This window comes from Gammaproteobacteria bacterium (assembly GCA_015709615.1).
Taxonomy (GTDB): domain Bacteria; phylum Pseudomonadota; class Gammaproteobacteria; order Burkholderiales; family Nitrosomonadaceae; genus Nitrosomonas.
Genome location: CP054179.1, coordinates 2,296,085 through 2,353,755, shown reverse-complemented (window position 1 = coordinate 2,353,755; position 57,671 = coordinate 2,296,085). Strand labels below are relative to the sequence as shown.

Here is a 57,671-nt window from a genome sequence, read left to right as displayed (position 1 = left end):
GCTGCCGCACAAGATTTTTCCCGGCAACCGTCCGACCACGTCGATTCTGTTCAAAAAGCTTGATCCACAAACGCTCGGCGCATTGATTGCGCTGTATGAACACAAAGTGTTCGTGCAAAGCGTGATTTGGAACATCAATCCGTTCGATCAATGGGGCGTGGAACTCGGCAAGCAACTGGCGGGAAAAATCCTAGCCGAACTGCAACCGGACGGTGCGGTGACTTCGCATGACGCGTCCACCAACGGTCTGATCAATTACTTCAAAGCACACCGCTGAACCATCCGCATGCCGTCCTCGCAAGAACTGCGCGTTCTGTTCATCACATCCGAAGTCTATCCGCTGTGCAAAACCGGCGGTCTGGGCGACGTCAGCGCAGCGTTGCCGCTGGCCCTGCGCGCGCTGCATAACGATGTGCGGCTGCTGCTGCCGGGTTATCCGCAAGTGCTCGCCGGGGTTAAATACAAATCCAAAGTCGCCGAGTTCTCCGCATTGCCGCAATTTCCGCCCACAAACCTGCTGTCGGCGCGGCTATCGTTGAGCAAAACCGAACATCTGCCGGTCTTCGTCGTCGACTGTCCCGGATTGTACGATCGCGCAGGCGGGCCTTATATGGATGAGTTCGGGCGCGACTGGCCGGACAATGCGTTGCGCTTCGGCTTGCTGTCGAAAATCGGCGCCATTCTGGCGAGCGACGCCAGCCCGATCGCCTGGCGTCCACACATTGCGCATTGCAACGACTGGCAAAGCGGCCTCACTCCCGCTTACCTGCATTTTCATCCCGGCAAAAAAGCCGCCACGCTGATGACCATCCATAATCTCGCCTTTCAAGGCGTTTTCCCGCCCGGCAGCGTGGTGCAACTGGGATTGCCGCCGCACAGTTTCGCTATCAACGGCGTGGAATATTACGGCAACCTGTCGTTTCTTAAAGCCGGACTCTATTACGCGAACCAAATCACAACGGTCAGCCCCAACTACGCGCAGGAAATCCAATCCGAACCGTTGGGATTCGGCTTGCAAGGACTATTGGCGGCGCGCCGCCGCCACCTCACCGGCATCATCAACGGCATCGCCGTCAACGAATGGGATCCCGCCAACGATCCGCATCTGGTAAAAAACTACAGCAGCAAAAAACTCGCAGATAAAGCCGTCAACAAAAGCGCACTGCAACAGCACATGGAACTGACGGTGGATGCGGATATTCCGCTGTTCGGCGTGGTCAGCCGCCTGAGTCATCAAAAAGGCATCGACGTGCTGATCCAGATCGCGCCGCAACTGGTGAAAATCCCCGCGCAACTGGTCGTGCTCGGCAGCGACCAAGCGCAATTGGAACATCAGCTCACAATGCTGGCGCAGACGCATCCCGGCGCCATCGCGGTGCGCATCGGCTTTAACGAAGCGTTGTCGCATCTGGTCGAAGCCGGCGCGGATGCCTTCCTGATGCCGTCGCGCTTCGAGCCGTGCGGCTTGAATCAAATGTACAGCCAGCGCTACGGTACACCGCCCATCGTGCACACCACCGGCGGCCTGACCGATACTGTGGTCGATTGCACACCGCAAACTCTGGCCAACGGCAGCGCGAGCGGTTTCGTGTTCGACACGATGAGCGCGGAACACCTGCTCGCCGCAATCAAACGCGCGGTAGCGGCTTATCACGACAAAAAGACCTGGCAGCGCTTGCAGAAAAACGGCATGGCGAAGGATTTCAGCTGGCACTCCAGCGCAGCCGCTTATCAGCGGATTTACCATTCCCTGATAGGGAAGCTCTGAGAAACTACGACGCTCGGCCATACTGCGTTGAAATCAGCCTCAAAATGCTCATTTACCATTTGTAAACTGCGCTTCTTCGCCTGATTTCACCTGAATCTCGGTACTCTTTACGCGCTACGGAGCTATGCTACAATCGGCGCGAGCTGTGAAGTCTTACAACCCAAAGCCCCCTCTCTCTCACCAGAAAAAGGAATAGCCATGAAAACCCGGATCGCTGTTCTGTTTGCCCTGTCCGCCATCACCCTCGCCGCTTGTAGTTCGCATCCGCTGGAAGCGCCCTCGCCTCCGGCCTATGTCAGCCCGGTGCCGGATGACTGGCCGCAGGCGCAAGCCAAAAAATCACAGAAAAAAACGGACTATCTCCAGTCGCATCAAGTCGCTTACGACTGGTTCGGTAATTTTGCCTTCAGCGAAACCGACGGTATTCCTTATCTGGTCTTGAAACTGTTGCCGAAACTCGCGCCGGAACTGTGGGGCAGCGAAGAGAATTTTCTCGATGCAGTCGGCCTGTTCATCGACGAACGGCAAAAAACTTTCCCGGCCGCGCGCGGTATCGGTTTTAGCGGCTTATCCCGTGCCGAAGCGCAGGGCAACATCGACTACGCGTCGTTTACTTGCGGCGCCTGTCACATTGGCCGCGTGCGGCTGGAAAACGGTCAAATCGATTACCTCGACGGCGGCGTAAACGGCTCGTTCAATATCGTGCAGTACCGCGTCAAAGCGTATCAAACGCTGCAAAAAGCGTATGCGGGCAAAACCGGCGATGACCGCTACGCCGTGTTAACGCAGAAGCTGCTGGACGCATTGGATGCCACGCACCAGCAAAACCCGAATTACTTTTACAACAATTACCAGTCCGCGGGCAGAAACTTTGACGCGGATTACGAAGCGGCGCAGATCGCACTGTTCAAGAAAACCGCCGGGCAAACGGTGAAAAAATATGCGCAACGCGTCGAAGCCGAATACGAAGGCTTTGGTGCTCTGATCGCTAAAAACTACCCCGGTCTTGAATCCGCGATGATCGCTGGTTTTCCCGGCATGGCCGACGCCACCGGCTTGAGCGCGATCAATGGCTATATCGGTTTGCGCAGTAAACCCATATTGAAATGGTTTGCCGGTATCGTCCTGCCGCCGGAACCGGGCATTACCGATTTCATGTCGGTGTGGGAGCAGGACAAACGCCGCGCCAGCTGGGACGAAAGCCATAAACGGCTGATCAACGGCGGCGGGCAATGGAACGGCAATGTGCCGATGCCGATCTACCGCAATCTGGTCGCCATGCTGACACTGGGCTTGGAACAAACCGACGTGCGCGTCGCCGCATTCGCCGAGGAATTGCTTGATGGCCTACCCGCCAGCCCTTATCCTTTTGCAGTCGATGTTGCATTAGCTAAAAAAGGACAGGACTTATTCACCGAACATTGCGCCGATTGTCATCAGCCGAAAAACGGCAAGGTGTACGACAACCTTGGCACCAGCATGAAACGCGCTTACGTAGTCGGTGCGATATTGAATTACGCCGCACGCAAGGAGTTGTACGGCAACTGCTCGCCGGACACGGCCATTCAGTTGTACGGCAAAGACATCAAGCCTTGCGCCGAGTTTGACGGCGTCTCGCTGGCCGGTAAAAAAGACTTGCTGATGTCGCCCAACAGCGAACACCACGGCTACAATGCGCGGCCGTTGAGCGGTGTGTGGGCGCAAGCGCCGTATTTGCACAACGGCACGGTGCCGACGGTTTACCATCTGCTGGTACCGGACGAACGCCCGGCCAGTTTTGTCAAAAGCCGCCTCGATTACGACCAAAAACTGCTCGGTTTCTCCTGGAACTCGCAACAGACAAGCGGTAAAGAAGAAGGCTATGTGTTCCAGACCAACGCGATTCCCGCGTTGAGCAACAAAGGTCACGACAAGGATATCGTAGAAGGCAAGAAAACCTACCGCCTCAACTGGTCGAACGACAAGGACGGCGCATTTGCGATAATCGAGTATCTAAAAACTTTGTAACGCTCAGCAAAAGGAGGAATCATCATGGCCAGCCCTTTAATTCAACCGTACTTGATGTTCGGCGGGCGCTGCGAAGAAGCGCTCGAATTCTACCGCACCGCGCTCGGCGCGCAGATCGACATGCTGATGCGTTTCAGCGAAAGCCCCGACCCCACGCCGCCCGGCATGTTGCCACCCGGTTTTGAAAACAAAGTCATGCACGCCGGTTTCCGCATCGCCGGTAATGTGCTAATGGCTTCGGACGGCTGCGAAGTAGGAACGCAATTCAAAGGTTTCTCGCTGTCGATCTCGGTCGCCACCGAAGCCGAAGCGGACCGCTATTTCGCCGCATTATCCGATGGCGGCCAGGTGCAAATGCCGCTGACCAAAACCTTCTGGTCGCCGCGTTTCGGCATGCTCACCGACCGCTTCGGCATCGCCTGGATGATCAACGTCGTCGGCAACGAACACGCCGCATGAATTTCCGCATCCTGGCCGCTACTGCCGCTCTGACAGTTGCAACCGGCTGCGCTACTCAGCAACTCTACTCCACCGGTCAAGCGTGGCAACGCAACCAATGCACCCGGCTGGTGGATCAACAGGAACGCGAGCGCTGCATGGCCAATGCCGGTACTTCTTATGAAACTTATAAGAAACAGTCCGATCTGGAAAACACGCAAGGAAAGTAACGATCCGGTAGCCGGACACTTCCCGTTCATAGACGAAACCTTCAAGGAGATTCCCATGGATCAAAAGATATACAAGGGTCATTGTTTTTGCGGCGCGGTTGAGTTCACCGTAACCGGTGAGCCGGATGCGATGGGCTATTGTCACTGCGAATCCTGCCGGCATTGGTCTGCCGGACCGGTCAATGCTTTCACACTGTGGAAGCCGGCAGCAATGCAAATCACGCGCGGCGCGGAAAACATCGGCACCTACAACAAAACACCGCAAAGCTCCCGCAAATGGTGCAAAACATGCGGCGGCCACATTTATTCCGAGCATCCCGGCTGGAATCTCATCGATGTATTTGCCCCCATCCTACAGAATTTTTCCTTCCAACCAGCCATTCACGTGCATTACCAGGAATCCGTGCTGCGCATCGCGGACGGATTACCCAAGATGAAAGACGTTCCGAAGGAAATGGGTGGCTCGGGTATCAGCATCGCGGAATAAAGAACCGGTATTCGCGTTGAAGGAAATGAACTTAAACTTTGAAACAATGAGCGAACAGCAGATTCTGGCGATCGCCGATCCGATCATGGACAATTTGATGGAAGCCTCAACGCAGCGCGATCACGCCCGGCATGTCCGCGATTTCACCGGTCGATTGAAAGCCATCGTCACGCCGGACTACCTAGAATGCGTCTGCCAGCAATACCAGGCTGAGAAAGGCTACTTCACCACCCGCACCCCCATCGCCATCCTCCGCCGCCCGGACTCGGCGGCGATCCTATGGAAGCAACACTTCACGAAAGCATCCGGCGAGTTTGTCGCGGAAATGGTGCTGGTGCATCGGGATGGCCGGTATTTAGTGGATCATGTGATGGTGTTTTGAGAGATCACTTGATTTGATATGTTGAAAGTTCAATTAACCTATTCCGACCAAACGTAAGAACGTGGCATAAAGCTTATAATAATAAACTACATTTTTGACATACTAGACTGCGTCACTTCGAATGTTTAATTTGAGCAGAATTGTAGACGACAAAGCCAGTTAGATAGCATAGAAAAAATACAAAGGATTTAAGCAATGAGCGATACAGGAATATCATCTACGCAAATGCAAGGGTTTCGAACTGCAGTTGAATCCCTGAAATTGTATCGCCGCGCAGATTTGCACGACCCTGAACAGGGTTCTCCGCTAATCGAAGAACTGTATGTAGATCCGTTGCCTCACGAGGATGTATTCAAGACAGCGCTTCGTCCACATACTACATTTGTAATCGGTCGGAAGGGAACTGGTAAGTCCACTATTTTTCAGCGCCTTCAGCATGAACTCCGGAAGAGCAATTCGCACACATCTGCGTATTTGGACATTAAGACTATTTATGAATCATCCCAACCTGACCAAGCGCTAATCACTAGGCTAGAGGCACGACCAGATGCTTTACCTAGTGCAACTATTGAAAAGCTGACGCTTTATCGTGAGTTTCTTCGCGCAACCGTTCGTCAAGTCCAGGAAGAATTGAAGAGAAGAATTCAGTCATCCATATGGGAGCGAGTAAAGGAATCCTTTACTCAAACTTATGCAGAATTATTTGAAGAGCTTGATTCTCTCCTTGAGGAGGCCTCTGAGGATAATTTCGTTAGTGTTCTGGGAATCCTAGAAACGCAATTCAAGGAATCTGCATCGAATGGAAATACAACTGAGCAAGCTGCTGGAATATTTGGCAGTTTTGGTGCTCAACCCTCGATAAAAATTTCTACCTCTGATAAGGCAATCAAGAGTGTCGGCGCGGAATCCGTTGCAGCCTATGGTGATTTGCTAATACGGGCGTTTAACATACGCGAGTTTCTGGAGCGACTGAAAAGACTCCTCTCTAAAATAGGAATCAGGCACCTATACATTTTGGTAGATGACTTCTCAGAGCTTCCAGAAGAGGCTATGAAGGTTGTTGTCGATGCATTAATCGCACCACTAAACAACTGGAGTGACGAATTCGTAAAATTTAAGGTTGCAGCATATCCTGGAAGGATTTACTACGGTGCGATAGACAAGACGAAGATAGACGAAGTCTACCTGGATCTTTACAGTCTATTTGGAACCAGTGATGTTGCTACCATGGAGGCAAGCGCCATGGCGTTTACCCAGAGATTGGTAGAGAGTAGATTAGCTCATTATACAAAATGCAACTCGTCAACGTTCTTTGATACTAAAAGTGATGAAATATGGAAGTCACTGTTTTTTTCAAGCATGGCTAATCCTCGAACCCTGGGTTATGTTCTTCACTTTGCATATCAGAATCAGCTAATTCATGGAAAGAAAATCAGCCTGCAAGGACTGCAAGACGCTTCTTTAAAATACTACGAGGAGAAAATTGCTTCGTATTTCTCCGCTGGACGCTTCTTGCATGAGACATTCTCCGAGCGTTGTTCAATCTACTCTCTAAAAGAGTTACTTGAAAAGATCGTCTCCAGAGCCAGGGAGTTGCGCAGCCATAAGTCGGCTGTATTTGAAAAGATATCCGGCCGACCGCCAACTAGCCATTTTCATGTCACACCCAGTTATGACACTTTGCTATCTACGTTGGAGTTAAATTTCTTCCTTACGAAATACTTCGAGATGAGCGATCGAGATGGCAGGAAGGTCTCCGTATATGCTCTCAACTACGGTCTTTGTCAGCGCTACTCGATTGCTTTTGGTCGGCCTACGGGTGAGCGAGAGTTCCGCCTATATTTTGTTGAGCGCGTATTTGATTATGGACCAATAATATCAGCCTTTATTGAAAGGAACCAGGAAGTTGTTTGCGGATCCTGCGGTGCTCGGCAAGAAATTGATAAGTTAGAAGCTCTAAAACTATACGGAATGAAATGCCCTGCATGCCAGGTTGGTATATGCGAAGTGGTAAATCTTTCTAAGAAGTATGAACCGATGCTAAAGAGCATTCAGGCGGAATTGCTTCTCCCAAAGACAGAACTTGGAATCCTACAGACCCTTCATTCGGAAGGTGAGCCACAGCGCCCATCAGACATTGCTGCGGAACTAGATTGTTCATACCAGCTCGTGGGTAGGCGATCTGTTCGATTAGAAGAACGTGGCCTTGTTAAGCGAATAAAGGACGAGAATAATAATCGAATTATCAAAATTACGGATATCGCTGAGGCAAGCTATTTTTCTGATTCGGAATCAAATGTACTTGATGTTGGGGGCACTGAATAGTAGTTAATGAAGAGAGTGAGTTCACTAATGGTGCACAACTTCAGGTTCCGAGTAGCGCAGATCAACACAGCAAATGAAATTCAAATCACAAGCAAAAAGAATTGATAGATGACATGTGACAAATGATCGCTATCTAACGATGTCTAGGAAACCCATGGCTATGCCCGCCACCACGGCCTTTACCGAATAATATCGCAACAGCGACAAGCGCACCGATGGCAACGCCCGCCACTACTTTTCTCCAGTCAACAACGGTTTTATAGAGCTGAAAATCCTCACGCCAGCGCATACGTTGCCAGGTTTCATCCGGCCCCAGGGCATGGGGTTGGCCGATGGCATTTGGTGTGACGGTAATTTTTTGATCCGCCCGGACAACCACGAATTGCCCGGTATCCTCCCGCGTCATCACTTCAATTGTGCCGCTGAGCACCATAATGCTGGTTTGCTGTTGCGACACGTTGATTTGCAGGACTGCGTTTTGGGCTTGTATCCTGGCATGCAGTGTCTCGATGTCGTGCAGGCAACTCGATGTATCCGCGTACGCTTTGCCGGCATTGAACTTGTCGATGCGTATCGAGCAGGTTGAGTCCGATGCTTTGAATTCAATGCGCGCGCCGCTTTGCATCCCCGAGCTTATGAACGCGTTATTCTTTACCGGCGCGGAAACTTTTACTTGATCGCCATTCAGCAGCACATTCTTGCCCGACGCATAGAGCGTTCCGATGACGGCATCGCTTGCACCGGCGTTGCGATGAAAGCGAACTCCCATATTCTCGTCTTGCTCCCAGAAACCGCTACTTTCCGCAAAATTCCTATCTTGAATCGGCACGGTTTTACAACCGGAAAGCAGCAGAACGGCTAACACAAGGAACAACCAAGTTTGAATGCGCACACCCAGCTTGCAAAAGGATGATTGGGGCTCAGTGATGTTCATTTTGCTTCTCCTTTCAGTCGTACATTCCACACGAATTGCTGTTGGGGTCACTGTAGTGCGATCTGTCTGAATCGGGACTGAATGGCGAAGAAAGTAAAAAGTTGTCATTCACCCTACTTGCCGCAGCATGCTATAAAACCCTTATCTTGTACTATAATGCCCCACTACCCGGAAATTCATATCCTTATCAAACGAAAGCCATGAATACCACAGACATCAAAAGTTACATGCAATCCGTCGGACAGGAAGCGCGTGCGGCATCGCGGCTGGTTGCAAAAGCGGATACAGCGGCGAAAAATCGCGCGCTGACGGCGATGGCGGATGCCATCCGGCGCGACGAAGCGCTTTTGCTGGCAGCCAACGCCAAGGATCTGGACAACGCGCGCGCGAAAGGTTTGGAGGCGTCGATGATCGACCGTCTGACGTTGTCGGCCAAGGGCGTGGCGACGATGGCGGAAGGATTGTTGCAGATTGCCGCGCTGGCCGATCCGGTGGGCGAGATCAGCGGATTGAATTACCGCCCGTCCGGCATTCAGGTGGGGAAAATGCGCGTGCCGCTCGGTGTCATCGGCATCATTTACGAAGCGCGCCCGAATGTGACCGCCGATGCCGCCGGTTTATGCCTGAAAGCGGGCAATGCGGCGATTTTGCGCGGCGGTTCGGAGGCGATTCACAGCAATCAGGCGATTGCCGCGTGCGTCAAGGAAGGTTTGCGTTCAGCCGGTTTGCCGGAAAGTGCGGTGCAGGTGATCGAAACCACCGATCGCGCCGCGGTGGGTGAGTTGATCACCATGAAGGATTATGTCGATGTCATCGTGCCGCGCGGCGGTAAGGGGCTGATCGAACGCATCGCCAACGAAGCGCGCATCCCGGTGATCAAGCATCTGGACGGTGTTTGTCATGTCTACATCGACGATCAGGCGGATTTCGACAAAGCGATCCGCATCGCCGACAACGCCAAAACGCAGCGCTATGGCACTTGCAACACGATGGAGACGTTGCTGATTCATGCTGGTATCGCAGAGAAAATCCTGCCTGCGCTGAGCAAGATTTATTTCGATAAAGGCGTTGAACTGCGCGGCGACACGGCGGCGCGCAGCATCGTTGCGCAAATCAAGGAAGCCACTGAACAGGATTGGTACGAGGAATACCTCGCGCCGATTCTCAGCATCCGCGTTGTCGACGGGCTGGATCAAGCGATCGATCACATCACGAAATACGGTTCGCAGCACACCGATGCGATCGTCACGGAAAATTACACGCGCGCACGCCGTTTTCTGCGCGAAGTCGATTCCAGCTCGGTAATGGTGAATACCACCACGCGCTTTGCCGATGGATTTGAATACGGCCTGGGTGCTGAAATCGGCATTTCGACCGACAAAATCCACGCGCGCGGCCCAGTCGGTCTGGAAGGATTGACCAGCCAGAAATTTATCGTGCTGGGCGACGGCCAGCTGCGGCAGTAACCCGCTGCCCGCCGGTTTGATAACGCGTAAACCAACACTCATTTCAGCAAAGGGATGTTATGACACAAGTTGTTGAAATAAAAATTCCCGATATCGGCGATTTCAAGGATGTTCCGGTCATCGAAGTGCTCGTTGCGCCCGGTGACAAGGTTGAGAAGGAAACTTCGCTCATCACGCTGGAAACCGAAAAAGCTTCGCTGGAAGTGCCCGCGCCGCAAGCCGGAGTGGTGCAAGACATTAAGGTCAAAGTCGGCGATAAGGTATCGGAAGGAACTGTCATCCTGATGTTGGCAACCACAGAGCAATCCACGCAAACGGCGCATACCCAGACAACAGCCGCAGCGCCTGAGAAAGCGCCATCCGCACCCATTACCCCAGCACCTGCTACACCCACGCATCCCGTCGGACCAAGCGATATGCACGCCGATGTCGTAGTGCTCGGCGCAGGACCGGGCGGTTATACCGCCGCTTTCCGCGCGGCCGATCTGGGCAAGAAAGTCATTTTGATCGAACGTTACCCAACACTCGGCGGCGTGTGCCTGAATGTCGGCTGCATTCCGTCGAAAGCATTACTGCACGCGGCAAAAGTCATCACCGATGCAGACGAAGCGGCAGCGCACGGCATTGTATTCGGCAAACCGCAAGTCGATCTCGACAAGTTGCGCGGCTGGAAAGAATCGGTCATCGCCAAGCTGACCAAGGGACTGAAAGCGCTCGCCAAGCAGCGCAAAGTCGAGGTTGTGCATGGCAACGGAAAGTTTGTCACAGACCACAGCATTCAGATCGAAACAGCAGAAGGCTCGAAAACAATTTCGTTCGAGCACTGCATCATCGCCGCCGGTTCCAGCGTCACACGTATTCCCGGTTTTCCTTATGACGATCCGCGTCTGATCGACTCCACCGGCGCGCTGGCGCTGAACGATGTGCCGCAACGCATGCTGATTATCGGTGGCGGCATCATCGGCCTGGAAATGGCCACAGTTTATTCCGCGCTGGGCAGCAAAATCAGCGTGGTGGAATGGATGGATCAGTTGATTCCGGGAGCCGATCCGGACTTGGTCAAACCGTTGCACCGCCGTATCGGCAAACGCTACGAAGCGATTTATCTGAAAACCAAAGTGACCAAAATCGAAGCCGCCGAAGCCGGACTGACCGTTACTTTCGAGGGTGACAAAGCACCGCAGCCGCAAACGTATGATCGCATTCTGCTGGCGGTTGGGCGCCGTCCCAATGGGCGCGAAATTGGCGCCGAAGCAATCGGTATTCAGGTCAACGAACGCGGATTTATTACGGTGGATCAGCAGATGCGCACCAATCTGCCGCATATCTTCGCCATCGGCGATATCGCCGGTGAACCGATGCTGGCGCACAAAGCCACGTACGAAGGCAAGCTGGCCGCCGAAGTAATCGCCGGTCATAAAGTAGCCTTCGATGCACGCACCATTCCGTCAGTCGCGTACACCGACCCGGAAATCGCTTGGATGGGATTGACCGAGAAAGAGGCTATCAAACAGGGTATCGATTACGAAAAAGCCGTCTTCCCTTGGGCTGCCAGCGGGCGCGCCATTTCGATGGCGCGGGAAGAAGGATTGACGCAACTGCTGCTGGATAATACCACGCGCCGGATACTCGGCGCCGGCATGACCGGTATCAACGCCGGTGAACTGATTGCCGAAACGGTGCTGGCATTGGAAATGGGCGCGGATATGCAGGATCTCAGTCTGACCATTCATCCGCATCCGACGCTGTCGGAAACCGTGCTGTTTGCCGCCGAAATGGCGGAAGGAACTATCACCGACCTTTTTGTACCCAAGAAATAGTATTCAGTTCCGGAACCGGGTTCCGGCCCCAATAATAAGATAATTCATTTAACTCGTTACTGCATTGACACCCTTCATCATGATGACTAAAACAATACGCCTGCTGTTGACGGCAGCGCTGATAATCGCAACCGGATTTACCGGAAACGCTTTCGCCACGCATATTTCGCAGCCGTTGCTGATCGATCCGCAAACGCAGTACGCCATCGGCGAAACCGTTGTGCTGCGCGGCCGGGTAGATTACAACGAACAACCCGCGCCGGATGTCTTGCTCAACTTCAAACTGACCCGCCCGGACGGATCGGCCGCAACCGATCAATCGTATCCGAGTGATCAGAACGGGCTGTTTGAATTCAAGTTCGATACCCGCAATGAAAAACCGGGCAGCTATCAATTCACGGTAACGTCGCATTGCCTGGAAATTCACCGTTATGCGTGCACGTACAAAAATCAAACGCTGCCGATTCATCTAAAATAACCCGAATTCAATTACCGGATGCCCCCTATTCGGTGGTCAATCCGGTCAGTCCGCGGTAAAACCAACACATAGAAAAACGCCGCGCTGAAATAGCACCCAAATACGACATTGTTATGAAAAACATCGCTTTATTTTTTACTGAAACAACCGGCCAATACGCCATCCTGCCGCTCGCCTGCCTCATGCTTTCCGCCTGCAATCCGCAAGCGGATACGTTATCGGAGCGCGAAGCCCGCATCAATGCGCGCGAATCCGAACTGGTCACGCTGTTTGCCGAACTGGTCGAACTGAAGAAATCGCTGGAGAAAGACCAAGCGGAGCAGCACTCCACCCGTGCAAAAGATACGAACACCCCGGCAGCGGATAACTGCGCGTGCGAGACTACCGGCGCGGAAGCATCCGCGCAAGGATCGGCAACGAAAGTGGATTCCAAAACCGTATTGGGCGCTATCGAGAACGTCCATCTCGATCCGCCCGGTCTGGAATTCAGCGCGCGCATCGACACCGGCGCGCAAACATCGTCGCTGAATGCATTGGATATCGTCGAGTTTGAACGGGACGGCAAGCCGTTCGTGAAATTCAATCTGATCCACCCGGAAAGCGGTGAAAAAATCGAGTTGACGCGGCGTTTGCGCGGTCATGTGCGCGTCAAGGAATTGGGCGACCGGGAAGCACTGCGCCGCCCGGTCGTCAAACTGCGCGTCGTGCTGGCCGATATCGACGAACAGATCAATTTCACCTTGGAAAACCGCAGCCGCTTCAAACATCAAGTGCTGATCGGGCGCAACCTGCTGCAAGATCTGGCGGTTGTCGATGTCAGCAAAAAGGCCACCCCGGCTAACAGCGACAGTCCGGAAGCGGCGGTAAAACAATGATCGCCAAACTGAGACTTTATAGCATCGTTATCCTGCTCTTGGCGTTCGGCATCGGTTTAACTCTGTACAAGCATTTCGCGCTGGGATTTCCGCTCTCGCCGGACGACAAAAAATCGCTGTGGACCATCGAGGCGCGTATCGATTTTGTCGCGCGCGGCGACCCTGTCATTGTTTCCTTCGCACTGCCGCCGCAAACACCGACGGTTGTTTTTATGGAAGAAGATTTCGCTTCTTCCGACTACGGCTTCAGCGAAATGACTTCCCCCACCGGGCGGCGCGCGCAGTGGAGCAAAAGAACCGCATCCGGGCCGCAAACGGCTTATTACCGGCTGAGTATGTACGAAATCGACCGGCTCGCGCACCCGCCCGTTGCTGCGGATCTCCCGCCGGAACTGGAAAAACCGGAATTCGACGAAGTGCTTAAAACCGCGGCGACCACATTGCTGGATCAGGTGCGCAGCCGGTCCGCCAACACCGAAATCTTTACGCGCGAACTGATCACCACTTTGAATTCCAAAGCACCGAGCCAGAATCTGAGCCTGCTGATCAACGAGCAATCGAGCGAAGATTACAAAACCCACTTGATCATCAATTTACTGGCATTGGAGGGTATCAGCGCGCGCATCGTGCGTGGCTTGTATCTGGAAGACGGGCGGCGCAGACAGTCGCTCAGCAACTTCGTGGAGGTGTACATCGGGAACGAATGGCTGCTGTTCAACCAGAACACCGGCAAAAGCGGCAAACCGAAAAAATTCCTGGTCTGGCAGCGCGGCGATCAATCCTTGCTCGACGTGGTAGGCGGCAAGAACTCGCAAATATCCTTTTCCATTATCCGCAATATCTATTCCACGCGCGATCTGGTGGTGCATGACCAGATGAACAAGCAAGCGGGTACTATCGACTTTTCCATTTATAGCCTGCCGATCGAACAGCAGAACGCATTCAAAATGATCTTGCTGTTGCCAATCGGCGCACTGATCGTGGTGATCATGCGCTTGCTGATCGGCCTCCGCACGTCCGGTACGTTCATGCCGATCCTGATTGCAATGGCGCTGATCCAAACCACATTGCTGACCGGCATCGTCATTTTTCTCACCGTGGTGGGTACGGGGTTATTGATCCGGTCTTACCTATCGCGCCTGAATCTATTGTTTGTCGCGCGCATTTCGGCGGTGATTATCGTCGTCATCGCCATCATGGCGAGCATTAGCATTCTCAGTAACAAACTTGGACTCGATCAGGCCATGACGGTGACTTTCTTCCCGATGATCATTCTGTCCTGGACCATCGAACGCATGTCGGTGCTGTGGGAAGAAGACGGGCCGCGGGAAGTGTTCATTCAAGGCGGCGGCAGCTTGTTGACGGCGGTGATCGCCTATCTCTTCATGACCAACCGCACGATCGAATATTTAACGTTCAATTTTCCCGAGCTAATGCTGGTTAATCTGGCGCTGATCCTGATTCTCGGACAATATACCGGTTACCGCTTATCCGAGCTGTACCGTTTCCACGCCTTGGAACGACGCAATGTTGCTGGCAAGCGCTAAGAAACTGCGCAGTTTCGGCATCATCGGCATGAACCAAAGAAATTTTGGTTTGATCTCGCGCTATAACCCGCGCCATTTATATCCGCTGGTCGACGACAAGTTAAAAACCAAGCTGCTGGCGCAGAAAGCGGGAATCACCGTGCCCAAACTGCTCGGCACCGTGCAGTATCAGCACGATGTCCGGCTGCTGAAAGAAATCCTCCGGCCCTACGATCAGTTCGTCATCAAACCGGTCAAGGGCAGCGGTGGCAAGGGCATTCTGGTGATTACCGAGCACGATCACAACTTGTACTTCAAGCCCAGTGGCGATGCCATGCAGCTGACAGATATCGAACGCCATGTATCGAATATTCTGAGCGGTTTGCATAGCCTGGGCGGCAAACCCGATACCGTGATGATCGAATCGCTGATTCAACTCGACCCGGTTTTCTCCGACTTCAGCTACGAAGGCATTCCCGATATCCGCATCATCGTTTTACGCGGCTACCCCATCATGTCGATGCTGCGGCTGACCACCCATGCTTCCGACGGCAAGGCCAACTTGCATCAGGGCGCGGTCGGGGTCGGCATCGACATTGCCACAGGCCGCGCGTTGCACGCGGTGCAGTACGGCGAATCGGTCACGCACCATCCGGACACACGCAAGACTTTTGCCGAATTAATCGTGCCGCATTGGGACAAGCTGCTGCAATTGGCGGCCGCTTGTTATGAGATGACCGGCTTGGGGTATCTGGGCGCCGATCTGGTGCTGGACAGAGACCAGGGGCCGATGATCATTGAGCTCAACGCCCGTCCGGGGTTGGCCATCCAGGTGGCGAATCGTGCCGGCTTGGCGCCGCGTGTTGCGGTCATCGAAGCGATCAAGGCCGTCGATCCCGATGTGCAAGCACGTGTGGCTTTCAGCAAGAAACAATTCACCATTGATGCGGAAGTTCATCCGCCGCGCCTGCTGCGCACGCGCAGCGGCGATCGCTGAGAGACGCCGACTTAGTCCCCGGAATTCACAACCACCTTGTTGCGGCCGCGCTGTTTCGCCTGATAAAGCGCTTTGTCCGCCGCTTCGCTCAAGCTCACGGCATCGGAAAAGTGCGCGAGATCGGCAATCCCGCAACTGAAATTGACCGAAAACTCTTCATCGTGGCTCAGATGCAGCAAACGCGAGAAAACCGTGCGGATCTCGTCGATCACTTTGGCCGCCGACGCCGCATCGGTATCGTTCATGATCACTGCGAATTCTTCCCCGCCGTAACGTCCGACGATATCCGTTTCACGCAACCGCTGCTTCAACAACCGCGCCAAGCTCTTGAGCACGCGATCGCCTGCGGCATGCCCGTAGGTATCGTTGACTTTCTTGAAGAAATCGATATCCACCATCGCCAGCGAGAGCGGCGAATTCAACCGGCTCGAGCGGATAACCTCGCGCGCCAGTTCCTCTTTGATGGCGGTGTGATTGAGCAGACCGGTCAAGCCGTCATGGATCATCAACGAACGCAAAAAGCGCGCGCGCGTGGCGCGCATCGTCACCGCCGAAACCAAATGGACGGCGTCTATCGGCTTGACCAGAAAATCGTCGCCGCACAAACTCATGGCTTCCGCTTGTGTGTTGAAATCGTTCTCGGAAGACAGATAAACGATCGGCGTGCTCAGAAAACCGTCGATCTGCCGGATCACTCGCGCCAATTCAACGCCGTTGCAACCCGGCATATACAAATCCATCAGAATCAGATCGGGATTGAAATCATTCAATGCTCCCAGCAGCTTCAACGGCTCCGCCACGGCTTTAACCAGCATGCCGGCCTGTTCCAGAATCGTGGCATGGTACGACAATATCGTGGGGCTATCATCCACGATCAGCACCCGGAACGGATCCTGAATTTGCGACGCGGTAATCAAATCCAGCTGATCGATCAGTTCGCTGGAGTTGATCGGTTTGGTGAAATACGCCACCCCGCCGGCGCGCACCGCACCCAGCCGGTATGCCATGTCGTCGTGCGTCGAGATAAAAATCACCCGGGCCGGGCGGGCCAGTTCTTTCTGAATCCGCTCCATAACCAGGATACCGCCCATTTCATCTTCAGGAAACTCGACATCCATGAGGATAATGGCATGCGGCCTATGCTGGATCGCGGCACGGAATTTATCCAAATGATTGAATACTTCCACTTCATAACCGTAATAGCGCAGTTGCAGCGCAAGCTCCTGCGCGGCTTCGGTATCGGCTTCCACGACAAAGATCAGATTGGACGCCGGTGCATCCGGCAAAAATGTGCTTTCGTCATGAGCAAGTGACGCATTTGCCAGCGTAGATGCCTGTTCATTTGAAACGCGTTTCAAGGCATCGATCTGCTGCAAAATACGGTTTGCCAGCACATCATCCGCCGCAATCGTTTCCATCAGCATGTGTTTCAGCGTTTGCTCCAATACGCGCGCTTCGGCACTGAGTTCCGGATAGCCGAAAGTCTTGCCATTGCTCACTAAATGATGCACGGAACGATGCATTTCTTGCAAAGCTTTTGTGTCCCATTCAGCCCGCAGCCTGCTCCATAGCGATTCAATTTCACCGATGCGCTGCGGTAATTCTTGCGCAAATGCCGCTAACAGCGAGCGCATTCTGTCTTGAAATTCTTTGTGCTCTTTAGTAATCATGATAATGTACCCGTCCTATCCACTCATTGCAGTTTAATGCACAAGATTAATGGGTTCTGCGGTAACGTCCGTTGCTCTGCGGCAGTAAAAGCAAGGCTGCCATTGCCAGCAAGCTGAGGTTTCTTTACCACTTTTCCTATATCTGCATCAGTGTATTCAAAAAATGAAAATTCAATCTCGCAATTTAATACCGAAAAACCGGTCACTAAATTAATTTACTTTTAACTTTCATTATCATCATGCAGTGATCTGAAAGTAAAATTTGAGAATTATCGCTATATTAGCTTGTTTATCATAAATTAAATGAATTCGTTATCGCTTCTGCCGGTTCCATCGAAAACAATCAGCGCGATTTAGCATTTATGCAACACAAAACACTGCTTCCGTTTCTGGCTGCTATTGCCGCAATCATACTTGCACTATTCGCCATCGGCCCTCTCCTGACCGCGCCGGCACCCACCGCGGTCGGCACTCTGTCTGCGGATTTTCCGGTTGAATCGGTGGAAATTCCCGCAGCGAACGGATCCACCGTACAGGGCTGGCTGGTTCGCGGCAAACCGGGCGGCGGCGCGGTGCTGCTGCTGCATTCGATGCGCAGCAACCGGCTGGAAATGCTGAGCCGGGCACGCTTCCTGAAAGATCAGGGGTACAGTGTTTTATTTATCGATCTGCAAGCGCACGGCGAAACTGCCGGAGATCACATCACATTCGGCTTGCGCGAAGCGGAAAATGCCGAGGCATCGGTCGCCTATCTGCGAAGAATTTTCCCAGCCGAGCGAATCGGCGCTATCGGCGCCTCCCTGGGTGCCGCTGCGATTGTGCTCGCCAAACAGAATCTGAAACTGGACGCCGTCATTCTGGAGTCACTGCATCCCACGATTGAAGAAGCGGTTAATAATCGATTAAAACTGCATTTTGGCGAGTACGGATCGATCCTGCTACCGCTCGTGCTGTGGCAATTATCCTTTTATCTGGATACTGCGCCAGAGCAGTTGAGTCCGGTTACGCGCATCAATGATTTGAACTCGCCCGTGTTGTTTATTTCCGGCACGCATGATGCGCACACCACGCAAGCGGAAACCGAACGCCTGTATGCCGCGGCGAGATTTCCCAAAGAACTGTGGATCGTCCCCGGCGCGTGGCACTTCAATATGCACAGCTACGCCGGACGGGAATACGAGCAGCGTGTCAGTGATTTTCTAGCGGTTTATCTGCGCCGCGGTGACGATTGATGAGCAGCACAGCCAATCACGTCCGCTCACAACAGCACGGATATGATAAAGTGCCGACCTGTTTTAAAATGCGCTTTTCCGTTCTCATCCCCATTCAACAACAAAGAACTCAACATGACGCACTACCAAAATATTCTGCTCGCGGTCGACTTTTCCGATCAGGGTCATTACGTCGGGCAAAAAGCGCAATCACTGGCACAACTGTTCAATGCCCAGCTTCACATCGTTCACGTATTGGACAACATTCCGATGCCGGACACACCTTACGGCACGGTGATTGCGCTCGACGAAGATTCACCGGACGAGCTGCTGCAAGCGGAGAAAAACAAATTGATGCAAATCGGCGATCAATTGAGTATCGCGCCGACGAAGCGCTGGTTGATCTGGGGTGAGCCGCAACAGGAAATCATCCGGCTGGCTGAACAAGAACATATCGACCTGATCGTTGTCGGCTCTCACGGCCGCCACGGGCTTGCCGTATTGATGGGCTCGACAGCCAAGGAAATTTTATACCACGCGCAATGCGATGTGCTCGCCGTTCACTTGTGAGATCGTCTGGAAAAACACTCACTCAGGATTGCTAAGGAAGCACTGATTAATTGACTGCATGAGCGAATCGCTTCGTTGCGCGGTACTCATTCCCTCGCCTGTCTGATTGATATGTCTCGGTTGTTGCGCTCCGCGCGCCTCGCACTTCATCGCGTTCGTCGAATTAATCAGCGCTTCCCTGAACATCAGTTTTTCCAGAACTCCCACCATTTTTTCCCGCCCACTTCGGGCAATTCGGCAAGATAGTAGCTGTTCTGAAAATTCAGCCGCATCACACGCTCCGCATCATCGCGCAAGTCATGCATTTGCAGCGCGTCATAGGCTCTGATCATAATATACAAAGCCTCTTCGGTAGCCGGTGTGCGGGGATATTCCTTCACCACGTTTTGCGCCCGGTTGGCTGCGGCGATATACGCTTTGCGCTTCATATAGTAACGCGCCACATGAATCTCACTCATGGCGATGGAGTTCAGCAGATAGGCCATGCGCTGCCGGGCGTCAGGGGTATACTTGCTATCCGGGAAACGCGACACCAGTTCCTTGAAATTTTCGAACGATTCATACGATGCTTTGGAATCACGTTCGCTCATATCCTGCTTCAGCGGCCCGCGCATCAACGCGCCCATCATGCCCCAATTATCGTTAAAACCCGCCAGTGCCTTGATGTAATAGGCATAATCCACGTTCGGGTGATTGGGATGTAATTTGGCGAACCGTTCCGCCGCCGCGATTGCCGAAGCCGGTTCATCATTTTTGTAATGCGCATAGGCAATTTCAAGCTGCGCTTGCTGCGCTATCCGGCCATAGGGATAACGCGCTTCCAGCGATTCATACAATTTGATCGCTGCGGAATAATTGCCTTCATTCAGCTTATCCTTCGCTTCCGAATAAAACTTATTGGCCGACCAATCCTGCTGATCTTCCGTGCGCTCCGACAAAAAACCTTCCGGCAACAATTTACAGGCGGATAACGTTAACAGCAGAATAAAAGCTAAAATACGCAACATGATGAATTCCGTTAAAAACAAAGATACACCCGGGGATTATAGCGCAAAGCCGCCGGCATGCCATGAATCGGCGCCGGATGTCATTGAACTGACAATTCCTTCCGGCTATGCCGGGCAGCGTCTGGACCAAGCTCTGGCGAAGCTACTGCCCGGTTGGTCGCGTAACCGGCTGCAAACTTGGATCAACGAAGATCGGGTCAAGCTGGACGGTCACAAAACCAGCGTCAAACAGAAAGTGTGGGGAAACGAACAGGTCCGGATCTTGCCGCAAAACAATCCCGCGGAATCCAGGCACGCTGCCGAAGCGATCAGCCTGCCGATCCATTATGAAGATGAAACGCTCATCGTCATCAACAAGCCCGCCGGCCTGGTCACCCACCCGGGCAACGGCAACTGGCAGGGCACCCTGCTGAATGCCTTGCTGCATCATGCGCCGCAATTGGAAAAAGTGCCGCGCGCCGGTATCGTTCATCGTTTGGACAAAGACACCAGCGGATTATTGGTCGTGGCCAAAACGCTTGAGGCGCAAACCAGTCTCGTGCGCCAATTGCAGCAACGCACGGTGAAGCGCGACTATCTGGCGTTGGTGCTGGGGGACGTTACACAAGCCGGCAGCGTCGATGCTCCTATAGGCCGCCACCCGGTTCACCGCACAAAAATGGCGGTCACAACCAAAGGAAAACCGGCATGCACGCACTACCGGGTGATCGAAAACTTTGCCGGTTGCACGTTGCTGCAGTGCAGTCTCGAAACAGGTCGCACGCATCAAATCCGGGTGCATATGCATGCTATCGGACATCCGCTGGCAGGCGATCCGGTTTATGGCGGCACCCCACGCAACACCAATGCGGAAATGGGACAACTATTAACCGGTTTCCCCAGGCAGGCACTGCATGCTGTGCGGCTTGCGCTGACGCACCCGCTCAATGGAGAACACGTGCAATGGGAAAGCGTTATTCCAGATGACATGAATCATTTGTTGCAGGTATTGCGGCATCACAACAAAGCGGATGACGTAGAATAAAAAAATGCGCCCGCAAGCGCATTTTTTGTCGTACCAATAAACTTATGCATCATATTTCCATAGCTCAAAAAGGCAAGATGGCATCCAGTGAAAATAAAAACTGGTCCTTATTCCCGCCAAATGGTCTGTACGTCGCCGTATGCAGCGAATCCACTCTGTCATAGCGGAAATTGGGGCGGATATTCAAATTTTTTAAACCCTTCCATTGAAGATTCAGTGTCTTGGCCGCTTTCCAATTCGCACCGACGGTTACGGCATAATAATCAGCCGGTGTGCTGGTAGCCAGCTGAGTCGCACCACCTAATGCGTAACTGTTGCCGAGGTAATTCGTTGCCAAACCCACCCGTCCCGGAGCAAAAACACGAAAACCGTCGCGGTCGCGGAACCATTCGCCACGTGCACCGATCGATAATTCCGGGGTCAAGTCGTAATAGAGGTGCATATTTACGCCGTACCACTGCGCATCTTTAACTACACCGCCGTACTTGAGGTTAGCCAGCAGCACGTTATCGGCAAAACCATGATCATGCTGCACAACCAAATGTGTCTTGTCCGTTAGCATATGTTTCAAAACGATACTGTACATCCCCCAAAAGCTGCTGTTGCGCGTAGAAGTTGTACTACCGGTGCCGCTGACGTTGAAAGAAGTTTTGCGATCATCGCTGGTCCAGGTTACGCCACCGATTCCGCCCCAGTTTTCCATTTGCTTGTCGAAGTTACCGTCCCAGCCGCCCGTCCCGCTGCCGCCGATCGCACCCGCCATGGCGGTGAAATTTTTATTAATGGTATAGTTGCTCAGCACACCCGTGTGGGTGAAGGGCTCGCCGTATTGCATGGTATAAGCATGCGTGTAAAAAAAGTTGTTTGGCGCCGGCACCGATTCATATCCGATAGGCGTATAAAAGTGCCCTACTTTGATATTCAATCCGTTACCGACAGGCACATAAACTTCCGCATAGGCTTGAGGAATTGCAATGCCGTAAGTACGCAAGGAGCTACAGCATATTCCCAGATCCCAGTTACCCCGGTCGGCTAATGGCCGGCCATTGTTTACATCGAATGGTGGATTGCCGTAGGCTTGGGTAAAGATCGCGTCCGTTCCAAACATAAAATCGGCGCGAAAACCGATGTCCCAATCTCTTCCCTCCGTCCTGACCGGACGTTCCAGAAAGAAATTCAATTGATTCATTTGCACTCTGTTGGCTTGATCGGCAAATGTCACTGGACCGTTGAAACCATCCGTTTGATAAGGATTGAATGTCGCTCCGCCATGCACCCAGCCGCCGAATCTGATACCGCTGTTTGTTATGGCATTCATAAAAGCATTACCGCTGCTTCCGATATTGCCCATCACACTGTTCGTATTCGCTTCAACACCAAATGAACTCAGGCCGAGCAGCAACCCACCCGCCACGGCATGAGTCATTTGGTTTTTGTAGATCGTTTTATATATCATCCTCCCTCCTCCCTAAAAAGCTATAAAAAAGATACAAATAACAGAATATAAAAACCATAATCTGCATATGGATTGAACTCTAACACTGAATCGCTTCAAGGGTCAACGCAAAACCGCCGGGATATTTGACTTATCAAAAAAACACAACGTGGAAAATCATGCCGGACAGCTTCGCCATCGATACTATATCCATTATTGCAGTATTAACGGGAATATATATTTGTGTTTACTATTTTTCCTGCAATTTTTTGTTACAGCCCTCATAATTTTTACACACTCTTTACCTTAGGAAGCGCTGATTAATTCGACGAACGTGATGAAGGGCAAGGCGCACGGAACGCAACAACCGAGACATATCAATCGGATAGACGAGGGAGTGAGTACCGCGCAACGAAGCGATTCGCTCGTGCAGTCAATTAATCAGCGCTTCCCTTAATCACGCAATAGATTCGCTGTTGTTAAAGTTTTGCAACAACCGCACCGTTAAAAGCAACTCTGACAACGGCGGCTAAGAACCGATTAGCGCCCTTTACAGCGGGCTCTCACTAATAACTTTAAGTGTACGATTATGGAATTGATACCCATACAAACAACAGACTTGATAGTTGGTCAACCATTGCCGTGGGATTTATTCGATCAAGGGCGTCAGCCCATACAAAAGCGCGGTTACATCTTTAAAACCGAGGAAGAGTTAAAACAACTGGAAGAGTCGCCAATTTTCCGCATGGAGAAACAAGATCCGGAACAAGCTGAACCCGCGGCGAATTCACCGGGAAAAATCAGCTTTGAAGATATGCATCTCAAAGTGGGTCATAAAATGCATCTTACTTTAGCCACCTACTCAAAAAATTCCGGCGAAAGCAATTCGTACGCAACTTCCATGATCGGTTATGTGCAAGGCAGTACCTTGATTGTTTCTATGCCGGCATCCGAACAGCTGATCGGCGAACCTTTTATCGAAGGCGATCAACTCAACGTCCGTTTAATTACCGGGCAGTATGCCTACAAATTCACCGCTTTTGTCGACAAAATCATCAAAGCGCCTTTTAAATACCTGCATTTGTCTTTTCCCAAAGACATACAAGGCCAAAGCATACGCAAGTCACGAAGAATTAAATGCAATCTCCAGGCAACCGTGGCCGAAAAAGCGATTCCGATTACGATCAGCGACCTCAGTATCTGCGGCGCCGGCATCACTTCTCATCTCCCTTTGGGCACACTAGGCTCAGTGGTCACCTTATCCTTTGTCATCGCCGTACATGACCGGGAGATACCGTTGTCCATCAAAGCCGTCATCCGGTCCGCCAAGCAAAGCACCAAGAAAAATCAGAAAATCATCTGCTCCGGTGTCGAATATGCCGGCATCAAGCCGGATCAAGTATTCGCGCTACGCCACCTGATTTACCAAGAAATTGTCGAGCATCCCGAAAACGTCATTTGATCCGAAAAGCCGGTAAGAAAAAATTCTCACCGGCTTTTTTCTGCTACCAGAATCCCCAATTGCCTGTCATCACAATCCACACCCCCAGTATCCCGTTGGTGACCGCATGCGCCAAAATGGGCAGCCACAAGGTTCCGCTGCGCACGTACAGCAAACTATAAACGATACCGGCAAAAAATCCGGCCAGCCATAAGCTGTGCGCAAGCGCAAACAGCGCTGCTGCAATGCAGAGCGCCTTGAGTCCTACCTGCGCCGGATTAACAGCCAGGAAATCCGGATTCTCAATCCAGCGCATCAAAAACGACCGCCAGAACAGTTCTTCCATCACCGGCACCACCAATGCCGCACCGATAATCCGCACGGTCACCAAAAACCAGTCGATTTCACCGTTTTCGCGTGGATCGAAGCCTACGGACTCACCCATCACCATCCAATCCGCCGTCAGATTTATCCATGCGATAAACACCACGATACCGGCTATCAGTGCGGTAAAACAGACACGCAAGCCCGCGCCGCCGGGCCAGCGCAATTCACTGTAGGCGCTTCGCATCGCCCACAATAAACCAGCCACAACCGCTATTTTTACGGCGTAGAGCATACGCAGCTCACTCGGTTCCCAGCCGAACTTCAATAACATATCTTCCAGTATCATGAAAAAAACATACGCGCCGAAGGGCGCAATCCGGTACAAATTCATGCGGTCAACCATTGATCAATTCCTTATTAAAATTTTTGTGATGACGCGATTCATGATCAAAGCAGCTACTCGATTCATTGGTGCGATTTTGCAGTGTATAAGAGCAAGCAAAAACCAAAACGAGAAATAAAACCGCTTACCAGTCTTTTATCGCATGGGAATGTAAACAGTATGACGATGGCGCTACAACACCAGCGGTAATTCCTGTTGCCGGGAAGCCTCGGCTGCCGGTAATGCAGTCTCGGCGCACAGCGCGCTGACCTTCACGCCCAGCAAGCGAATCTTCTTCTGTAACGGCACCCGGCGTAAACACTCTCCCGCGGCGCGGCGTATCAGAACCGCATCGGCGGTATGCGCGGAAAGTGAAAAATCACGTGTCACGGTGCGGAAATCCTCAAAACGCAACTTGATACCGATAGTACGCCCGGCATAACCCTTGCGTTTCAAGTCACCGGCCACTTGCACGCACAACGCGGTAAATGCCTCGGACAAATCTGCCCGGTCCCGGCGCGGATGCAGATCGCGCTCAAACGTGGTTTCGCGGCTGATCGATTTGGGCTCAGCATTGGTAATCACCGGCCGCGCATCGATACCGCGCGATACTTCATACAGCCAGACCGAGTAACTGCGCCCGAAATGCGTTTGCAGAAAACCCAGCTCGGCCTGCGCCAATTCGGCAATCGTGGTGATGCCCAACGAGGCCAGCTTGTTCGCAGCCTTCGGACCGATGCCGTTGATTTTCCGTACCGGCAACGGCCAAATGCGCTGCGGAATATCGGCCATGCCAAGAATGATCAATCCGTCCGGTTTCTCCAGATCGGAGCAGATTTTCGCCAGTAATTTGTTCGGCGTAATGCCGATCGAACAAGAAAGCCCGGTGGCATCCTTTACCGCCTGCTTGATGCGTTGCGCCAGCGGCAGCGTCTCATCCGGCAAATCGGTTAAGTCAATGTAGATTTCATCGATGCCGGAATCTTCGATGTGCGAAGCGATAGTGGCGACAGCGGCTTTGAACAAACGCGAATAATGCCGGTAAATGGGGAAATCGACCGGCAACAGAATCGCATCGGGCGCCAGTTGCGCCGCTTTCATCACCCCCATGGCGGAATGCACGCCCAGTGCGCGCGCTTCATACGTCGCGGTGGTAATGACCCCGCGCCCGGCGTAATCACGCAAGCGATAAAAATGCCGTTTACCGTCTGCTTGCATCACCGGCTGATGCTCATCCCGTCCGCCGATCACCACCGGCAAGCCGCGCAATTCGGGATAACGCAGCAACTCGACGGACGCGTAAAACGCATCCATGTCCAGATGCGCGATGCGGCGCGGCCGCATATTCACTGAATTCACTGTAAGGGGCAACGCGGTATTCATGCAGACTATGATAAATTACACGGCGAACAAACCGCATTGTATATGAATACCCCAACTACCCATTTGAAAACATCGCCCTGCCCGTGCGGCAGCAGCCAGCATTACGAAAACTGCTGCGGCTGCTATCTGGATCAAGGCGAAACCGCTCCTACCGCAGAAAACCTGATGCGCTCGCGCTACACCGCGTATACGCTGAAGCGTGAAGACTATCTGCTGGCCACCTGGCATCCCGGCACACGTCCGGCTTCTCTTGAATTAACCGATGAGTCCGCCCACCAGTGGCTGGGGCTGACGGTTAAACGGCACGAGCAAGCTGCCGCGGATCAGGCCATCGTGGAATTCATCGCACGTTACAAAATCAACAGCCGCGCTTACCGCCTGCACGAAATCAGCCGGTTTGTGCGGGAAGATGGGCAGTGGTTTTATATCGACGGCGATATCATAAATGGTTAAGGAAATTAGATAATTGGGAATGCTTGATATCACTGGCGATCACATCAGTAAACTTAGCGACGAAGATCTCCGCATCTTGGTCATTAAGCTATGTGAAGCTGAACTTCGCCGATTCAATCTTCCTTTATCTGCAGTTACTGCCGGTGGACATCAAAATGCAGCAGATGGTGGGATTGATGTTCGTGTGGAACTGCCAAATAGTTCTTCAGATTTGGATTTCATCCCGAAGAGTATTACTGGTTTTCAGGTCAAGCAGGAAGATATGCCACCAAGTGCTATCCGGCTTGAGATGTGCCCAAAGAAAAAGCTTCGCTCCTCAATTTACGATTTGGCATCGAAGAGAGGAGCCTATGTAATCGTTAGTGGAAAAGGCTCAACAACTGATAGCGCACTTAAAAATCGCAGGTGTGCGATGCAAAATGCAATCTCAGATTTTCCGCAAGGTGCATCGCTGACCACTGATTTTTATGATCGAGATCGTTTAGCCAGATGGATCAAAAATTATCCAGGGGTTGCACTTTGGTTACGCGAACAAATAGGTGAACCGCTGACCGGATGGCGTCCATACGGCAATTGGGCGTATGGAGACTCAACTAATTCTGAATATTTACTCGACAACAAATGCAGGATAATTGCCCCTCAACAAACAAATAGCTCAGCACCGCTTACTGTCGAACAGGGAATTCAAGCCATACGGCAAATTTTGGAAAAAACGCACGGAATTGTTCGTTTGGTTGGATTGTCCGGTACAGGCAAGACCCGCCTAGTTCAAGCATTATTCGACGCCAAGATTGGAAATGACGCGTTGGATCAATCTGTTGTCATTTATGTTGACCAGGGAAGTGATCAACCCCCGACACCTTCAGCCCGAGACATGATTCACCGATGCGCGGCAAATGGGCTACGAACCATAGTCGTTGTAGATAACTGCAATCCGGCGATGCACAGAGATTTAGCTCAGACAATTATCACATCAGGCAATCAAGTCAGTCTAATTACCGTCGAATATGATGTTTCCGATGATGAACCGGAAGAAACGCAAGTTTTCAGGCTTGAACCGGCTTCTGAAAAAATTATAGAAGAAATCCTTCAATGTTTAAAACCCAATGTATCGCAAACAGACCGTACGCGCATCGCTGAATTCTCTGGCGGGAATGCACGCATCGCTCTGTCACTGGCACGTACCGTTGAACACAGCGACAGCCTAGCTACACTGAATGATACGGAATTATTCCGTCGCTTGTTCTCTCAGCGCCAAAACGATAGCGAAGCCTTGATGAAAGCCGCAGAAGTATGCTCACTTGTTTATTCATTCGATGGCGAAACTATTGAAGGTGTAGCGGCTGAATTATCTGTTTTAGCAGAGTTGGTTAACGTAACTCCCAAAGAATTGTACCGTCAGATTGGAGAATTGCGTTCTCGTGATCTCATACAGCAAAGAAGTAAATGGCGTGCCCTATTGCCACACGCAATCGCAAATCGATTAGCACGCCAAGCGTTAGAAAAAATACACCTCCAAATACTTACCAATACCTTTTACCCATCAGGAAGAGAACGGCTGCTGAAGTCATTCAGCCGACGGCTTGGTTATCTGCATAATTCGGAACAAGCCAAACAAATTGCAGAAATGTGGTTAGATTCGGGTGGGATACTAGAAAACCCAGCCTGCTTGAATGAACTTGGCATCGATATGTTTATCAACGTAGCACCACTGGCGCCTAATGCTGCACTCAAGGCTATTGAGATGGCTGCATCAAGCGATGAGGGAAAAACATTTTTATCATCTTCTAATTATGAACGCTGGAAGTGGTGCAACTTGATTCGTTCGATTGCCTATGAAACCCAATATTTCAGTCGAGCTGCGCTATTGCTAGCGAGAATTGTAGCGAATGAAACCGGGTCGCAGAATCACAATTCTGCTCGGGATTCGTTTAAGGAATTATTCCATTTGTATTTGTCCGGCACGCATGCTTTAGTAGAAGCAAGATTAGCTGTCGTACAACAGCTGCTTGAAAGTGAAGATAAAAAACTGAATGCCTGCGGTTTAACAGCTTTAACGGAGATGTTGAAAAATTTTCATTTTACTTCAAGCCATGATTTCACTTTCGGAGGCAGGCATCGCGATTTTGGTTGGGAACCCAAAACGGGCATTGAAGTTTCAACCTGGTTTAGGGCTGTAATTGCGCTTGCCATGACTTATGTTAATTCAAACTCATCGCATACACCTGATATCAAGCAATTGTTCGCTCAATATTTTCGTGGTTTATGGGTAAACGCGGGCGTTTGTACGGAGCTTGAAGAATTAGCAAAAGATTTTGCCGCAAAAGAAGGTTGGCCCGATGGGTGGCTTGCAATTCGGGAGATCATTCACTTTGATCTCACAAGAATGTCTCCACAATTTGCTCAGCGCACACGTGCACTTGAAATTATGCTTCGCCCCAAAGACGACTTGGAGCAAAAAACACGAGCTTATGTTCTATCCAACAAGCAAGGATATTTTTGCATCGCTGATACTGAACCAGTTGGCAATGACACCTCGCATGAGCAAGCATGGGAACGTGCCAATAAAATTGTAGAGGATTTGGGAGAAGAAGTTGCTTCGACCTCAGATGTTCTCACCTCTTTACTGCCGGAGCTATTGAGTAGTAACAACAATATGATATGGCAATTCGGTCATGGGCTAGCAAAAGGAGCTTCAAATATTGAGCTATTATGGCGGCAGTTCCATCACAGCCTGATTACCTTACCGGAAAATAAACGCAATTATTCTTTGTTACGGGGATTTATCGAGGCGGCCAATACGCGTGATCCGGCTGTTGTAAGCCAGCTTATGGATAAAGCCTTAAAAGATCCGGTACTTTCCCCTGTTTTCCCCATCCTTCAATCTTCATACCCAATTGACGAGGCCGGAGCCAAACGACTCATTTTATCGATTGCACAGGGCGATGCCCCAACGTTGACTTACTCACACCTTATGTATGGGATGGTTTCTGATTCAATTCCGCTTCCATTTTTCCGAGAAATATTAGTTGGAATTGCGTCCTTACCTAATGGGTATCCGGTTGCCATCGATGTCTTCAAGATGCGGTTACATTCCTTGCAAAGTAACAAAATACCTGTTGATAGTGATACATCCTTATTAGGAAGAGAATTACTGAAACTTAATGAGTTTCAAGATGGCAGCTCGAATCACGCTTATCACGTCAATGAGGTTGCCGTTGCTTGTATGGTTGGAGATGCCGCATCTCAGGATGCAACAACAATCTGCACAAAACTGGCTCGCGCACTCGTCGATTATCGCTCAGACACAATGCAATACAGTGAATTGATTCGAACCCTATTTCGGCTTCAACCAATAGTAGCTATCGAGGCTTTTCTGAATAAAAATGGAATAGAGAAAACGAATAGCCACCGGCAAAAATCATTGTTTTATTACTTCAGCTACGATCATGAAAGTCCTGTCAATGCAGCATTACCGGAAAAACTCATGACATGGGCGAAAGAAAACCCTGAGATTCGTTTACCTAGACTGGCTGAAGAAATACATTTGTTTGCCAAAAATGGTGAGCATGATTCCCCTTCTTGGTCGCCCATCGCATTGGAAATTCTTGAGTCAGCACCTGACCGTTCGGTAATTCTAGATATATTTGCATTCCGATTCCGCCCAAGAGGTGCATGGTCTGGTTCACTGGCAGACAATCTTTCGCCTTATCTCGTTTTGGCAGAAAAACTCCAAACACATAATGATCCGTTGGTTGCTTCATGGGCTAAAAAGCAAATTGATTTATTAAACAAGGAAATTAGCGAAGAATATAAGCGTAGTCGCCGTATAGATGAAAGTTTTGAATAAGTGATAGCAATTAACTGCTACAAAGCTTCGTAGCGAATTTCCACCACCTCCAGCTCTTCCAGCCCGCCCGGCGTATGCAGCTTCACCACGTCGCCTTCGCGTGCTTTGAGCAACGCCTTGGCCAAAGGAGAAATCCAGCTGATGCGGCCGCGGCCCGGGTCGGCTTCGTCCATGCCGACGATGCTGTAGGTGTGTTCCTCGCCTTGGCTATTGCAGACGGTCACGGTGGCGCCGAAAAATACCTGGTCGCAGTTGCCGCGTTGCGCGGGATCGACTACTTCGGCGTTATCTATCCGCTTCGATAAGAAACGCAAACGCCGGTCGATTTCACGCAAACGGCGCTTGCCGTAGATATAATCGCCATTTTCCGAGCGATCGCCATTGGAAGCCGCCCAGGTAATGGTCTTGACCAGCTCAGGGCGCTCTACTTTCCACAATTGATCGAATTCATCCTTGAGCCGCCGATACCCTGCCGGAGTAATGTAGTTTTTCACCCCTTGCGGTAATTTCGGCGTATCGTCGGGTTCGTCGTCGTCTTCGTTTTCCTTGGTAAATGCCTTATTCATACTAACAACCGTTACCGGTAACAGAAAAAAACACTAAGATAGCGGTGTTCCGCCGCCAGTTCAAGGCGAACCGCCGGCAAGACCGGAAGAAACCTTACCGGCAGCCAAGTATCTAAGGAGTGTATTGTTCAGGAGGCTATGATCATGATGATGAACCGGCGCCAATTTCTGAGCATGACCGGCGCAACGGCCCTCGTGGCTGTATGCTCACCCCAAGCCCTGGCAAGCGCGCCAGGCATACAACAACGGCCGCAAAACGCAGCGTCCGCGTTAAAGAGTTTGCAAGCGCACGCGCGGCAAAAAGACACACTACTCGGTTATCCGATCAATATGACGGTATTGCCGGAAGCGTTCCTCGATTGGCGCAATGAGCTGGCGCGCGCCGGCTTGAACCGGTTTGCATTCAACAATGTCGGCAATCCCTACGATCAAAGCCATATCCCATTCAACAGCCATCCGTTCGAGCGCGAATTGATCGATCGCTTCGGCACGATTTACGGCTTCTCGCCCGGCAACATCTGGGGATTTCTCAGCAACAGCGGTACTGACAGCAACATGCACGGGCTGTATATGGGGCGGACGATTTTGCAGAACCGCACCGGTGTACTGCCGAAAGTCTATTTCACTGCCGAAGCGCACTATTCGATCCAGATTCTGCGCGACCTGCTGCAACTCGAATCAGTTATCGTCGGTACGGCGCCCGATGGCGGCATGGACGTTGCCGATCTGGAACGGCAGCTGAATGCCAATCGTAACCACCCCGCATTGGTCGTCGCCACCATTGGCACTACCTTCAAAGGCGCGATCGATCCGGTCGATGCGATCCAGGAAAAGTTGAAAAACCGCACCGCGTATTTGCATCTGGATGCCGCACTGTTCGGCGGTTTTCTGCCGCACACACCGTTTGCCGGCGAATTAATGCAGCAAGCGCCGGATCCGCTCAACGGAAAAATACGGCAACGCTACGATTCCATCGCCGTTTCCTGTCACAAGTTTTTCGGCTTTCCTTCGCCTGCGGGGCTGTTCATCACCACCCGCAGCAATTTTGAAGCATTCCGGGAACTGTTCAGCCGCATTCACGATCCGGAATATATCAAGCAAGTGCCCGGCACGATCACTTGCTCGCGTGATGCCGTGAAACCGGCCGAGTTTTACTTCTTCAGCTCGGACACCGCATTCGCGCAGCAAACCGCCGATGCAAAAGCGATACTGGATAACGCCGCTTATTTGCTGAAAGAAATGCGCAGCCACTACAGCCATTTGCAACCGGTGCGCATTAACGACCGCTCGAATATTATTTATTTCAGAACGCCGGATGAATCGGTGGTCGACCGTTACTCACTGGCAACAATGCGGTTGCGTGACGATCACGGCAAGCTGGTGCCACATGCGCACATCGTGGTAATGCCGCACGCCAGCAAGGATGTGCTGGATCAATTCCTGAGCGATCTGCGCACCACCGGATAATTTAAGGAGCCGCTGAGCAAATTAGCGGCTTTCAGATTTCCCGGTAGTCCTGCCAGTTTTTTGAACAAAGACTCCCGGCAATTCATTTTCCAGCGGCATTTGTTGCTAAATTCGCCCTGTTTCTGCTTCATCGTCAGCCGCCGGAGGTATGTTGGACAGACTCTCCTCTCATGTAGGCAGCAATCGCTTGCGCAGCAGGTACAGGTTGACCAAGCCCATCAGCATGTTCACCTGAACGGCATTCTTCATCAGCCCGCGGTAGCGGGTCCGGGTGAATCCAAACTGCCGCTTGATCACCCGGAACACATGTTCCACCCGCGCTCGGATCGAGGAATGCTTCCGGTTACGCTTCTTCTGACTCGCCCAAGATAACCTCGTCTTCCGCCCGCAATAGCTTGGCAGGACGTTGATGTCGACTTCATTGGCTGCGGTAACCTCAAACGTGGTGTACACCGCTCCTGAATCCACGTCTGCACCAACATGCACCTTCATGTCAAAGTACCATTGCTTTCCCTGCTTCGTCTGGCGCATCTCAGGATCACGCGCTTGTTCCTGATTCTTGGTCGAACTTGGAGCATGAATGAGTGTGGCATCCACCATCGTACCTTTGGAAACCAGCAGCCCCTGCGACTTGATAGATACGAAACATGTTCTCCAGCGCCATCGGCTGACGGCCCCGCCTCGCAGTCTTGGGGTAATGGGGCTCACAATATGCGACAGCAACACTTGCCAGGGTATTCCTCTTCCATCTCGCTTAAAATAACCTCCTGCCGTGTCCGGCGTTTCTTGTGACTGTAATCAAGATCGGCAAAGCTCGATTGGTGTGACATGGCGTGTCTATAGAGGAGTTGTCAGGAAATACTATTATCCCAAACACTTCAGGATTTGCTCAGCGTTTCCTTAGTTTAGTCGTCATGCAGCATCTCGAAACGCTGTGCTAAGAAATCAATTAACGCCCGCACGGAAGGCAGAAGACCGCGCCGGGACGGAAACACCGCATGAATGATTATCCGGCGTGGTGCCCAGCCGGGTACCAGTCTGACCAATGAACCTGCCGTCAACTGGTCTCGTACCGTGATCACAGGCAGTTCTACTACGCCAACACCAGCCACAGCGGCATCTCTGAGCGCAATCATGTCCGTCGTCACAAAGCGTGGCGTGTGATGAAGGGTTACTTGTGCACCATCTGGCCCATGCAGCACCCAAGCATGAATTTGTTGCAGCCCCTCCCCCAGGCTTAGGCTCGGCCAGTTGCTCAAAGCAGCAGGTGTAGCAGGAAAACCGAATCGTTGGACAAGGATGGGGCTGGCCACCAGGCATTGGCTTCGATCAGCCAGGATGCGCATGACCAGATCACTGTCTTGTAACGGTGGATGGCGCACGCGCAAAGCAACATCCAGTGACTCGCTGACCAGATCAACACGACGGTTAGTCGCCTCCATCTGCACCGTGACATGCGGATAGCTCACCATGAAATCGGCCAGCATCCCTCCCACATAGGCATTCACCAGCGGTATGGGGCATGTCATCCGGATTACACCGCGGGGCTCGTTTTTTAGCGTGTCTATTGCTTCCTGGGCCGCTTCGGCTTCCACCAGCATCGCCTTGCAGTGCATATAATAGCTCTGTCCGGCTTCGGTAACCGCAAAGTGACGTGTCGAGCGCTGGATCAGGCGCACACCCAGGCGCTCTTCCAGTTTGGCGATGCGGCGGCTGAGCTTCGACTTCGGCATGCCCAACACTCGACCTGCCGGAGCGAAGCCGCCATGATCCACGGCCTGGACGTAGTAGTAGAGGTCATTCAGGTCTTGCATAGGAGGAGCTCACCCATAGTTTCAAAAATAGGACGCTGAGTACCAATTTAGCATACTACACGCCTATCCGTTTGCTGGCCTATACTCTGACCAATTGCTAATTACCTTGCTTTAGTAAGAGATTCCCTATCGGAAGAAATCAACCCTCTTGGCACTGCTATCGGCGGTGGCATCAGCACCATGCTCCTAATGAAGACACCTAATTAATATAAACTACATTGCAGAAGGAATTTTCCATGTCCACACAACCCAATGTCGAGCGCACGCTGTACGGATTCTGGCTCTCACCATATATGAGTCAGGTTGCGCACATTCTTTCGGAATCTGGTCTACCGTATCGCTATGAACGAGTGTCTCCGTTTCAAGGGAGCACGCTCACGCCAGAACACTTAGAAAGAAACCCTCTTGGAAAAATTCCCAGTCTCAGGGATGCAAATGGCGTTGATATTGCGGAAAGTCACGCTATTTGTCGTTATCTCGCGAAAATTTACCCAGAAGTGCAAAAGTTTTACCCTATTGATGATCCGTTGTTCTGCGCACAGGTCGATGCCAAGAATGACTTCATCACTTTCTCCATAGCAGGTCCATTCTTCAACTGGTTCGTTGTCAGCGGATATTTTCCCAAAGCTTGGAAACTCAAGGTTGATAAAGAAGCCCATATTTATAATCTTTTTTCTGTCTTGCTAAGCAAAATGTGGCTATCCAGACTCGTTAATGGCTCGAGAATGGATCCGTTCCTACTTGGCAAAGAACCTTTTCTGCCAGATTTTCAGTTGTTCTACACGCTCGAGCTTAGCCAAATGTTTTCTGAATTGTTCGAAATACCCGAGATGCATTTGTTTCGAGACGATCCTGCATTACAGACATTTTACGATGCCATGTGCGAGCGCCCTTCTACGCGTGAAATACTGGCGGCTAAAGAATCGGAACTGGATGTTACGAAGAAAGAACTCTACGGTGGATTTGGTGCGGCCTACCTTGACAAGCATATCGACAGACGAATTCTTGGAGGGCTATTCGGACGTGAAGTCTGACCGCATACATACTGGGGCTGATCTGACCACATTAATATCGTGCCAGTTGCACTTGGGATACGAGTATGAAGTCCAACGGTACGAAAACGTACGCTAAGGTTTCGTATTTTCAGAGGGTGTCAGATTCGCTAAGTATTTTATAGACTTTGATCTCACTATTCTCAGATTTCTAGCAATATCAGCAGGCTCATTGGGAGCGAAGCATAGGCCTAATAGGCACTGCGCTTCTCCAAAAAATTGTTTAAGAAAAAATTGCTTGCGCAGGTAACGAATCAACGTTGCCTTAACCGTGCGTAACCGTCCGGGAAAACACGTTGATCACCACCACGCCCGCCACGATCATCATCAAACCGATGATTGCGGGCGTATCCAGCGATTGCCCGAGAAACAACCAGCCGCTGATCGCGATCAATACGATGCCCACGCCGGACCAGATCGCATACGCCACGCCGACCGGAATGGTTTTCAGTGTCAACGACAGTAAATAAAAAGCCAGCAGATAACCGGCGATCACCACCAGCGACGGCCACAAACGGGTAAACCCCTCGGCTGCTTTGAGGAATGATGTCGCGATCACCTCGCTGACGATGGCGATAGCAAGATAAATCCATGGTTGCATGGGCATTACTCCCTGTGTCTTGATGATCATATACACCGGTCTCATCCGGATGCATTGGAAAAGTCCTGCTATCTTACCAAAACTGGATTGAGTAAAAGCAGACCACGGCAAGGATACCGTTTGAAGAAGATGAATGCGATAGCTGAATACTATCAGTCTGGCAGATCATGAAAAACCGGCGCGCCATTTTATTGGGACGCCGGCTTCTGTAAAACAGATTTATAGCAATCTTACGATTAAATTATCAGCTTGCAATGGCTTGCTTACGGCGGTAGCCAGCGAAACCGATCAGGCCAAGGCCCGCCAGCAACATCGCATAGGTTTCAGGTTCCGGAACGGGAACTAGGTTAGCGGCAACGTCATGTCCGACAATTCCCATCGTTCCTGAATAGGTAAGAATTTCTCCGCCACCAAAACGAACCGATGCGGTAATCACGGTACCGGCCAGTTCGGCAACGATTGCTCCGTAACCGCCGTTACTAGCGACATCGGGATCCCAGGAAAATGCGAATACATTCAGTGGATCGAAACCGGTGAAATCAAAACCGAATATAGTTGAACCCACCGCGCCAAATAATGACGATGTGCCATTGGCTTCCGGATCATAGGCAAAAGATCCGCCACCCGAACCGCCGAAAACCAGCGACTCGCCCAGTATGCAACTTCCACCATCCACACAATGCGTACCGGACAAATCGAACGTGAGCTTCTCGATTCGTCCGCTGGCGCCGTCAAAAGCGGCGGTATTGAAGCTGAAAGAACCTAACGGGCCAGGATTGGTTACGGTGATCGATCCAGCTGGCGATGCGTAGCTGACGCCGCTCAACAGCATAGAGAGTCCGAATACGGCGGCAACCTGGGTCGCGCCTTTCATGATTTTCATTATTTTTCTCCTTAATTAAAGAAACGATCGAATTGATAGTGCGTTCATACATGATCCATTTATCTCGGGCATGGATCTCACGCTTATTGTCGTAAACATAACCAAATGCCAATCAGCAAACTTTTCTCGCAAAAAATCCCTTTTTTACTTTGTAGGAATTCTCTCTCGAGATTCTACCGATTTTTTTGTTATTTTTAGCGCCAATTTTGTACTAATTATGGGTAAGATTCAGCGCATCGGTGATCTGGTTAAATGATTGGTGCTGAAAAAAATTACTGATATTTCCCGCCAGTTGGTCCAGCAACCGCTGCCGCGATTCGCGGCTGGCCCAAGCGATGTGCGGCGTAACGATGAGGTTCGGCGGCAATTCGCGCAGAATCCGGTTATCCGGCCCGGGCGGCTCGCCCTGGATCACGTCGATAGCCGCACCGGCGATCTGTCCGCTGGATAAACTCTGCAACAAATCGGCTTCGTTCACCAGCCCGCCGCGCGCGGTATTGATCAGATACGCTGTTGGTTTCATCAACCCGAATTCACGGCGGCTGAACAGATGCTGCGTGTCTGGTGACAACGGACAATGCAGCGTGACGAAATCCGCCTGCCGCAACACGTCGTCAAACGCGGTTCTACCAGCGCGCGGCGGCTTGTCTTTGTGCTCCGCGATCAGCACCTGCATGCCGAATACCCGCGCGACCTGCGCCACCGCGTGCCCAAGTTCGCCGTGACCGATGATGCCGAGCGTTTTACCGGACAATTCGATGACCGGAAAATCAAGCGGGCAGAAAAATTGGCTTTGCTGCCAGCCGCCGCGCTTGACCAGCGCCTGATAATCAGAAAAATGCCGCGCCAGATTCAGCATCAGCATGAACACATGCTCCACCACCGACGGCGTGGCGTAGCCGCGCACGTTGCACACCGGCACGCCATATTCGGCAGCCGCCGCCAGGTCGACGTTGTTGTACCCGGTCGCAGCGATGCAAATCAGCTTGAGCGATTGCGCCGTGGCAATGGCGTCACGGCTGATATAAACCTTGTTGCTGACGATCACCTCAGCGTCGCGGATGCGTTCCGCCACTTCCGCCTCGGAAGAATCGTGATAAAACTGCCACGGCGCAATCGCCCGCTCCAGCGTGGCGCAATTCATATCGCCACGGGTGACGGAACCGAAATCCAGAAAAATAGCGCGCATATCTTGCTCCTGATAATGATGGAAAATCATACCACAGGCGATCCTTGGCGTTTCCCGGCGCGATCACGTAGAATCGGGCGGGTCAAAATAAATAAGAAAGCTCTGAAAAATGTAGTGAGCGCAGCAGTTTTTCAGAGCTTCCTAAGAATAAACCGGAGACTGCATGGCGCTAGCCTGGAACGAAATCAAAGACCGCGCGCTGGCGTTTTCCCGCGACTGGGCCAAAGCGGAATCGGAAGACGCCGACGCCAAGCCGTTCTGGATCGACTTCTTCAACGTGTTTGGCATCAACCAGCGGCGCATCGGCAGTTTCGAGCAAAAGGTCAAAAAACTCGGCGACCGCGACGGTTACATCGATTGGCTGTGGAAAGGCAACCTGCTGATCGAGCACAAATCGCGCGGTAAAGATCTGGATCGCGCCTACCAGCAAGCCATCGATTATTTCCCCGGACTGAAGGAACACGAACTGCCGCGTTTCGTGCTGGTCAGCGACTTTGCGTGCTTCCGCCTGTACGACATGATCGAAGGCACGCAGACCGAATTCCTGCTGAAAGAGCTGTACAAAAACGTCAAGCTGTTCTGGTTCATCGCCGGTTACCAGCCGCAGAAAATCTCGCCGCAAAGCCCGGTCAACGCCAAGGCGGTGCAGCGCATGGCGCGCCTGCACGACCGCCTGAAACAAATCGGCTACACCGGCCACGCACTCGAAGTCTATCTGGTGCGCCTGCTGTTCTGCCTGTTCGCCGAGGACACCGGTATTTTCGAGCGCACCCAGTTCACCGAATTCATCGAGCAGCAAACGCGCGAGGACGGCAGCGATCTCGCGCCGCAACTGGCGCAACTGTTCGACGTGCTCAACACGCCGGAAACCGCACGGCTAAAAAACCTCGACGACACGCTGAGCCGGTTTCCGTACATCAATGGCAAGCTGTTCGAGGAACGCTTGCCGTTCGCCAGCTTCGACCGCGACATGCGCGCCGCGCTGCTGTATTGCTGCGCGATCGACTGGAGCGGCATTTCCCCGGCGATTTTCGGCTCGCTGTTCCAGAACATCATGGATGAAACACCGAACGCGCGGCGCAACCTCGGCGCGCACTACACCACCGAGGAAAACATCCTGAAACTGATCGGCCCGCTGTTCCTCGACGAACTGCGCGCCGGATTCGATAAAATCCGCCACACCGTCAAAAGCCGCACGCAAAACCTGCAAGCCTTCCACGCCAAGCTCGCCGGTCTGAAATTTCTCGACCCGGCATGCGGCTGCGGCAATTTCCTGGTGATCGCGTACCGCGAACTGCGCAAGCTGGAACTGGAAGTGCTGCGCGCACTGCACCACAGCGGCCAGCAAGCGCTCGACATCGCCACCATCATTCAGGTCGACGTCGACCAGTTCCACGGCATCGAAATCGAGGAATTTCCGGTGCAAATCGCACAAGTCGCACTATGGCTGACCGACCACCAGATGAACGCGCTGGTGTCGGAAGAATTTGGTCAGTATTTCATTCGCCTGCCGCTGAAAAAATCCGCGCATATCGTGCACGGCAACGCGCTGCGGCTCGATTGGAACAGCGTCATCGCGGCGGGCAAATGCGATGTTGTGATGGGCAATCCGCCGTTCATTGGAAAAACTTACTTGAACGACGCACAACGCGCCGATGTCGCCACGATTTTCCATGACACCAAGAATGCCGGATTGCTTGATTACGTCGCCTGCTGGTACCGCAAAGCCACTGATTTTATCGCCGCCCATCCGGCGATCCGGGTGGCGTTCGTGTCGACCAACTCGATCACGCAAGGCGAACAGGTCGGCGTATTGTGGCCAGATTTATTGCGGCGCGGCGTGCATTTGCATTTCGCGCACCGCACATTCCAATGGACAAGCGAAGCCACAGGCAGAGCGGCGGTGCATTGCGTCATCATCGGTTTCGGTTTGCAAGAATCCGCGCAGAAAACTATTTTTGAGTATGCCGACATTCAGGGGGAACCGCATGCCGTAGCTGCCAAAAACATCAATCCCTATTTGGTCGACGCCGCCGATGCAGTGCTGGAAAACCGTACCAATCCAATTTGTGATGCGCCAAAAATGATTAATGGCAGCAAACCTGCCGATGGCGGCAATTTGCTATTAAGCGATGAAGAAAAGCACAAGCTTTTAGAGATTGAACCTCAAGCCGAGAAATTCATTCGCCCGTTTCTTGGAGCCGATGAATTTATCAACAATGTTCGACGCTGGTGCTTATGGTTAGTTAGCGTATCACCCAGTGAACTGCGCACCATGCCAGCCGTGATGCAACGTGTCGAAGCCGTTAGGTCTATGCGTTCCGCCAGCAAAGATGCTCAAACCCAAAAAGATGCCGCAACCCCCACGTTATTTCAGAAAATCCGCCAACCTGTAGAACCTTATCTTCTCGTTCCGAGTGTTTCTTCCGAAAACAGGCTTTATGTTCCGATTGGCTATTTGCAACCTGAAATCATCGTCAGTAATCTCGTTTATTCGATTCCCAACGCCACCCTCTACCACTTCGGCATCCTCACTTCCACGATGCACAACGCCTGGATGCGCACGGTTTGTGGGCGCTTGAAAAGCGATTACCGTTATTCCGTCGGCATCGTCTACAACAACTTCCCGTGGCCGGAACCCACCGATACCCAGCGCCAAGCCATCGAAACCGCCGCGCAAGCGGTGCTGGATGCCCGCGCGCAATTTCCAACTTCCACGCTAGCTGACTTGTACGACCCGCTGACGATGCCGCCGGAACTGGTGCGCGCGCACCAGACACTCGACCGCGCTGTCGACGCCGCCTACGGCAAAAAATCATTCGCTTCCGAAGCCGAGCGCGTGGCGTTTCTATTCGAGCGCTACCAAGCAATCACCAGCCTGCTGCCCGCCGCCACAACCCGGAAACCCGGCAAAAAAGCAGCAAAGCAATCCGATCGTGACCCGCATCCTTGAGAATGAGCCCCGCCCCGCGCTCACACTGCGCAGCCGCATCGGCTGGCAAATCCACTACAGCGAGATTATTTTTGACGATCCACCGCATTTGATACTGCAAGCAGTTCCTGATTTTGCGGGCGGCGGTAACGATTTGGCCGAGCGCGGTATCGTTTGGGACGTGTTTGCATTGATCGAATCGATCAAGCAGCCGGGCGCGCACCAAGTATTGACCGCCGATTGCGGTTATGCGCCGGATGTCTACATTGAAGAGTCAGTACTTGTCAGCCACCCGGATAACAACACTGTAATTTGGGAGCTGGACATCGCCGGTCTGCGCCCGGCATTGGACAAAACATTGACCGGCGATCATGAAGGTTTCGTGCGGCTGGTATTTGCGCGCGAGCACTACGAAGCGGACATCCGGGCGTTGGTGCGGGCTTTACAGCATGCGGGATGCGGCCCGGTTCCGGTGTCTTCGCTGGATTCCCGCACGCATGGTTTGCAACGCCTACTCACCGGTTACCCGGCGTGCGATTCACTACCCGTTGACGAACTGGAACCCAACATTGAAGGAATGGCACTGGAACGCCTGCTCGAACTCGACGCAGATGAATCTTGGCCGCACACGCCGCTGCGACCCGCTGGAACGCTGATCGAGTCCGGCTTTTTTTCCGGGTAAGAAAGAGTCTGAATAATGGCTGAAAAAAATACGGCGAACCCATAATTCACCGTATTTTAGGGTGCTGAAGCTAGTAGGACGATTGCTTGGGTGCGGCTGCTGGTGCGGGTGCGGGTGCGGATACAGCTTGTTTGAAATGGTTTACAGCATCTGCGGCCGCTTTCTTGGCCGCTTCAGTATTGCCGCCTTTGCCTTCTTTGATCGCGTCATCCAGGCATTTAATGCCATCATCGATATGCTTGGGGTCGCTTTTCGAGGTTTTATCATTTTTTGCATCGATGGCATGCGTTTTCGCATGCTCGGCATGTTCGGCCACTGCTTTGCCATCAGCCGCAGCGGCCGCAGCTTCAGCGTGCTTAATGGCGTGCACCAGATGGCTTTCCCCGGCTATTGCACTCAGTGAAAAAAGAATCATGATCATGATGCTGGTAAAAAACGTCATTGTTTTTACGCTCATTTTATAACTCCTTTCAAATTAATGGATCGATGGGAGATCGTTTGATCATCCCTCCGCTTTTCATAGTAGAGTGATTGGCGTCATTAATGAATAAGCATTGTGCTTATTTTTCTTGTAGTTATTTGCCTACAAATATAAGGGTGCACACGGATGCTGATGCCAGCGGAAGTTTTAAGGACTCGAATTATTTAACCACCACGTAGGCGGTACTCGATGCCCGTCGACACCGCATCCATTAAAAAACCTGGCAAGCGGCCAGCAGCGTGAAACCAGCCGGATTATTTGGCGATAGTGATACTCGGCACGCCCACGCGCGGGATGTCGGTCACGGTCATCTGGAACAGCAGAAACAATAACTGAAACGCGTCGCGGTTCCAGCGCGCGTAAGGCCCTTTGGTATTGACCGCATAATAGCGGCCATCCCAGCGGATGGAAAAATCGACGTCCGGCGGCGGCGTATCGGATACGATGAATTCCATGGTTAAGTCGGGATTTTCGTTCAACAGTATCGGCGGCGTGCGCGGATCTTTTTCGACGTGATAGCCCATTTCCTCGCCAAGCGCTTTGCCGAGAAAACCGAGTATCGAGTGAAAGCTTCTCAGGCGGAACACACCGCTGATCGGCCATTCCCCGCCGTAGTGCCCGGCACGGATATCAAACGCGATATCGTTGCTGCTGCCGTCCCCCACTTGCTGGCGCAAATTTTCACGGTCTTCGTCGGATAACGTGTTGGGATCGTAGTTGGTGATCAGAATCGGCCCGGCCACTTGTTTGCGCAGCGTATAGGTATTGTCTTGCGGGTTATAGCGCACGGTGAATTCCTTTTGCAGCGCCTGAAAGCCATCCGCCGTGATGGTGCTGGCCGGGATAGTCCAGGTATTGATCAGCGCCAAAGGTTCGGCGTACAACTGATTAAAATCCTGAATCGCCGATAAATGCAGTACTACGCGGCGGAACATTTCATAGCTGGCTTTATTCGCCGGACTGTTGCGGTACGCACCGTTCGGTTGTTTTGTGTCCAACAGGCGCACTTCCTGCGCCATCATGCGCAGCAGCAGATCGACATCAAAACGCTGGCGCAGCAGCAAGGTCAATTTGTTTTGCGGAAACGGCGTCAGCAGCCGCTTGGTAAATTCCTCCCCTTCGATCGGCACGATGCTGATGGTCGGGCTTTCCGCCACACTGCCGCCGAAAACCGGCGAAATCACCGCACCGGCCAGACCACCCGGCGACGGCGTGGCGCCTGCGCTCGCCTGAAAATTAAAAGTTGCCGCGATATTGGAAACGCCGGTGAAATGAATCGGCTGGCGATGATGGGCGCGCACGATATTGATCAGCAATTGCTGCGACACCGCGTCGGTGACGGCTTCGTCATACGCAATCACGGCACGGTTCAGGGCCATTGGCGACAGGCAACCGCTCAGGATGAGCGGAATGAGCGGAATGAACAGCAACGGCCATAATCGCAGCAAACGGTTTTGCCGGTCCGGGCGCGCGCTTTTATAGTCCACCAATCGTCTCACTATCCTAAAGTAATCCTTTCCGGTACAGCGCGCACAGATCCATGGTCAGTGCGACACTACAGTGAATCATAACACCCAGCCAGATACTTTTGCTTTTTAGGCTTAGAAATCCCAACACCACACCGGCAATGATTGCGGCGAAGGTTTCCGGCATCGGTTTGCCGAAATGGATCATGCAATACGGGATCACCATGACAAAAATCGCGTAAAACCCGAAACGCTGTTTGGTGCCGTGCAGAATGAAGCCGCGAAAGAAAAACTCCAGCGCGAGAAATTGCAGGAAATATACGATTTCCCATATAAAAAAATTGGGAAACAAGCTTTCATTCTTGGCCACCCTGTAAAACGGGTAGCGGTCGAGAAAGCTCTCGCTTCCGGAGAAATAAAATACCAGCGGCATCATGATTGCCAGCATGCCGAGATACAGCGGATAGCCCTTGCCGGCATTCTTCAATTTCAAACCGTATTCCGTCAGGCTTTCCTTGAAAACAAACAGAATGATGCCCGCCGGGAAAACGAAGTAAAAGAAAATGATGACCGCTGCCCAGTAAATCAACTGGTGCAATTGCGCGTTGGCATGCTGAAAAAGGAGATTATTCGCTGTCTGCGCCAGTCCGGTCAGATTCAAATCGTGCAAAACGGTAACTGGATAGTGCGCATTGTCCATATAGTATGTGCAGGTGAGGGAGAAAGCGACGGTCAGGCATACCAGCACCACCTTGATATCGATTTTGCTGAAATCTTTCTGCAAAGACCGCAGTGAGCTGATCTCCGACTTCAGAAAGGTCAATGAAAAAAGTCTGCTATTGATCATCTTCAATCTATAAACCGGTTAAATGTGGAACTTAGAAGCGCTTTCTCTTTTGGTTTGCGGGAGAAATCATGGCAAATGACTTGTCATTTTTTGTGAGTGTTTCACATGGATGAAATATTTTTAAACCGGGATCAATAATATTCAGGCCGGGCGAGGCTTTCAAAACACGTGTATTGGCCCAGGAAAGCCAAATCGACTTTACCGATCGGGCCGTTACGCTGCTTGCCGATGATGATTTCCGCGATGCCTTTGTCGGGTGAATCGGGGTTATACACTTCGTCACGGTAAATAAACAGAATCACGTCGGCGTCTTGCTCGATTGCGCCGGATTCGCGCAGATCGGACATCACCGGCCGTTTGTTGGGGCGTTGTTCAAGGCTGCGGTTAAGCTGCGATAGCGCGATCAACGGTACTTTCAGTTCTTTCGCCAGCCCTTTTAACGCGCGTGATATTTCGGAAATTTCCGTGGCGCGGTTTTCTCCCTGGCCAGTGGACGACATCAGTTGCAAATAATCGACCACGATTAAACCGAGTTCGCCGTACTGGCGGTACAGCCGCCGGGCGCGCGCGCGCAGTTCCAAGGCATTCAGCGCGGCGGTCTCATCGATATAAATCGGCGCTTCGTTCAGCTTTCCCAATGCATGCGTAAGTTTCGGCCAATCGTCGTCGTCCAGCCGTCCAGTGCGCACTTTGTGCTGATCGAGCTTGCCAACCGAACCCAGCATCCGCATGGCCAGCTGCGCGCCGCCCATTTCCATACTGAATACCGCCACCGGCTTGTTTAATTCCAACGCGACATGCTCGGCGATATTCAGCGAAAACGCGGTTTTACCCATCGACGGGCGGCCCGCAACGATGATCAGATCGCCCGGCTGGAACCCGGAGGTTTTCTGGTCGAGATCGTGAAAACCGGAGGCGATGCCGGTGACGTTGCTGGGATTATCCTGGCTGTAAAGCAGCTCAATCCGCTCCACCACTTGTTTCAACAACGGCTGAATGCCGACAAAACCCTCCTTGCCGCGCGCGCCTTCCTCGGCGATTTCAAACACCTTGGCTTCCGCTTCATCGAGCAAATCCGCCGCGGAACGCCCGACCGGGTTATACGCCGAATCCGTGATCTGCACGCCGATTTGCGCCAGATTACGCATGATGGCGCGTTCCCGGACGATTTCCGCGTAGCGTTTGATATTCGCCGCCGATGGCGTGTTTTGCACGATGGTACCGATATACGCCAGACCACCAACGGTTTGCAGTTCCGCGGAATTCTCCATGGATTCGGCCACGGTAATCACGTCCGCCGGTTTGTTTTGCTCGATCAGCTTGCAAATGTGGTGATAGATCAGACGGTGATCGTGGCGGTAAAAATCGCTGTCGGTGATGATGTCGGCCACTTTTTCCCAGGCGTTATTGTCCAACATCAACCCGCCTAGCACCGATTGCTCGCTTTCTATTGAGTGCGGCGGTGTTTTATAGGAGTCGAGAAACTGCTCTTGATGGAGACTGATCGGTGATTGCGCCATAGGATTTGGAAACACGCTTGAAGGATGCCCGATTTTATCACTTACGAACGGCAAATAAAAAAGGACTACCGGGATAGTCCTTTTTTAAAAACGCAACAGCTTGGAAGTGATGCGATTACATCGAGGCTTCGCCCAATACCGACACGGTGATATTGGCGGCCACATCGCTGCTCAGCGCAATAGTCAGCGGATAATCGCCAACTTGTTTCAATTGTCCATTCGGCATGCGGATCATCGATCTTTCGACCGTAAAACCGAGTCCGGCCAGCGCTTCGGCGATATTGGCATTGGTTACCGAACCGAACAATTTGCCATCGCTGCCGACTTTCTGTGTAATCTGCACCAGCAGTCCGTCGAGCTTGGCCGCAACGGCTTGCGCCGCAGCCAAAGCGGCCGCCTGTTTTTTCTCCAGTTCGGCACGCCGGGATTGAAACTCGGCGATGGCCTGCTCGGTTGCGCGTTTTGCTTTGCCTTGCGGAATCAGATAGTTGCGCGCAAAACCGCTTTTGACCTTAACGATGTCGCCCAGCTGCCCTAAATTAGTCACTTTTTCCATCAATATAATTTGCATTGTAATTACTCCTTAGTGACGATCAGTGTAAGGCAATAACGCCAGAAAACGCGCACGCTCGATCGCTGTGCCGAGCTGGCGCTGGTAGAAAGAAGTCGTACCAGTAATACGCGCCGGAATGATCTTGCCGTTTTCGCTGATAAAATCTTTCAATATGCCAATATCTTTATAGTCCACCTGTTTGATGCCTTCCGCGGTGAAACGGCAAAACTTCTTGCGTTTGAATAACGGGCGGTTGGCTTTCTTTTCTCTTTCCTTGTCCTTGCTGTCTTTGCGTCTGGTAAAACGTGTCATGTTAATTCCTATTGTCTGATTAAATAAGCTCGATATGTTCGGTATGTAAAACCAATTGCGCGCTCATATAACTTTTCCTGTTGAGAAATCCGGTCAGCTTGACCATGCTGTCAAGCTTGAATCCGGCAATAGTAAGCGCCAATGGTCCCAATGCAACCACAAGAACATCCAGTATTATTTGCCGAACTACACCGGCCTCTTTTTGCCGGGATGCATGATTGATCGTAAATTCAATCACAGCCACTCCGGCAGGGGTGTAGCGCAGAACGCCCAGTTTGGCAATTTTTCCACAAATGACGGTGCGGTTACATTCCAATTGCAATTTTTTTACGCAGAGGCACCGGACTCTTCTGGCAGATCATCCGATTCCGATTCGTCAGCGCCTGCTTCCGCAGCACCTGCTCCCGCAGAACTCGCTCTTTCTCTTTCCTCTTGACGCATCATCACCGACGGCTCGGTAATGGGGCCATCAACCTTGATAGTCAGGTGCCGCAGCACAGCGTCGCTGAATTTGAATGCATGATCCAGATCGTCCAGCGCTTCTTGATTGCACTCGATATTCATCAGCACATAATGCGCTTTATGGACTTTCTGAATCAGATAGGCAAGCTGACGCCGTCCCCAATCTTCCACGCGATGAATCTTGCCGTTTTTCGCGGTGACAATACCGCGGTAACGTTCGATCATGGCAGGTACTTGCTCACTTTGATCGGGATGAACAATAAAAACGATTTCGTAATGTCGCATAATTTCCTTTTGGGTAAAGTCTCCCATCATTTCCATGTGGTGAGACAAGGTTGAAAAGGCGGTAATTTTAATGAATTATTAAGGCAATAGCAATTGCTATTCAAATAATTGCGATTCTGTTATTCGCCTTGCGGCTGAGCTGGTAAAATTTGCGCACTACGCACGGGTATCCGGCATTTGTTATAATCGCTCCCGCAACAATTAAACCGATAGCCAGTACAAACAAAGAGTTAAAAACTATGCTGCTGATGATAGACAACTACGATTCTTTTACCTATAACTTGGTGCAATATTTCTCCGAGCTAGGTGAAAAGGTTGTGGTATACCGTAACGACGAAATCACGCTGGGTAAAATTGCACAATTGAATCCCGAACGGATCGTGATTTCTCCCGGTCCCTGCACACCCAATGAAGCAGGCGTATCGTTAGCCGTGATCAACCAATTCAGCCAGAATATTCCGGTGCTAGGCGTTTGCCTGGGACACCAAAGCATCGGGCAAGCATTCGGCGGGCGGGTCGTTCATGCCAAGCAACTGATGCACGGCAAAACATCATCTATTTTTCATCATAATACCGGCGTTTTTCGCGGCTTACCCAATCCGTTCACTGCAACCCGTTATCATTCCCTGGTCGTGGAACGCTCGACACTGCCGGATTGCCTTGAAGTCACCGCGTGGACTGAAGACGGCGAGATCATGGGGATCCGCCACAAGACGCTTGCGATCGAAGGCATTCAGTTTCACCCCGAATCGATTCTGAGCGAGCATGGCCATCAAATGCTCGAAAACTTCCTTACCCGGCAATAAGTTCGCATCGAAAAGGTATTTATTTTAATGACGCCGCAAGAAGCCCTTCAGCGCATTATCGCGCATCAGGAAATTATGCATGACGACATGGTTTCCTTAATGCGCCAGATAATGCAAGGCGATATTTCACCGGTGCTTATCGCCGCGATCATCACCGGTCTGCGGGTCAAACGGGAAACGATTGTGGAAATCACCGCAGCGGCGCAAGTGATGCGCGAATTTGCCAGCAAAGTCGCCGTTCCCGATCACACGCATTTGGTGGATACCTGTGGCACGGGTGGAGACTCCTTGCACACCTTCAATATTTCCACGGCAGCGGCATTTGTCGCCGCGGCGGCGGGCGCGCGTGTCGCTAAACATGGCGGGCGGTCGGTTTCGAGCAAATCCGGCAGCGCGGATGTACTGGAAGCGCTCGGCGTCAATCTCAACCAAACACCATCCCAGGTTGCTCAGTGCATCCATGAAACCGGTGCCGGTTTCATGTTTGCACCCAACTATCATGCGGCCATGAAGCATGCCGCTCCAGTGCGGCGCGAACTCGGTATCAAAACCTTATTCAACATTCTCGGCCCCCTCACCAACCCCGCCAATGCAAAGCGGCAAGTTTTGGGTGTGTTCAATGCAGATCTGGTTGAAACCTTGGCGCACGTGCTGCAGCGACTGGGCAGCGAACATGTATTGATCGTGCATGGCAGCGACGGATTAGATGAAATCACCATCACCGGCGAAACGCGCATCGGTGAGTTGAAAAACGGTCAAGTCAACGTGTATACCGTGAGACCGGAAGATTTTGGTTTGAAAACTTCACCCATCGAGGCTATTCAAGTCACCAATAGCGAACACGCCAAAACAATGTTGCTCTCGGTATTGGAAAACACCGCCGGAACGGCGCGCGATATCGTGCTGATGAATGCCGGCGCGGCGATTTATACTGCGGGAGTTACCGACACGCTTGCGCAAGGCGTTCAATCTGCGCTGCGTGCTATCGAGAGCGGCGCAGCACTGAAGAAACTGCATGACCTGGTGGAATTTACTCGCAGAAATTCTATTTAAGACCACAATGTCCGACATTCTAAAAAAAATCCTCACCGTTAAGAAACAAGAGATCAGTGCTGCCAAGGCATTAAAACCTTATGCGCAATTGCTTCAAGAAGCGCAATCCGCATCACCCGCGCGCGACTTCGCGGGGGCAATCAGGGCCAAAATCAACGCCGGTCACTCAGCGGTCATCGCCGAAATCAAACAGGCAAGCCCCAGCAAAGGCGTACTGCGCGGACACGCCAGCGGCGCAACCGGCAATTCGCATGAATTCCTGCCCGCAGAAATAGCCAAAACATATGCACAGCACGGCGCCGCATGTCTTTCGGTATTGACGGATAAACAGTTTTTCATGGGCAGCCCGGAATATTTGCAAGCGGCGCGCGCCGCCTGTTCGCTACCAGTTTTGCGTAAAGATTTCATTCTGGACGAGTATCAGATTGCAGAAGCGCGCGCCATGGGCGCCGACTGCATTTTATTGATTGTCAGCGCTTTCGTAATGGAATTCGGCGACGAATCCGGCAATGCTTCCCATAATCCTTTGCAACAAATGGCTGCACTCGAAAAATTGTCCCATTCACTGGGCATGGCAGTTTTGGTTGAAGTTCACGATGCGAATGAATTGGAGCTGGCACTGCGACTCGACACACCGTTGGTCGGTATCAACAACCGTAATTTGCGGACTTTTGATACTTCCCTCGATACCACGCTGAAACTGCTTAACCGGATTCCATCCGGCAAAATTGTCGTTACCGAAAGTGGTATCCATACCCCAACAGATGTCGCACGCATGCGGTCTCACCAAGTTAACGCCTTCCTTGTCGGAGAAGCATTTATGCGTGCGGATGATCCCGGCATTGAATTAGCACGATTATTTTCCTGATCCAGCTTTTACAAATATAAAACTTCCGCAAAATGCAATGAATAGGCAAGCAAGATAGCTCTTTGTTTCCTCAAGATTTATCGAGAAATGTCGTAAAAAATTCCTGACGAGTTTAATTCAGGAGTTCAAAATGCTACAGCACAACCAAAGAAAATTATCGGATTGGGTTAATTTTCTTACCGCAGCAGAAATTCCTGTTCTCAAACAGACTGCACGTAATCTGGCGCTTCTCCAGCAAAATGAGCAGCACCTTAATTCACGCAGCTTTGCTCAAGTCGTAAAAAATGATCCGCTCATGACTGTGAAGCTGCTACGCCACATGCAACAGCACAAGCACCGCGCGCAACAACACGATGTTATGGAGGTCGAGCAAATCATATTGATGCTTGGACTTGAAAGCACTCTGAATAAAATACCCGCAAAACCTTTGGTAGAAGAAGTTCTGGGGCGCGGCAATATGAACGCGCTGGTATATTTGCTAAAAACCACGCACCGTGCAAACCTTGCCTCCACCTACGCTTTTGACTGGGCAGTCCGTCTGCATGATTTGCATTTTGCCGAGATCCGGCTGGCTGCATTATTGCACGATATCGCCGAAATGCTGATGTGGTGCTTTTCCCCTGCTGAGATGCTGAAAATCAAACAATTACAAAAACAAAACAAATCACTTCGCAGCACTGTAGCACAAGAAAAGATACTCGGTTTTTCTTTGTATCAACTCCAGCTAGAACTTGCGATTAAATGGAAATTACCCGAATTATTAATTACCCTCATGGACGATAACAATTCAAATTTACAGAGAGTCCGTAATGTTGTTTTAGCAGTAGATTTAGCCCGGCATGCCGCCAACGGCTGGAATGATGCCGCATTACCCGATGATTATGAAAATATAGCCAAGCTTCTGCACATGCAACCATCCGATGTCATGACTATAGTAGGCGCCAGCAAGCAAACGGAAGTCGCTCACAGCCACTGATAAATTTCAAAGGGTCTTAGGAAGTTAAAGCGGGTTTAAACGTAACAATTTAAGAATTTCATGATAGAGATTATCACGGCGATGATTAAAACGAAATTCGGTTTCTTTCAAGTGCAGGTAGAAAGTATGTTCGGGCACACCATTGAACTTGGCCAAACGTCTTTTAGCAAAACTCCAGAAAGACTCGATACCATTAATATGCCGCTCGCCACTGGCAAACTCATTGTCACCATGGTGAACCCTGAAGTGCTTATCAAAGCCGATATCGACCAATCCGTCATAACCACGCCATCCATCGGAATGGATTACGGTATCGGGCGCTACATGCCCACGGATAATGGCTTGCAATGTCGCTTTAGAGCAATCTGGAACAATCTCTGTATAAACTTTTCCTTGGCGTTTAAGCACACCAAAGACTATTGTTTTGCCATAAGCGCCCCGCCCCCTTTTACCCCTGACTCGCTGGGCACCAAAGTAAGACTCATCAACTTCTACAGAACCTTGCAGAGGGGATTCAAGTTCGCAATTCTGGGCAATTCGCTGTCGTATTTTAAGATAAATGGTATTGACGGATCGGATAGAAATGCCGGTCAATTGGGCTGTGTCAGTAGCAGTAAAATCCATCGAAAAACATCGAATAAGTTGCCTGAATTTTGCTTCTCTGATTCGAGAACGAAAATAGTATCTGTTTTTAGCATTCATCTCAGAAAGTTAGCACACTTTAGTAAGTGCTTAACTTCCTAAGACCCATTTCAAAATACCTACATTATCTTTGGTGCCGACACCAAGAATCGAACTCGGGACCTTCTGATTACAAAACTTATTTACAAATTCCAGTTACATATAAATCAATCACTTACAATGCTTGCCAAGCATAAAAACTGTCTCATACAACCACAAACGGTGACACTTACAGAGCAGATTGGCACAAATTTGACACAGTTAATTTCGCATCTTATTTCGTTCTCGCAAAACGATGTTCCTTTGATAACTATCATTAACATAAATACCTAAGATCATTCTTCCCAAGGATTGATGACAGGCACTCCGGCAGCGACAAAAGGCGCAGTATCTCGCGTCGCTATGGTGAATCCATGTACGACCGCGATTGCGGCAATCTGACCGTCTGCCACAGAGATGAGGCGACCACTAGTTCTAGCTCGACCGACTATGGGCGCATATACTATCGCAGCCTGTTGGTCGAATGATAGTATGCGCGACCCAAAAAGCCTCTCCATCAGTTTCCTCAATGCGATATCAAGTCCTTCTTTACGCTTGCCATCCGGCAGGATTTCAATGCCGATCAGCAATTCGGAAAGGCTTGTTGCTGTCAGATACAGTGTCTCTGCCGTCTGCCGATCAAGCCAAGTTTGAACGGCGGGATTGCCATTGAGTTTCATTGGCTCGGATATGACATTCGTATCCAGAACGATCATTCGAACACTGCCGGATCAGTCGGTGTCTGATCACGAGTGTCATTAAAATCAAGCTCTCCAAAGGATTGACCAAAAGCAGCGAGTTCTGATCCGATTTTGACACGCGTCTTAGGACGCACTGCCTCCTCCAGGATTTCCCGGATTTCAGCTTCGGTGCTACGTCCATGTTGAGCAGCACGCAGTTTAAGCGCGCGATGCGTTTCTTCAGGCAAATTACGAACAGTAACAACAGACATTTGACTTCACTCCTTATCATGCGATATCAATGATAGCACATATTAAAAAATGACATCAATCCTTGATGTGCGCTCATTCAGTGCAATGGAACAGAGTTATTCGAAACTAGGGTAATCCCCCCAAAAATTGAACGAGCAAAGCAGTAGAATTTTCTATCCTAGACGAAGTGGAATTTTACTGATGAAGAAACAGCGATATACGGAAAACCAGATCATGCAGATATTGAAGCAAGCTGAAGGAGGAATTCCTGTGGCTGATTTATGCCGAGAATATAGAATGAGTAATGCAAGTTTTTATAAATGGCGCAGCAAGTATGGTGGGATGGATGCTGACTTACTATCTGAAATGAAGGCGATGGCTGAGGAAAACAAACGGTTAAAGCGGATGTATGCGGAAAGCCAGATGCAGAATGAGCTATTGAAGGAGGCACTTGAAAAAAAGTGGTAAAGCCCTCACAGCGCAAGGTGATGGCACAGTGGGCAGTACAGGATAAGTCCGTTAGTATCGTTTTGGCGTGTGCAACATTTTGCATTTCTGAGACCTGCTATCGTTATCGACCAATGCGCAACGATGAGAACGAGGAAATTGCCGATTGGTTACTCCGTTTGACGGCTTGCCACAAGCGCTGGGGCTTTGGTTTGTGTTTCCTATATTTGCGTAATGTGAAGGGTTTTGGATGGAATCACAAACGGGTGTATCGTATTTACCGTGAACTGGAATTAAATTTACGAATTAAGCCGCGCAAGCGATTAAAGCGGGGTAAGCCCGAGCCATTGGCTGTGCCAGAACGGCCCAATGACACATGGTCGATGGATTTCATGGCTGATCAACTCACCAATGGCAGATCTTTTCGAACTTCTAATGTGCTGGATGACTTCAACCGTGAAGGGTTGGGAATCGAAGTGGATGTATCGCTTCCATCAGAACGCGTTACACGCGCTCTGGATCGGATTATTGAATGGCGCGGCAAACCCCAAAAGATTCGTTGTGATAACGGGCCCGAAAATATCAGTAGCACTCTTTGTTGTTGGGCAGAGAAGCAGGGTATCCAGCTTGATTACATTCAGCCAGGAAAACCACAACAGAATGCTTATATAGAACGCTATAACAGAACTGTTCGCCATGAATGGCTGGAGATGAAGACTTTGCAACCATTGAAGAGGCGCAACTCACTGTGACACAGTGGTTGTGGATTTACAATAATGAACGTCCGAGCATGGCGCTTGGAGGTATAACACCAGCCATGAAGTTGGCAGAAGCTTTTAAATTAAAACTCTCTACTGCATGCTCCTGTTAAAAATGGGGGGGATTACCATGATACAAATCATCGGAATTACAGGAAGTCTACGTAGCGGTTCGTACAATACTGCACTGCTCTACGTATGGCCGCAGGACTAATGCCGAACGAAGCCAAGTTGGAGATCGCGACACTCAAAGGCATTCCGCTCTATGATGAAGATATCGAGGTCAATGAAGGTATTCCTCAAACAGTTATTGTGCTGCAAGAACAAATTGCTGCTGCGGATGGATTATTGCTGGCTACCCCAGAATACAATAATTCCATACCGGGCGTGCTCAAAAATGCGATTGACTGGCTATCTCGGCCACCAAGCAGTATTGCACGAACTTTCGGTGACCGTCCGGTTGCACTGATGGGAGCGTCGCCCGGCGGATTTGGCACAGTCCTGTCTCAGAATGCCTGGCTCCCTGTGCTACGGGCATTAGGCATGCGTCCATGGTTCGGTGGACGGTTGCTCATATCACGAGCACATCACGTCTTCAATGAATCGGGTGAAATGGTAGATGAGGCAGCACGTGAGCAACTCCGAAGTTTTCTTGCTGGGTTCGCCGAGTTCATCCAAGCTAGTAGCAGCCGATCTGGAGATTGAGTGTTGCCAGAACCATTTGGCTATGTGCTTGCTCAGCGTAACGGGCGCCCGAAGCGGGATGCCTGCAGGGTGACATCTGCACGCTCCCAAGCTTTTTTGAAGCGCGCTTCGATAAGCCTTGCCTGATCATCCTTTTTTTGCGCGCGCAATGCCTGTATCAGTCCGTAGAGCGCCCAACCATTGTTACGATTTCGCCGCAAGTCTTCCCAGTAAACGGTTTCCGCTTCAGTTGGCTGACCTGCTTCCAGCAAGATAGCGCCCAGTGCCAAGCGTGGCGGGAGATGAAATTCCGACGGCTCTGTATATACCAGGGCATCCTCTAGGCGAACCGCTTTTTCAAGGTATGCAATAGCCTGATCGAATTGACCGTGAGCAGCGGCAATTTCACCTGCCAGCACTTCAGGTGCGATACTAAGTATGGTGCTGGTAGTATTTTTAGACAACAGCGAATTGTCTAGTGACGGGTTTTTCATGATCTTGCGCAGCGCTATTAACTCCTGCTCAGCTTGTAGCGGTTGCCTCATCGCAACAAATGCTAGACCGCGTACATAATGCCAGCTCCCGGTCAAGAATGGATTGGTTGACGGTGGCGCAGGTTGTTCAAGAATTTCTTGCCAATGTCCAAACCTGGCTAATGCCCAATAAGGTGTCACGCGAAAAATTGCCGTCAATGGAATCGCTTTTAGCACTTCATCGTCAATCTTGCCAGCAGCCTGTTTGGCAGATTCAATCGCAATCTCGCTTTGACCATCCATTGTGGCTGCGAACCAGAGAAAGTGAATGTTGTGCGGATAATAGACCATCGGGTATAACCCTTGAGCATGGCATTGCGTGATGTAATTTTCGTCTGCCGCGATTGCCAATTGATTGCTTTTCATGGAATCGGCGTAGCGTCCGACCCGCTGATAAATATGCGATGCCATGTGTATCATGTGCCCTGCCGCCGGCATTAAGTTCAGCAAAGTGTCGGCTGCCTTCTCTGCACGCTCGGGTGTACTGGTCGGCTCAATCAGATGAATGTACATGTGCAGCGCGCCAGGATGTTGCGGATTGCGCCGTAATACATCTTCAGTAAGCGCGACGATTTCGGCTGTGCCTTCATACGGAGTACCGTCCAGCATCCAGTAACCCCAGGGACGCAGATCCATCATGGACTCGACATACAGCATCGCGATATCCGCATCATCCGGAAAACGCTGATGCACTTCCCGCATTGCCTGCGCGTAAGCCTTATCATTCGTTGCTCTGTGTTCGGTTTTTCCTGAATAGCGCTTTTCCAGTGCGCCGATAAGTGCTTGCTCCCTTGGTGAAGCATTCATCATCAGTGACTTTGCTTGCTGCATAATTTCCAAAGCCTGTGGTTCTTCGTTCGGCTCCATCATAGCGTTGATATTAGGACCGAGTACGAGAGCCTGGCCCCAGTAAGCCATCGCAAGTCCGGGGGCAAGCCTTGCCGCTTCGCGAAATGCGCGGCGCGCCTCAGCATGATTGAATGCATACGCTAGATTGAGGCCCTGGTTGATATATTGCTGTGCCAGTGGATTGCGTGTACTGACTGGAAATGTGTGCGTACCCAGATTTTGCAGTCTAGGTATAAGCTGTCCGTCTGATTCAGTTGCTGCAAATGATTCAAAAGTACTTGCGACAACCAGGGTCAGAGTTAGTATTGCAAGGCGAAAAGTATGGGGTTGCATAATCATTACTCCCTTGATGAAAAATATTTTTCATGAGCGGCAAAGTTTTTGCATGCTATTCAGCCGTACTTGGATCAATCACGGATCTGATTTGAGAAATACGATTGGCTGGAAACTCGCCTTGTTCAGCATGTGCTCTAACGGTGGTCTCATCGGGGGCAATGTAGACGCAATAGACTTTATCGTCAGTTACATAACTTTCCAGCCACTGGATTCGTGGCCCCATACTGTTTAAGATGCCGCATGATTTCTGCGAAATGGCTTTTAGCTCTTGTTGTGTCAGTGAACCTGCTCCAGGAATTTCGCGTTCAATAATATATTTTGGCATTTTTATCTCCTCTAAAATTGAATTAATAATATGACCGGTCGTCTATTTATTCGATAAAAAATAATCAAGCCCTAAAATAATCTTCCAGCAAATCCTGACAACATTGCTTAACCGGCGCAGATGACTTCTCTATTTGCATTCGCAGTAAAGCTCCTTGCCAGGCATTGATCAGCAAATCAGCCATTGCTTCGGACGATTTGTCTGACCTTACTGTTCCTTGCTGTTGCGCCTTGGCCAATCCAGACTGCAATAAGTCTCGATAGCGCCTGATAGCCGATTGCAGGGATTGCTGACAAACATCGTTGGTGCTGCCGATTTCTCCCATCAGATTACCCAGCAGGCAACCGCCTTTAAATTGGTTATTTTCGAGTTCCACAATTAGCTCGTCAAAATATCGCTTGATTGCACTTAGCGCATCCACATCAGTTTTGCTCAAATGTGTGGATAATTTCACAATAAAAGGATCAATATAGTGCTGAATAACCTCGGCTCCAAAGTCCTCTTTGCTGCCGAAATAATTATAGAAAGAACCCTTCGGAACACTCACTGCATCGAGAATTTCCTGCAGCCCAGTACCGTGATAACCTTGCTCCATAAATAAAGCGACGCCTTGGTTTAACAGGTTTTCTCTATTGAGTTCTTTTTGGATCGATTTTGCCATACGCATACAATACGACCGGTTGTCTTAATTGTCAAATAAAATTTGACAAACGCTTTTGCGGCAAGATGTAAATTGATGCATTTAGATTTCTCGCATGTTGACACCGGTCGAATATTGCTTAGATT

The 57,671-nt window shown here is 51.2% G+C and carries 51 protein-coding genes and 5 pseudogenes (1 of these 56 cut by a window edge); 30 read left to right on the top strand and 26 right to left on the bottom strand.

Translation table 11 applies throughout. The annotated features are described in order from the left end of the window. The 8 genes from pgi to HRU77_11255 form a co-directional block, all read left to right on the top strand. Positions 1 to 277, top strand: the final stretch of a protein-coding gene (gene pgi / locus HRU77_11290; protein QOJ21217.1) for a glucose-6-phosphate isomerase. The gene continues 1,361 nt to the left of window position 1, outside the view; only the last 277 of its 1,638 coding nucleotides appear in the window; its start codon lies off the left edge, out of view; it ends in the stop codon at positions 275 to 277. 9 nt (positions 278 to 286) lie between these two features. Beyond that, the gene (glgA, locus tag HRU77_11285; protein QOJ21216.1) at positions 287 to 1,768 is read left to right on the top strand and encodes a glycogen synthase GlgA; all 1,482 of its coding nucleotides are present in this window, start codon (positions 287 to 289) and stop codon (positions 1,766 to 1,768) included. Positions 1,769 to 1,966: 198 nt separating this feature from the next. Then, entirely contained in the window at positions 1,967 to 3,775 is a 1,809-nt protein-coding gene (locus HRU77_11280; protein QOJ21215.1) for a cytochrome C, read from the top strand. Between the two features lie 24 nt (positions 3,776 to 3,799). Beyond that, a complete protein-coding gene (locus tag HRU77_11275) occupies positions 3,800 to 4,234 on the top strand; it encodes a VOC family protein (GenBank protein QOJ21214.1) in 435 nt (144 codons plus the stop codon). After that, the gene (locus tag HRU77_11270) at positions 4,231 to 4,443 is read left to right on the top strand and encodes a hypothetical protein (protein QOJ21213.1); all 213 of its coding nucleotides are present in this window, start codon (positions 4,231 to 4,233) and stop codon (positions 4,441 to 4,443) included. The genes HRU77_11275 and HRU77_11270 overlap by 4 nt, the downstream gene beginning before the upstream one ends. A 55-nt stretch (positions 4,444 to 4,498) precedes the next feature. Further along, complete coding sequence (locus HRU77_11265) at positions 4,499 to 4,930, top strand: GFA family protein (GenBank protein QOJ22151.1); 432 nt, start codon at positions 4,499 to 4,501, stop codon at positions 4,928 to 4,930. Positions 4,931 to 4,955: 25 nt separating this feature from the next. Continuing rightward, a complete protein-coding gene (locus HRU77_11260) occupies positions 4,956 to 5,312 on the top strand; it encodes a hypothetical protein (protein QOJ22150.1) in 357 nt (118 codons plus the stop codon). Positions 5,313 to 5,507: 195 nt separating this feature from the next. Next, the gene (locus HRU77_11255) at positions 5,508 to 7,637 is read left to right on the top strand and encodes a MarR family transcriptional regulator (GenBank protein QOJ21212.1); all 2,130 of its coding nucleotides are present in this window, start codon (positions 5,508 to 5,510) and stop codon (positions 7,635 to 7,637) included. Positions 7,638 to 7,770: 133 nt separating this feature from the next. Here HRU77_11255 and HRU77_11250 read toward each other — a convergent pair whose 3' ends face one another. After that, on the bottom strand, positions 7,771 to 8,571 hold the full coding sequence (locus HRU77_11250) for a hypothetical protein (GenBank protein QOJ21211.1): 801 nt from the start codon (positions 8,569 to 8,571) through the stop codon (positions 7,771 to 7,773). Positions 8,572 to 8,771: 200 nt separating this feature from the next. Here HRU77_11250 and HRU77_11245 point away from each other — a divergent pair, with 200 nt between their 5' ends. From HRU77_11245 to HRU77_11220, 6 genes and pseudogenes are all read left to right on the top strand, one after another. Further along, a complete protein-coding gene (locus HRU77_11245; GenBank protein QOJ21210.1) occupies positions 8,772 to 10,037 on the top strand; it encodes a glutamate-5-semialdehyde dehydrogenase in 1,266 nt (421 codons plus the stop codon). A gap of 59 nt (positions 10,038 to 10,096) precedes the next feature. After that, complete coding sequence (gene lpdA, locus HRU77_11240) at positions 10,097 to 11,857, top strand: dihydrolipoyl dehydrogenase (protein QOJ21209.1); 1,761 nt, start codon at positions 10,097 to 10,099, stop codon at positions 11,855 to 11,857. Between the two features lie 145 nt (positions 11,858 to 12,002). Beyond that, positions 12,003 to 12,335, top strand: a pseudogene (locus HRU77_11235) (hypothetical protein). A 113-nt stretch (positions 12,336 to 12,448) separates the two neighbouring features. Continuing rightward, positions 12,449 to 13,210, top strand: coding sequence for an ATP-dependent zinc protease (locus HRU77_11230; GenBank protein QOJ21208.1), 762 nt, complete (start codon positions 12,449 to 12,451; stop codon positions 13,208 to 13,210). After that, positions 13,207 to 14,757 (top strand): inactive transglutaminase family protein, encoded by a 1,551-nt coding sequence (locus HRU77_11225; GenBank protein ID QOJ21207.1) that lies wholly within the window; start codon positions 13,207 to 13,209, stop codon positions 14,755 to 14,757. Before HRU77_11230 ends, HRU77_11225 begins: the two co-directional genes overlap by 4 nt. Beyond that, complete coding sequence (locus HRU77_11220; protein ID QOJ21206.1) at positions 14,738 to 15,733, top strand: alpha-L-glutamate ligase-like protein; 996 nt, start codon at positions 14,738 to 14,740, stop codon at positions 15,731 to 15,733. The genes HRU77_11225 and HRU77_11220 overlap by 20 nt, the downstream gene beginning before the upstream one ends. An 11-nt stretch (positions 15,734 to 15,744) precedes the next feature. Here HRU77_11220 and HRU77_11215 read toward each other — a convergent pair whose 3' ends face one another. Then, on the bottom strand, positions 15,745 to 17,403 hold the full coding sequence (locus tag HRU77_11215) for a diguanylate cyclase (GenBank protein ID QOJ21205.1): 1,659 nt from the start codon (positions 17,401 to 17,403) through the stop codon (positions 15,745 to 15,747). A gap of 362 nt (positions 17,404 to 17,765) precedes the next feature. On the opposite strand from HRU77_11215, the gene HRU77_11210 reads away from it, so the two are divergent. Both HRU77_11210 and HRU77_11205 read left to right on the top strand, forming a co-directional pair. Further along, positions 17,766 to 18,635: an alpha/beta hydrolase gene (locus tag HRU77_11210; GenBank protein ID QOJ21204.1), complete on the top strand. Its 870-nt coding sequence runs from the start codon at positions 17,766 to 17,768 to the stop codon at positions 18,633 to 18,635. Between the two features lie 114 nt (positions 18,636 to 18,749). After that, positions 18,750 to 19,184 (top strand): universal stress protein, encoded by a 435-nt coding sequence (locus HRU77_11205; protein ID QOJ21203.1) that lies wholly within the window; start codon positions 18,750 to 18,752, stop codon positions 19,182 to 19,184. Between the two features lie 185 nt (positions 19,185 to 19,369). Here HRU77_11205 and HRU77_11200 read toward each other — a convergent pair whose 3' ends face one another. Continuing rightward, on the bottom strand, positions 19,370 to 20,191 hold the full coding sequence (locus tag HRU77_11200; GenBank protein ID QOJ21202.1) for an outer membrane protein assembly factor BamD: 822 nt from the start codon (positions 20,189 to 20,191) through the stop codon (positions 19,370 to 19,372). Here HRU77_11200 and rluD point away from each other — a divergent pair. Continuing rightward, on the top strand, positions 20,190 to 21,215 hold the full coding sequence (gene rluD / locus HRU77_11195) for a 23S rRNA pseudouridine(1911/1915/1917) synthase RluD (protein QOJ21201.1): 1,026 nt from the start codon (positions 20,190 to 20,192) through the stop codon (positions 21,213 to 21,215). The genes HRU77_11200 and rluD overlap by 2 nt on opposite strands. Before the next feature lie 64 nt (positions 21,216 to 21,279). Here rluD and HRU77_11190 read toward each other — a convergent pair whose 3' ends face one another. Beyond that, on the bottom strand, positions 21,280 to 22,671 hold the full coding sequence (locus HRU77_11190; protein QOJ21200.1) for a porin: 1,392 nt from the start codon (positions 22,669 to 22,671) through the stop codon (positions 21,280 to 21,282). A gap of 568 nt (positions 22,672 to 23,239) precedes the next feature. On the opposite strand from HRU77_11190, the gene HRU77_11185 reads away from it, so the two are divergent. Beyond that, complete coding sequence (locus tag HRU77_11185) at positions 23,240 to 24,112, top strand: flagellar brake protein (protein ID QOJ21199.1); 873 nt, start codon at positions 23,240 to 23,242, stop codon at positions 24,110 to 24,112. Between the two features lie 43 nt (positions 24,113 to 24,155). Here the strand turns inward: HRU77_11185 and HRU77_11180 are convergent, their stop codons facing one another. Beyond that, the gene (locus HRU77_11180; GenBank protein QOJ21198.1) at positions 24,156 to 24,821 is read right to left on the bottom strand and encodes a CAAX prenyl protease-related protein; all 666 of its coding nucleotides are present in this window, start codon (positions 24,819 to 24,821) and stop codon (positions 24,156 to 24,158) included. Between the two features lie 171 nt (positions 24,822 to 24,992). Then, positions 24,993 to 26,150: a DNA polymerase IV gene (dinB, locus tag HRU77_11175; GenBank protein QOJ22149.1), complete on the bottom strand. Its 1,158-nt coding sequence runs from the start codon at positions 26,148 to 26,150 to the stop codon at positions 24,993 to 24,995. 75 nt (positions 26,151 to 26,225) lie between these two features. On the opposite strand from dinB, the gene HRU77_11170 reads away from it, so the two are divergent. Both HRU77_11170 and HRU77_11165 read left to right on the top strand, forming a co-directional pair. Then, on the top strand, positions 26,226 to 26,636 hold the full coding sequence (locus tag HRU77_11170; GenBank protein QOJ21197.1) for an SEC-C domain-containing protein: 411 nt from the start codon (positions 26,226 to 26,228) through the stop codon (positions 26,634 to 26,636). Between the two features lie 19 nt (positions 26,637 to 26,655). Next, positions 26,656 to 30,486 (top strand): hypothetical protein, encoded by a 3,831-nt coding sequence (locus tag HRU77_11165; protein ID QOJ21196.1) that lies wholly within the window; start codon positions 26,656 to 26,658, stop codon positions 30,484 to 30,486. A 17-nt stretch (positions 30,487 to 30,503) separates the two neighbouring features. On the opposite strand, the gene greB is transcribed toward HRU77_11165, so the two are convergent. Further along, a complete protein-coding gene (greB, locus tag HRU77_11160) occupies positions 30,504 to 31,052 on the bottom strand; it encodes a transcription elongation factor GreB (protein QOJ21195.1) in 549 nt (182 codons plus the stop codon). Positions 31,053 to 31,196: 144 nt separating this feature from the next. Between greB and HRU77_11155 the strand changes: the two genes are divergently transcribed. Beyond that, positions 31,197 to 32,519, top strand: a complete 1,323-nt coding sequence (locus HRU77_11155; GenBank protein QOJ21194.1) for a histidine decarboxylase — start codon at positions 31,197 to 31,199, stop codon at positions 32,517 to 32,519. Positions 32,520 to 32,687: 168 nt separating this feature from the next. Here the strand turns inward: HRU77_11155 and HRU77_11150 are convergent. Further along, positions 32,688 to 33,349: pseudogene (locus tag HRU77_11150) on the bottom strand (transposase). A 75-nt stretch (positions 33,350 to 33,424) separates the two neighbouring features. After that, the gene (locus HRU77_11145; protein ID QOJ21193.1) at positions 33,425 to 34,333 is read right to left on the bottom strand and encodes a LysR family transcriptional regulator; all 909 of its coding nucleotides are present in this window, start codon (positions 34,331 to 34,333) and stop codon (positions 33,425 to 33,427) included. 236 nt (positions 34,334 to 34,569) lie between these two features. On the opposite strand from HRU77_11145, the gene HRU77_11140 reads away from it, so the two are divergent. Then, positions 34,570 to 35,367: a glutathione S-transferase family protein gene (locus HRU77_11140; protein QOJ21192.1), complete on the top strand. Its 798-nt coding sequence runs from the start codon at positions 34,570 to 34,572 to the stop codon at positions 35,365 to 35,367. 283 nt (positions 35,368 to 35,650) lie between these two features. Here HRU77_11140 and HRU77_11135 read toward each other — a convergent pair whose 3' ends face one another. The 3 genes and pseudogenes from HRU77_11135 to HRU77_11125 all read right to left on the bottom strand — a co-directional run bounded on the left by HRU77_11135 (position 35,651) and on the right by HRU77_11125 (position 38,058). Next, the gene (locus HRU77_11135; protein QOJ21191.1) at positions 35,651 to 35,986 is read right to left on the bottom strand and encodes a QacE family quaternary ammonium compound efflux SMR transporter; all 336 of its coding nucleotides are present in this window, start codon (positions 35,984 to 35,986) and stop codon (positions 35,651 to 35,653) included. A 244-nt stretch (positions 35,987 to 36,230) separates the two neighbouring features. After that, a pseudogene (locus tag HRU77_11130) lies at positions 36,231 to 36,332 on the bottom strand (PEP-CTERM sorting domain-containing protein). Between the two features lie 748 nt (positions 36,333 to 37,080). Continuing rightward, positions 37,081 to 38,058, bottom strand: coding sequence for a 2-hydroxyacid dehydrogenase (locus HRU77_11125; protein ID QOJ21190.1), 978 nt, complete (start codon positions 38,056 to 38,058; stop codon positions 37,081 to 37,083). Between the two features lie 163 nt (positions 38,059 to 38,221). On the opposite strand from HRU77_11125, the gene HRU77_11120 reads away from it, so the two are divergent. Together HRU77_11120 and HRU77_11115 are read left to right on the top strand one after the other, a co-directional pair. Then, the gene (locus tag HRU77_11120; GenBank protein ID QOJ21189.1) at positions 38,222 to 41,011 is read left to right on the top strand and encodes a class I SAM-dependent DNA methyltransferase; all 2,790 of its coding nucleotides are present in this window, start codon (positions 38,222 to 38,224) and stop codon (positions 41,009 to 41,011) included. Beyond that, on the top strand, positions 40,995 to 41,672 hold the full coding sequence (locus tag HRU77_11115) for a hypothetical protein (GenBank protein QOJ21188.1): 678 nt from the start codon (positions 40,995 to 40,997) through the stop codon (positions 41,670 to 41,672). The genes HRU77_11120 and HRU77_11115 overlap by 17 nt, the downstream gene beginning before the upstream one ends. A gap of 70 nt (positions 41,673 to 41,742) precedes the next feature. Here HRU77_11115 and HRU77_11110 read toward each other — a convergent pair whose 3' ends face one another. From HRU77_11110 to rpsF, 8 genes are all read right to left on the bottom strand, one after another. Next, entirely contained in the window at positions 41,743 to 42,129 is a 387-nt protein-coding gene (locus HRU77_11110; GenBank protein ID QOJ21187.1) for a hypothetical protein, read from the bottom strand. Positions 42,130 to 42,407: 278 nt separating this feature from the next. Beyond that, entirely contained in the window at positions 42,408 to 43,640 is a 1,233-nt protein-coding gene (locus tag HRU77_11105) for a hypothetical protein (protein ID QOJ22148.1), read from the bottom strand. Positions 43,641 to 43,656: 16 nt separating this feature from the next. Next, positions 43,657 to 44,442 carry a CPBP family intramembrane metalloprotease gene (locus HRU77_11100; protein ID QOJ21186.1) on the bottom strand — a complete coding sequence of 262 codons (786 nt, stop codon included), beginning with the start codon at positions 44,440 to 44,442 and terminating at the stop codon, positions 43,657 to 43,659. Positions 44,443 to 44,597: 155 nt separating this feature from the next. After that, entirely contained in the window at positions 44,598 to 45,986 is a 1,389-nt protein-coding gene (dnaB, locus tag HRU77_11095; GenBank protein QOJ21185.1) for a replicative DNA helicase, read from the bottom strand. Between the two features lie 115 nt (positions 45,987 to 46,101). Further along, a complete protein-coding gene (locus HRU77_11090; GenBank protein QOJ21184.1) occupies positions 46,102 to 46,557 on the bottom strand; it encodes a 50S ribosomal protein L9 in 456 nt (151 codons plus the stop codon). 12 nt (positions 46,558 to 46,569) lie between these two features. Then, positions 46,570 to 46,851 carry a 30S ribosomal protein S18 gene (locus HRU77_11085; GenBank protein ID QOJ21183.1) on the bottom strand — a complete coding sequence of 94 codons (282 nt, stop codon included), beginning with the start codon at positions 46,849 to 46,851 and terminating at the stop codon, positions 46,570 to 46,572. Positions 46,852 to 46,870: 19 nt separating this feature from the next. Beyond that, on the bottom strand, positions 46,871 to 47,167 hold the full coding sequence (gene priB, locus HRU77_11080; protein ID QOJ22147.1) for a primosomal replication protein N: 297 nt from the start codon (positions 47,165 to 47,167) through the stop codon (positions 46,871 to 46,873). 11 nt (positions 47,168 to 47,178) lie between these two features. Continuing rightward, positions 47,179 to 47,598: a 30S ribosomal protein S6 gene (gene rpsF, locus HRU77_11075; protein ID QOJ21182.1), complete on the bottom strand. Its 420-nt coding sequence runs from the start codon at positions 47,596 to 47,598 to the stop codon at positions 47,179 to 47,181. Between the two features lie 239 nt (positions 47,599 to 47,837). On the opposite strand from rpsF, the gene HRU77_11070 reads away from it, so the two are divergent. The 4 genes from HRU77_11070 (at position 47,838) to HRU77_11055 (ending at position 51,301) form a co-directional block, all read left to right on the top strand. Continuing rightward, a complete protein-coding gene (locus tag HRU77_11070) occupies positions 47,838 to 48,404 on the top strand; it encodes an aminodeoxychorismate/anthranilate synthase component II (GenBank protein ID QOJ21181.1) in 567 nt (188 codons plus the stop codon). A gap of 27 nt (positions 48,405 to 48,431) precedes the next feature. Continuing rightward, positions 48,432 to 49,457 (top strand): anthranilate phosphoribosyltransferase, encoded by a 1,026-nt coding sequence (gene trpD, locus HRU77_11065; GenBank protein QOJ21180.1) that lies wholly within the window; start codon positions 48,432 to 48,434, stop codon positions 49,455 to 49,457. A 7-nt stretch (positions 49,458 to 49,464) separates the two neighbouring features. Beyond that, complete coding sequence (gene trpC, locus HRU77_11060; protein QOJ21179.1) at positions 49,465 to 50,325, top strand: indole-3-glycerol phosphate synthase TrpC; 861 nt, start codon at positions 49,465 to 49,467, stop codon at positions 50,323 to 50,325. A 130-nt stretch (positions 50,326 to 50,455) separates the two neighbouring features. After that, the gene (locus HRU77_11055) at positions 50,456 to 51,301 is read left to right on the top strand and encodes an HDOD domain-containing protein (GenBank protein ID QOJ21178.1); all 846 of its coding nucleotides are present in this window, start codon (positions 50,456 to 50,458) and stop codon (positions 51,299 to 51,301) included. Between the two features lie 24 nt (positions 51,302 to 51,325). On the opposite strand, the gene HRU77_11050 is transcribed toward HRU77_11055, so the two are convergent. The 3 genes from HRU77_11050 to HRU77_11040 form a co-directional block, all read right to left on the bottom strand. Further along, positions 51,326 to 52,003 carry an IS1595 family transposase gene (locus tag HRU77_11050; GenBank protein ID QOJ21177.1) on the bottom strand — a complete coding sequence of 226 codons (678 nt, stop codon included), beginning with the start codon at positions 52,001 to 52,003 and terminating at the stop codon, positions 51,326 to 51,328. A gap of 314 nt (positions 52,004 to 52,317) precedes the next feature. After that, positions 52,318 to 52,737, bottom strand: coding sequence for a type II toxin-antitoxin system VapC family toxin (locus HRU77_11045; GenBank protein QOJ21176.1), 420 nt, complete (start codon positions 52,735 to 52,737; stop codon positions 52,318 to 52,320). Continuing rightward, a complete protein-coding gene (locus HRU77_11040; GenBank protein ID QOJ21175.1) occupies positions 52,734 to 52,973 on the bottom strand; it encodes an Arc family DNA-binding protein in 240 nt (79 codons plus the stop codon). Before HRU77_11040 ends, HRU77_11045 begins: the two co-directional genes overlap by 4 nt. Positions 52,974 to 53,154: 181 nt before the next feature. Here HRU77_11040 and HRU77_11035 point away from each other — a divergent pair. Both HRU77_11035 and HRU77_11030 read left to right on the top strand, forming a co-directional pair. Then, a pseudogene (locus tag HRU77_11035) lies at positions 53,155 to 54,271 on the top strand (IS3 family transposase). Between the two features lie 17 nt (positions 54,272 to 54,288). Next, positions 54,289 to 54,863 (top strand): annotated as a pseudogene (locus tag HRU77_11030) (NAD(P)H-dependent oxidoreductase). Between the two features lie 32 nt (positions 54,864 to 54,895). Here HRU77_11030 and HRU77_11025 read toward each other — a convergent pair. The 3 genes from HRU77_11025 to HRU77_11015 form a co-directional block, all read right to left on the bottom strand. After that, positions 54,896 to 56,557 (bottom strand): hypothetical protein, encoded by a 1,662-nt coding sequence (locus tag HRU77_11025; protein ID QOJ21174.1) that lies wholly within the window; start codon positions 56,555 to 56,557, stop codon positions 54,896 to 54,898. Between the two features lie 55 nt (positions 56,558 to 56,612). Further along, complete coding sequence (locus HRU77_11020) at positions 56,613 to 56,885, bottom strand: DUF4242 domain-containing protein (GenBank protein ID QOJ21173.1); 273 nt, start codon at positions 56,883 to 56,885, stop codon at positions 56,613 to 56,615. Between the two features lie 64 nt (positions 56,886 to 56,949). Further along, positions 56,950 to 57,546 (bottom strand): TetR family transcriptional regulator C-terminal domain-containing protein, encoded by a 597-nt coding sequence (locus HRU77_11015; GenBank protein ID QOJ21172.1) that lies wholly within the window; start codon positions 57,544 to 57,546, stop codon positions 56,950 to 56,952. Between the last annotated feature and the right edge of the window lie 125 nt (positions 57,547 to 57,671).

What these genes read in the sequence shown, in the direction of transcription:
- HRU77_11090 (QOJ21184.1), bottom strand. Translation starts at nt 46,557, where the DNA reads ATGCAAATTATATTGATGGAAAAAGTGACTAATTTAGGGCAGCTGGGC.
- HRU77_11275 (QOJ21214.1), top strand. Translation starts at nt 3,800, where the DNA reads ATGGCCAGCCCTTTAATTCAACCGTACTTGATGTTCGGCGGGCGCTGC.
- HRU77_11120 (QOJ21189.1), top strand. Translation starts at nt 38,222, where the DNA reads ATGGCGCTAGCCTGGAACGAAATCAAAGACCGCGCGCTGGCGTTTTCC.
- HRU77_11250 (QOJ21211.1), bottom strand. Translation starts at nt 8,571, where the DNA reads ATGAACATCACTGAGCCCCAATCATCCTTTTGCAAGCTGGGTGTGCGC.
- lpdA (QOJ21209.1), top strand. Translation starts at nt 10,097, where the DNA reads ATGACACAAGTTGTTGAAATAAAAATTCCCGATATCGGCGATTTCAAG.
- HRU77_11210 (QOJ21204.1), top strand. Translation starts at nt 17,766, where the DNA reads ATGCAACACAAAACACTGCTTCCGTTTCTGGCTGCTATTGCCGCAATC.
- HRU77_11200 (QOJ21202.1), bottom strand. Translation starts at nt 20,191, where the DNA reads ATGTTGCGTATTTTAGCTTTTATTCTGCTGTTAACGTTATCCGCCTGT.
- HRU77_11110 (QOJ21187.1), bottom strand. Translation starts at nt 42,129, where the DNA reads ATGAGCGTAAAAACAATGACGTTTTTTACCAGCATCATGATCATGATT.
- HRU77_11260 (QOJ22150.1), top strand. Translation starts at nt 4,956, where the DNA reads ATGAACTTAAACTTTGAAACAATGAGCGAACAGCAGATTCTGGCGATC.
- HRU77_11055 (QOJ21178.1), top strand. Translation starts at nt 50,456, where the DNA reads ATGCTACAGCACAACCAAAGAAAATTATCGGATTGGGTTAATTTTCTT.
- HRU77_11190 (QOJ21200.1), bottom strand. Translation starts at nt 22,671, where the DNA reads ATGATATATAAAACGATCTACAAAAACCAAATGACTCATGCCGTGGCG.
- HRU77_11085 (QOJ21183.1), bottom strand. Translation starts at nt 46,851, where the DNA reads ATGACACGTTTTACCAGACGCAAAGACAGCAAGGACAAGGAAAGAGAA.
- HRU77_11135 (QOJ21191.1), bottom strand. Translation starts at nt 35,986, where the DNA reads ATGCAACCATGGATTTATCTTGCTATCGCCATCGTCAGCGAGGTGATC.
- HRU77_11050 (QOJ21177.1), bottom strand. Translation starts at nt 52,003, where the DNA reads ATGAATGCTAAAAACAGATACTATTTTCGTTCTCGAATCAGAGAAGCA.
- HRU77_11265 (QOJ22151.1), top strand. Translation starts at nt 4,499, where the DNA reads ATGGATCAAAAGATATACAAGGGTCATTGTTTTTGCGGCGCGGTTGAG.
- dnaB (QOJ21185.1), bottom strand. Translation starts at nt 45,986, where the DNA reads ATGGCGCAATCACCGATCAGTCTCCATCAAGAGCAGTTTCTCGACTCC.
- HRU77_11025 (QOJ21174.1), bottom strand. Translation starts at nt 56,557, where the DNA reads ATGCAACCCCATACTTTTCGCCTTGCAATACTAACTCTGACCCTGGTT.
- HRU77_11045 (QOJ21176.1), bottom strand. Translation starts at nt 52,737, where the DNA reads ATGATCGTTCTGGATACGAATGTCATATCCGAGCCAATGAAACTCAAT.
- trpD (QOJ21180.1), top strand. Translation starts at nt 48,432, where the DNA reads ATGACGCCGCAAGAAGCCCTTCAGCGCATTATCGCGCATCAGGAAATT.
- HRU77_11020 (QOJ21173.1), bottom strand. Translation starts at nt 56,885, where the DNA reads ATGCCAAAATATATTATTGAACGCGAAATTCCTGGAGCAGGTTCACTG.
- HRU77_11170 (QOJ21197.1), top strand. Translation starts at nt 26,226, where the DNA reads ATGAATACCCCAACTACCCATTTGAAAACATCGCCCTGCCCGTGCGGC.
- HRU77_11180 (QOJ21198.1), bottom strand. Translation starts at nt 24,821, where the DNA reads ATGGTTGACCGCATGAATTTGTACCGGATTGCGCCCTTCGGCGCGTAT.
- HRU77_11225 (QOJ21207.1), top strand. Translation starts at nt 13,207, where the DNA reads ATGATCGCCAAACTGAGACTTTATAGCATCGTTATCCTGCTCTTGGCG.
- HRU77_11165 (QOJ21196.1), top strand. Translation starts at nt 26,656, where the DNA reads ATGCTTGATATCACTGGCGATCACATCAGTAAACTTAGCGACGAAGAT.
- greB (QOJ21195.1), bottom strand. Translation starts at nt 31,052, where the DNA reads ATGAATAAGGCATTTACCAAGGAAAACGAAGACGACGACGAACCCGAC.
- HRU77_11125 (QOJ21190.1), bottom strand. Translation starts at nt 38,058, where the DNA reads ATGCGCGCTATTTTTCTGGATTTCGGTTCCGTCACCCGTGGCGATATG.
- HRU77_11245 (QOJ21210.1), top strand. Translation starts at nt 8,772, where the DNA reads ATGAATACCACAGACATCAAAAGTTACATGCAATCCGTCGGACAGGAA.
- rpsF (QOJ21182.1), bottom strand. Translation starts at nt 47,598, where the DNA reads ATGCGACATTACGAAATCGTTTTTATTGTTCATCCCGATCAAAGTGAG.
- HRU77_11185 (QOJ21199.1), top strand. Translation starts at nt 23,240, where the DNA reads ATGGAATTGATACCCATACAAACAACAGACTTGATAGTTGGTCAACCA.
- rluD (QOJ21201.1), top strand. Translation starts at nt 20,190, where the DNA reads ATGATGAATTCCGTTAAAAACAAAGATACACCCGGGGATTATAGCGCA.
- HRU77_11220 (QOJ21206.1), top strand. Translation starts at nt 14,738, where the DNA reads ATGTTGCTGGCAAGCGCTAAGAAACTGCGCAGTTTCGGCATCATCGGC.
- HRU77_11230 (QOJ21208.1), top strand. Translation starts at nt 12,449, where the DNA reads ATGAAAAACATCGCTTTATTTTTTACTGAAACAACCGGCCAATACGCC.
- HRU77_11015 (QOJ21172.1), bottom strand. Translation starts at nt 57,546, where the DNA reads ATGGCAAAATCGATCCAAAAAGAACTCAATAGAGAAAACCTGTTAAAC.
- HRU77_11145 (QOJ21193.1), bottom strand. Translation starts at nt 34,333, where the DNA reads ATGCAAGACCTGAATGACCTCTACTACTACGTCCAGGCCGTGGATCAT.
- HRU77_11040 (QOJ21175.1), bottom strand. Translation starts at nt 52,973, where the DNA reads ATGTCTGTTGTTACTGTTCGTAATTTGCCTGAAGAAACGCATCGCGCG.
- HRU77_11280 (QOJ21215.1), top strand. Translation starts at nt 1,967, where the DNA reads ATGAAAACCCGGATCGCTGTTCTGTTTGCCCTGTCCGCCATCACCCTC.
- HRU77_11270 (QOJ21213.1), top strand. Translation starts at nt 4,231, where the DNA reads ATGAATTTCCGCATCCTGGCCGCTACTGCCGCTCTGACAGTTGCAACC.
- glgA (QOJ21216.1), top strand. Translation starts at nt 287, where the DNA reads ATGCCGTCCTCGCAAGAACTGCGCGTTCTGTTCATCACATCCGAAGTC.
- HRU77_11140 (QOJ21192.1), top strand. Translation starts at nt 34,570, where the DNA reads ATGTCCACACAACCCAATGTCGAGCGCACGCTGTACGGATTCTGGCTC.
- HRU77_11205 (QOJ21203.1), top strand. Translation starts at nt 18,750, where the DNA reads ATGACGCACTACCAAAATATTCTGCTCGCGGTCGACTTTTCCGATCAG.
- HRU77_11070 (QOJ21181.1), top strand. Translation starts at nt 47,838, where the DNA reads ATGCTGCTGATGATAGACAACTACGATTCTTTTACCTATAACTTGGTG.
- HRU77_11255 (QOJ21212.1), top strand. Translation starts at nt 5,508, where the DNA reads ATGAGCGATACAGGAATATCATCTACGCAAATGCAAGGGTTTCGAACT.
- HRU77_11215 (QOJ21205.1), bottom strand. Translation starts at nt 17,403, where the DNA reads ATGATTACTAAAGAGCACAAAGAATTTCAAGACAGAATGCGCTCGCTG.
- HRU77_11155 (QOJ21194.1), top strand. Translation starts at nt 31,197, where the DNA reads ATGATGATGAACCGGCGCCAATTTCTGAGCATGACCGGCGCAACGGCC.
- trpC (QOJ21179.1), top strand. Translation starts at nt 49,465, where the DNA reads ATGTCCGACATTCTAAAAAAAATCCTCACCGTTAAGAAACAAGAGATC.